We start from the raw sequence: 57,671 nt of genomic DNA, 5'->3' as shown, positions 1-57,671 counted from the left end.
GCCTACTCCGATCTCTCGCTCGAGGTTGCGGATTCTGTGGACGGCACGGATTCGGCCGACGCTGACGAGGCCGAATCATGAGCGAACCACTCGTCCTCGGCATCGAATCCTCGTGCGACGAAACCGGGGTCGGCATCGTCCGCGGTCGCACACTGCTGACGAATACGGTGTCCTCGTCGATGGACGAGCACGTCCGCTTCGGCGGAGTCGTGCCCGAAGTCGCCTCCCGCGCCCATGTGCAGGCGATCGGTCCGGCCATCGCCTCTGCGTGTGAGACCGCCGAGGTGGAGCTTGCCGATATCGACGCCGTCGCCGTGACGGCCGGGCCGGGTCTCTCCGGTGCGCTCATGGTCGGGGTCGGTGCGGCCAAAGGGCTTGCGGCGGCTCTGAACAGACCGCTCTACGGCGTCAATCATCTGGCTGCGCATGTGGCCGTCGACCTCGTTGCCGAGGACATCGACGGATTGACCACGCCGACCATCGCCCTGCTCGTCTCCGGAGGTCACACGGAGATCCTGCGCATCGGCGATGTCGTCGACGACATCGAGCTCCTCGGCGCCACGATCGACGATGCCGCAGGTGAGGCCTTCGACAAGACCGCGCGCCTGCTGGGACTGAACTACCCGGGCGGACCGAACATCTCAAAGGCCGCGCTCGGGATGCTCGATGGCACCGGTGTGCCCGGCGACCGAAATGCCGTGAAGTTCCCGCGCGGACTCGCGAAGAAACAGGACCTCCGTGATCCGGAGCGCCGGTACAACTTCTCATTCTCCGGGCTCAAGACCGCGGCCCTGCGTGAGGTGACGAAAGCGGAGACTCTGGGAGCCGACCTGCGGGTGGCCGATGTCGCCGCCGGATTCGAAGACGCCGTCGTCGACGTGCTCGTGACCAAGACTCTGCTCGCCGCCGCCGACACCGGGATCAACCACGTCGTCCTCGGCGGGGGAGTGGCAGCGAATACTCACCTCCGCGAGGTGCTGACTGCTCGCTGCGCCGAAGCGGGCGTGACTCTGCGGGTGCCGCCCTTGGCCCTGTGCACGGATAATGGAGCCATGGTCGCAGCCCTCGGTGCGGAGCTCGTCTCCCGCGGAATCGGGCCGAGCAACCTGTCATTCGCTGCCGTCTCCTCATTGGATGTCGATCATGTCCTCGTCTGAGAACGACTCGAACAGCGCCGCCGAGCGGAACGCACGGGCGGCGAAGTCAACGCGTCTGCCTGACGGTCGGCCGCCTCGGCGATCAGGTGATGGTTGGACGTACGGGTCGGATGGGCAGAAGCATTGGGGGCTCAACGGGGCCGCGGGGCTCATGCTCGTCGATCCCGAGCGCGGTGTGCTCATGCAGCATCGGGCGCTGTGGTCGGTCGAAGGCGGGACCTGGGGATTCCCCGGCGGCGCCCGCGATATGGGTGAGTCGGCGGTCGAGGCCGCGGTCCGCGAGTCGTGGGAAGAGGCCGGGGTGCCTGGCGAGGACGGATCGGGCATCGAGATCCTCGAGACGCATGTGCTCGATCTTGACACCTGGTCGTACACGACGGTGATCGCGAGAACCCTGCGCCGCTTCGACGCTGTCATCAGCGACCCCGAGAGCATCCAACTGTCGTGGGTGCCGCTGGACGAGCTCGACGACTATGAGCTGCACCCCGGAGTCGCCTCCGCGCTGCCGACGCTGCTGGAGCTGCTCCGCCCGCACCTGTGAGTGGGCGAGCGTGATGCTGGTCGGGCCGGCTGACTGCCGACGAGGTGCCGGGGCCAAATAATGGTCACGAACGGATACTTTCGCCAGCGGGTGAAGTATCCGATAGCGACCACTCTTTGGGGCCCAGTGGCGCTGGCGGTCCAGCGGTCCAGTGGCACTGGCGGCCCCGCCCCGCGGCACAGCGGCCCTACGGCACTGGCGGCCCCGCCCCGCAACCCCCTCAGCTGTACGAGTTGCGCAGGTCGCCGATGAGGGAGCGGGTCACTTCGGTGAGCGAACCGGTGGCACCGAAGACCTTCTGCAGACGCTGGTAGGGCACACCGCGTTCGATGATCGAGGTGATCGAGTGCAGCTCGGCCGCGCAGCCCAGCCGCTCGGCCACGGGGGAGAGGCGTTCGATCTCATCGGCCAGGCACTCGGTTACGAGGCGCTCGTCGGCCGCGGCGTTCTCGATGATGATCGCGTCCATGCCGTAGCGGGCCGCACGCCATTTGTTCTCATTGTGGAACCAATCGGGCATCGTCGGCAGCGTCTCACCGGCGTCGAGGCGATCGGACATGTCATCGACGAGGCACTGGATGAGTGCGGTGATCGCGAGGATCTCCTCGAGCGTCGGCAGCCCGTCGCACACGCGGACCTCGACGGTGCCCCAGTGCGGAGCCGGCCGGATGTCCCAGCGGATCTCGTTGATGTTGTCGATGATCCCGGTGGTGAGCATGTCGTCGACGTACTTCTCGTAGTCGGCCCAGGCCTCGAACTGGAAGGGCAGGCCGGCGGTGGGCAGCTGCTGGAACATCATCGCCCGGTTCGAGGCGTAGCCGGTGTCCGTGCCGCCCCAGAACGGGGAGGATGCAGACAGAGCCTGCAGGTGCGGGACGTAGGCGAGCAGGGCGTTGACGATCGGCAGCACCTTGTCGCGTGAGTCGATGCCGACGTGGACGTGGACGCCGAAGATCAGCATGTTCCGACCCCACCACTGGGTGCGGTCGACGAGTTCGAGATAGCGGTCCTTGGCACGGACCTCCTGCGACTGCCACTGGGCGAAGGGATGCGTGCCCGCCGACATGAGCTCGACGCCGCGGTTCTCGGTGAGCTTCCGCAGCGCTCCGATCGAGGCGGCCAGATCTTCGGCAACGGTCGCAACCTGGCTGTGCACACCGGTGACGAGCTCGATGGTGTTCGTGAGCATCTCACCGACGATGTGCTTCTCGAACTCGGGAGCATGCTCGGCCACATCCGCCAGCAGGCTCTCGGCTGCCGGGGTCAGGTCCAGGCTGCGAGAGTCCAGCAGAGCCAGTTCCCACTCGACACCGAGGGTGGAGCGGGGAGAGCGTGCGAAATCGACCATGGATCGATCATAATCGCGCCGACCCGTTTCGCCTGATTCTGCGGTGCGATTCGGACTGTGGGATCCGCCCCGACACTGAGCCGGAGCGCCCTTACCTCCGTACCGGGAACGGCCCCTGCCGACCGCACGCATCCCTCACGCGGCCTGACGTTCACCCTCCCCGAGGCGGCGCCCCGAATCGGTGTCGAACAGATGCAGGCGAGCCGCATCTGGGGAGACCCGCACCGTGTCCCCGCGGCGGATCGTCGACCGCCCGGCGACACGGGCGACGACCGTCTTCTCCCCGGCGGGCAGGTTCGCCCGGCCGTGGACATAGGCATCGGCGCCGAGCTCCTCGACGAGATCCACCGTCACCTCGAGTCCCTGGGCATCGGTGACCTGCAGATCCTCCGGTCGGATCCCGACGGTGACCGTCTCACCCGTGACCTGCTCGCGCTGGCCGTCCGTCAGCGACAGATCCACCTCGCCGAGGCGCAGCCCCCTCCCCTCGACCAGAACCTCGATGAGGTTCATGGCAGGCGAGCCCATGAAGCCTGCGACGAAGAGGTTCGCCGGACGGTCATAGAGGTTCGCCGGCGTATCGACCTGCTGCAGACGGCCATCGGCGAGGACCGCGACCCGGTCGCCCATCGTCATCGCCTCCACCTGATCGTGGGTGACGTAGACGGTGGTGACACCGAGGCGGCGCGTCAGCGAGGCGATCTGCGCGCGAGTCTGCACCCGCAGCTTCGCATCGAGGTTCGACAGCGGCTCGTCCATGAGGAAGACCTGCGGGGACCGGACGATCGCTCGGCCCATCGCCACACGCTGCCGCTGCCCACCGGACAGGGCCTTCGGTCTCCGGTCGAGGAACGCCTCCAAATCGAGCAGGCGGGCAGCCTCTTCGACGCGTTCGTCCCTCTCCTTCTTCGCAACACCGGCGATCTTGAGGGCGAAGGCCATGTTCTCCCGCACGCTCATATGCGGGTAGAGCGCATAGTTCTGGAACACCATCGCAATATCGCGCTCCCTGGGGGAGAGGTCCGTGACGTCGTGGTCGCCGATGCGGATGTGCCCGGAATCGACGGGTTCGAGTCCGGCGAGCATGCGCAGGGTCGTCGACTTCCCGCAGCCCGAGGGGCCGACGAGGACGAGGAACTCGCCATCGGCGATGTCGAGGCTGATCTCGTCGACGGAGGGCGTCAGCGCTTCGGGATACTGACGCAGTGCTTTGTCGAAGGTGACAGTGGCCATGTGTTCTCAACCTTTCACGGATGCGGTCGCACCCGAAGATCCACGGTGATCGGGCAGTGAGTGATGAGCGGTGGACAGTGATTCGCGGGTGGGGGAAGCGTCGGCGGGTGAACCCTCGACAGGTGTCTGGTGCGCATAGGAACCGTACTGCTCACGCACCCGAGACGGCCGCGGATGCAGCGTGGCGACGAGCTCGACCTGCCAGTCCGGCAATACGCCGGTGAGCGTCCACGCCGCCTGCCGGGCCGCGCCGATGGCGACGTACTCGGCCTGTTCGGGAACGTCGATGGGGACGGTGAAGATGTCTCGGGCGACCTCCCGGACGGCCGGATTGCGCGCGGCTCCGCCGATGAGCAGCAGCCGTTCGGCGACGATGCCCTGAGCCTGGACCGCATCGAGGCCGTCGGCGAGCCCGCACAGCATCCCTTCGACGAAGGCGCGGGCGACGTTCTCCGCCGAGGCATTGCTGAGAGTCATCCCCTCGAGTCGGGCCGTCGCATCGGGCAGATTCGGAGTGCGCTCGCCCTCGAAGTAGGGCACGAGGGTGATCCCGTTCGCGCCCGGAGTCGAGGACAGGGCCAGGGCGGCGACCTCGTCGTGGCTGATGCGCAGCAGCGTGCTCGCCGAGACGAGGACCCGTGCGGCGTTGAGGGTCGCCACCAGCGGCAGGCGGCCGCCGTCGGCCGAGGCGAATCCGGCGACCGCGCCGGTGGCATCGGCGACAGGCAGGTCGGTGGTGCCGAAGACCGTGCCCGAGGTGCCGATCGAGATGACGACATCGCCCGAGGTGACCCCGAGTCCCAAGGCCGCCGCCGCATTGTCGCCGGCTCCGGGCCCCACGACGATTCCGTCCGGACTGTGCCCGGCCGCCTCGTTGGGGGAGAGGACGCGTGGAAGGACGATCGCCGAGGCGGCTTCCCCAACGATGTCCCCATCCGTGTCCGCGGCGCACGGCAGGCCTGCCGCTTCGCGGGCCGGGACACCGAAGGCGGTGCGGAAGAGATCGAAATCGTAGCGGGAGGTGCCCGGGTCGAAGTAGGCGGTGCCGCTGGCGTCGGAGGCATCGGTGACCAGGGCGTCGAGCACAGGACCACGGGCAGAGGAATCGGCGGGACCGTATCCGAGGAATCGCCAGGTCAGCCAATCGTGCGGCAGAGCGACGGCGGCGACCCTCTCGGCATCGTCCGGTTCGGCATCGCGCAGCCACCGCAGCTTCGCGGCGGTGAAGGAGGCGACGGGCAGGATCCCGGTGCGGGCGACGAAGTCCTCGACCCCCACCTCGGCGATGAGATCCCGGGCCGCAGCCTTGCTGCGCAGATCGTTCCACAGCAGGGCATCACGGATGACGCGGCCGTCGGCGTCGAGGGCGACGAGTCCGTGCTGCTGGCCGCTGATGCTCAAGCCCGCGACGTCATCGAGTCCGCCGGCAGCTGCGATCGCGGTCTGCAGGGCGGTCCACCAATGCTCGGGATCGACCTCGGTGCCGGGAGGGTGCGGGGCCGAACCGGTGCGGATGACGGCACCGGAGGTCGGGTCGGCGATGACGACCTTGCAGCTCTGGGTCGAGGAGTCGACGCCGGCGACGAACATGCGCTTCGTGCTCATAGCGACTCCTCGGGCCCGGTCGCCTCGGCGAGGATCTCATCGGCCAGCGCCCGGTCGACGATCGCGATATCGAGGATCCCGGCGGCACAGGCCGCGCGGAGGGCCCGGGCGCGTTCGGCTCCGCGGGCGACGCCGACGGTCGTCGTGGCGTTCCGGAGCTGGTCGAGGGTGACGGCGATGACGCGGTCGTCGATCGTGGTCACGTCCTCACCGGCGGCGTCGAAGAGACGGCCGGACACCTCGGCGATGGCGCCATCGTCGATGCCGGCCTGCCGCTGGGCGGGCGAGCACTTCTCCCACACCGAAGACAGGCCCTCGGCCCAGGAAGCCACGGAGACCACGGCGAGGTCGAGATCATCGGCGGCGGCCAGAGTGCCCGAGATCTCGGGCAGGGCACGCAGGTCGTCGGCGGTGCCGGCCTCGGTGACGAGCAGCGGGGCCGGCAGGCGGACCATGCTCACGGCCGGATCCTGTCCCAGTCGGGTGAAGATCTCCGAGCTGGGACGGTGCGATTCCAGGCGGAGGGCACCGGCGAGCTGGACGATCGTGCACCGGGGCAGGGCCGGGGTGAAAGCGGCTGCGGAATCGAGCGTGCGCGACCAGGACAGTCCGACGCGCATTCCCGCGTGAGCGTGGCGCCCGACAAGCGACAATGCGGCCCGGCCCATCTGCTGGGAGGCCAGGGCCTCGTCGGGGATGTCGACGATGACGACCGAGTCCAGGCCCAGAGTTTCGGCGACCTGCTCGGCCAGTCCGTCGGCTTCACCGGCGTCGGCTTCGATGGTGATGGTCACGACTCCGGTGTCGACGGCTTCTTGGAGGAGGCGGGCGACCTGGAAGCGGCTGAGTCCGTTCGCCTTGCCGATCTCGACCTTCGACCGGCCCTCGAGGTAGTGATCGCGGGCCAGCTGCGCGAGAAAGCGGCGATGACGGGCGGTGGGCACTGTGCTCATGGTCCTCCCGTCGGCGTCGACGACATCGTGTTCGCTCATATGTGAAGTGTTGCACATCTGATTGGTTCGTGACACAGTATTGCACATATGAGCACCGATGCTCATATGATTTTCTCGCAGCGAACCCGATGGCGGGCAGCAATCCCGCAAGGACGAGGGAAGGCACAACGATGAAACACCTGATCACACGCCGGAGCGCCACATGGGCGGCCATCGGCATGGTCGGAGCACTGGCGCTGTCCGGATGCGGCGGCGCCGGCGGCAGCTCCGCCGGGGGCGGGGGCGATGAGGTCAACGTCCTCATGGTCAACAACCCGCAGATGCAGGACCTGCAGAAGCTCACCGCCGACCACTTCACCGAAGACACCGGCATCAAAGTCAACTACACGGTGCTGCCCGAGAACGAGGTGCGGGCGAAGATCGGCCAGGAGTTCGCCGCCCAGGCCGGCAACTACGACGTCGCCTCGATGTCGAACTACGAGATCCCGACGTATGCGAACAACAAGTGGCTGACCCCCATGGACGAAGGCGTCGCCGATGCCGAGGGCTTCGACCAGGACGACATCCTCACGCCCATGGCCGAATCGATGACCGTCGACGGCAAGGTCTACGGCGAACCGTTCTACGGTGAGGGCTCGTTCCTCATGTACCGCACCGACATCTTCGACAAGGCCGGCGTGGAGATGCCGGAGAAGCCGACCTGGGACGAGGTCGCGAAGCTCGCGGCGAAGGTCGACGGCGCCGAGAAGGGCACGAAGGGCATCTGCCTGCGCGGTCTGCCCGGCTGGGGCGAGATGTTCGCCCCGCTGACGACGGTGGTCAACACCTTCGGCGGCACCTGGTTCGACGAGGACTGGAACGCCCAGGTCGATTCGAAGGAGTTCAAGGAAGCGACGAACTTCTACGTCGACCTCATCAAGGACCACGGCGAGTCCGGTGCCCCGCAGGCCGGGTACACCGAATGCCTGACGAACCTGCAGCAGGGCAAGGTCGCCATGTGGTACGACTCGACCGCGGCCACCGGCACCCTCGAAGCCGACGATTCCCCGGTCAAGGGCAAGATCGGCTATGTCGCCGCCCCGGTCAAGGAGACGGACTCGAGCTCGTGGCTCTACACCTGGGCGTGGGGCATCCAGGCCGCCGGCAAGAACCAGGACGCGGCGAAGAAATTCGTCGCCTGGGCCTCGTCGAAGGACTACGAGGAGACCGTCGCCGAGGAGCTCGGCTGGCAGCATGTGCCCGCAGGCAAGCGGGCCTCGACGTATGAGAATCCCGACTACCAGAAGGCCGCCGAACCCTTCTACCAGCAGACCGAGGACGCCATCAACTCGGCCGATCCCGAGAATCCCGGAGTCCAGCCGCGCCCGACGCTCGGCGTGCAGTTCGTGACGATCCCCGAATTCGCGGATCTCGCCACGGGCATCTCCGAAGACGTCAGCTCCGCCATCGCCGGACGCACGACCGTCGACAAGGCCCTGGAGAAGGGGCAGAAGGAAGCCGAGAAGGTCGGAGACAAGTACAGGAAGTGACCGAACAGCCGCGGGGCGGGCCGTGACTGCCCGCCCCGCGGTAGGCCGAGGCCCGCTTGCCCGGTCGCACCCGCCTCCCGAACGCACCAGCCCCCTGACAAAGGATGTTCGAAGTGTCAGCACCAGCCGCCGAGCGTGCATCGCAGCCGATCGCGCCGCCCAGACCTCGTGCCAAGGACCGATGGCTCAAACGCGCGCCCATGCTGCCTGCGCTCATCTTCGTCATCATCGTCACCCAGATCCCGTTCGCGATCACGATCATCATCTCGTTCATGAACTGGAACGCCGCCTATCCGGATGACATCAGCTTCGGCACTGTGCAGAACTATGTCACCGTGTTCACCGATGCGAACCTGCTGCGGGCCGTCTTCGTCACCGTCGGCCTCACCGTCGGGGTGGTGCTCGTCTCGGCGCTGCTGGGACTGGGCATCGCCCTGCTGCTCGACCGGAAGTTCATCGGCCGCGGATTCGTCCGCACCCTGATGATCACCCCGTTCCTCGTCGTTCCCGTGGCCGCGGCGCTGCTGTTCAAGCACGCGATCTTCAACCCCTCCTACGGGTTGCTGAATGGACTGCTGACCGTCGTCTTCGGTGAGTCCGCCCCACAGCCGGACCTCATGACCTCCTCGCCGCTGCTGGGCATCGGGCTCGTCCTCGTCTGGCAGTGGACGCCGTTCATGATGCTCATCATGCTCGCCGGCCTCCAGTCGCGACCCATGGACGTCTACGAGGCGGCTCTCGTCGACGGGGCCGGTTCCTGGCAGACGTTCCGCTTCATCACCCTGCCCCACCTGCGCCGCTACATCGAACTCGCCGCACTGCTGGGCACGATCTACATCGTGCAGAACTTCGACATGGTCTTCACCATGACCTCCGGCGGACTCGGCACAGCCAACCTGCCCTACGTCATCTACCAGGAGTTCTTCGTCGCCCAGGACTACGGAGTCTCTTCCGCCGTCGGCGTCATCGTCGTCGCAGCCTCTCTGATCATCGCGACCTTCGCCCTGCGCACCGCATCCACCCTGCTCAAGGAGGAGAACTCATGAGCACCTCCGATCTGACCGTGGGCACACGCCCCGAACCCGGGGTGACGCCCACCACGACCGAACCCGGCGGACCGGGATCGGCCGAGCCGCCTCGGCGGAAGGCGAACGCACCGAGGCGGCCCGGCCAGGGCCGGGTGGGAAAGGTCCTGCTCGGCCTCCTGGCCTGGTTCGTCGGGCTGCTCTTCGTCTCACCGCTGCTGTGGATGCTGCTGACCAGCCTCCACGCCGAGACCGACGCCTCGACGAACCCGCCGAGCTTCTTCGCACCGCTCACCCTCGACTCGTACGTGAACTTCTTCGGCGGCGGCAACGGCGCGAATCCGTGGCCGTTCCTCATCAACTCCGCCGTCGCCGCGATCGTCTCGACCCTCATCGTCCTCGTCCTGTCGACGATGGCCGCGTACTCGCTGGCGATCCGCCGCATCGAACGCTGGTCGGACGTGCTCTTCTTCCTGCTGTCGACGAAGATGCTGCCGATGGTCGCAGGCCTCCTGCCCGTCTACCTCGTCGCGAAGTCGACAGGAATCCTCGACACCTGGCTGCTGCTCATCATCATCTATTCGGCGATGAATATGCCGATCGCGGTGTGGATGATGCGCTCCTTCCTCGCCGAGGTGCCCATCGAAGTCCTCGAGGCAGCCGAACTCGACGGTGCCCGGCTGCCGCGCGTGTTCGTCCAGATCCTGCTGCCGCTGACCGCACCCGGACTGGCCGCGACCGCCCTGATCTGCTTCATCTTCTCGTGGAACGAACTCCTCTTCGCCACCGTGCTCACCTCCACGGCCGCGTCGACGGCACCCGTGTTCCTCACGAGCTTCGTCACCTCCCAGGGTCTGTTCCTGTCGCAGGTGTGCGCAGCATCGCTCATCATCTCCGTGCCCGTGCTCGTGGCCGGAATCGCCGCTCAGGACAAACTCGTCCAGGGCCTGTCCATGGGAGCCGTCAAATGACCGCACCGACGACCGCGCTTTCCCTCAACACCCGGAACCTCGCCGAGGTGGCCGACCACGGCATCGCCGTCCCCACCTATGATCGGTCGGCCGTCCGCCCGGGCATCGTCCACTTCGGAGTCGGCGGATTCCACCGCGCGCACATGGCCATGGTCCTCGATGACCTCATGCAGGCAGGACTCGCCACCGACTGGGGCATCGTCGGAGCCGGAGTGCTGCCCCACGACGTCGCCATGCGCGACGCCCTGGCCGACCAGGACCACCTGTACACCCTGACCCTCAAACATGCCGATGGGGCGAAGGAACGCCGGGTGATCGGATCGATCATCGACTACCGCTTCGGCCCCGACGACCCGGCCGGGCTGCTCGAGCTGCTCACCGACCCGACGATCCGCATCGTCTCGCTCACCGTCACCGAGGGCGGATACAACGTCAACCCCGTCACCGGGGAGTTCATCACCGACGACCCGGCGATCGTCGCCGACGTCGAGGCGCTGCGGGCAGGAGAGCTGCCGGCCACGGTCTTCGGCTACATCGTCTCCGCGCTGCGGGCACGTCGGGACGCCGGTCTCGACCCCTTCACCGTGCAGTCGTGTGACAACATCTCCGAGAACGGCGCGGTCGCGGCGAAGATGTTCTCCGCCTTCGCCCGCCTCGTCGACGTCGAACTCGCCGACTGGATCGGTGAGAACGTCGCGTTCCCGAACTCGATGGTCGACCGCATCACCCCGGCCACGACCGACGGCGACCGGGCCGATCTGCTTGCCGACACCGGAGTGACCGACGCCTGGCCGGTCGTCGCGGAGCCCTTCTTCCAATGGGTGCTCGAGGACGATTTCACGTCCGGCCGTCCGCCCTATGAGCAGGCTCGAGTGCAGGTCGTGACCGATGTGCTGCCCTATGAGCATATGAAGCTGCGCCTGCTCAACTCCGGCCATCAGGGGCTTGCGTACTTCGGTCTCCTCGGCGGATACACCTTCGCCCATGAGGCGATGGCGAACCCGGACATCCCTGCCTACCTGCGCCGATACATGGACGAAGAGGGCACACCGAGTCTGTCGCCGCTGCCCGGAATCGACGTCGAGGCGTACAAGGATTCGCTCATCGAACGGTTCAGCAATCCGGAGATCCGCGACACCCTCGCTCGCCTCGGTGCCGAATCCTCCGATCGGATCCCCAAATGGCTGCTGCCGGTCGTTATGGACAACCTCGCGTCCGGTCATCCCATCGAGGTGGCCGCGGCGATCTGTGCCTCCTGGGCTCGCTATGCCGAAGGGCACGACGAAACCGGCGGACGGTTCACCATCGTCGACCGCTATGCCGAACGGCTGCAGGAGGTCGCAGGGGCACAGGCAGAGGACCCTTTGGCTTTCGTCCGGCAGGAGCAGTTCTTCGGCGGGTTGGCCGAGGAGCCGCGCTTCACCGCACCGTACCTCGCCGCACTGACATCGCTGCACGAACGCGGAGCGAAGGAGACCGTTCGCCGCCTCGCCGCGCACGAACCACTCTGACGGACACAGTGCCGGCGAGTGCCGGTTCGGAGCCGAGTCCGACAGGCGCCGGGCCAGGGTCAGCGTCTAGCATGGAGGCATGTTGCGTTCTCGCCTGAGCCTCCTGGCCCTGACCACGACACTTGCGCTCGTCGGCTGTTCCGGCGGTGCGGCGGACCCCGAATCCACCTCGGGCGAACAGAGACCCGGTACGGAATCAGACTCGCAGGCGCAGACTCGGACCGAAGCCGAACCCGCTGTGGACGACCCCGCTGACGCCGATCCGGCAGATTTCGCGGACGAGGCCGCGGACATCGTCGCAGGCTTCTCCGACGAAGAGCTCGCCGGGTCCCTCATCATCGGCACCTGGGAAGGCACGGACACGCAGACCCCGGTGGACATGGTCAAGCAGAACCACCTCGGCGGGGTCATCGTCATGGGCTACAACCTGTCGGAGAACCCGACGAAGGACCAGGTCACAGAACTGACTGGTCAGATCTCCGGGGCGCGCACGAAGGGTCAGCCCGTGTCGATCGGCGTCGACCAGGAAGGCGGCCCGGTGTCCCGGCTGAGTTCGGCCGCGCTGCCGTTCCCACCGCTGATGGGCCTGGCCGCCACCGACGACTCCGAACTCATCACCGACGCCACGACCGTGCAGGGGAAGAACCTCACAGGACTGGGCTTCACCATCGACTTCGCCCCGGATTCCGATGTCACCGTCGGGCCGAAGGACAAAGCGATCAACGTCCGTTCGGGCGGCACCGACCATGAGGACGTCGCGGAGGTCGTCGCCGACGCCGTCGAGGGATACCGGTCCGGTGGGGTCGCGAGCTCGGCGAAGCATTTCCCGGGGCACGGCCGCCTCGGCGTGGATTCGCATGAGAGCCTGCCGGTGTCGGAGAAGTCGATCGAGGAGATGGAGGACACGGATCTCCTGCCGTTCAAATCCGCGGTCAAAGCGGGTGTGCCGATGGTGATGATGGGCCATATCGGGCTGCCCGATGCGAAGACGACGCCCGCGACGCTCAATGAGAAGGCGTATTCGGCGCTGCGCGAGACCCTCGATTATGACGGTGTCATCACCACGGATGCGCTGAACATGAAGGCCGTGCCGCAGAACCTGAATGGCGGGGAGACCGTCAAGGCGCTCGCCGCCGGAGCCGATATCGCACTCATGCCCCCGGACTCCGCGGCCGCGCAGACGGCGATCGTGAAGGCGATGGGGGACGGGACGCTGAAGAAGAAGGACCTCGTCGAGAAATCCGAACGCGTCGTCGCCGCTCAGCTGGCCACCGCCGAAGCGCAGAAGAGCGTGCAGGCCGAGGACTCGGATGCGGAAGATCCGAAGAAGGTCCTCACCGAGGTGGCCGATGGGTCCCTCACCGTGCTGAAGGGCGAATGCTCCTTCGCAGGCACCGATTCGATCTCGATCGTCGGCGGCAGCGATAAGGAGAAGGCGGCGCTGAAGGAAGCGGCCGAAGCCGAGGGGCTCACCGTCGGGTCCGGTGGGACCTCCGTGAGTCTGAGCCCGTCGACGTCGGCCGAGGTGGCTGTGGGCACAGCTGCCCCGTGGACGATGCGCAGCACCTCGGCGGAGTCCGCGGTGACCGCATACGACTCGAACCCCTATGCGCTGAAAGCCGTGGCGAAGTGGCTCAAGGGGGATCTCAAGGCGTCAGGTCAGCTGCCCGCGGACTACGACGGCAGCGACAAAGCGCCCGACTGCGGGTGAACCGGGCTGCAGCGGCCGACCGGGGCATGCTCACAGAGCAAGCTCGGATACGAAAAACCCCTCGACGGCGATGCTGCCGACGAGGGGTTCTTGTGGTTGTGGAGGCGGATCAGAGCACGCGGATGAACGTGACGTCGCCCATCCAGCTGTAGCTGCGCTTCGAGGTTCCGGACCCGGGCGAACCGGCATCGTACATCTGTCCGTCGCCGGCGTAGATGCCGACGTGGCCGGGATGCCAGATGAGGTCGCCGGGCTTCGCCTCTGACTGGGACACGATCGTCCCGGATCCCTTCTGGGCTCCCGACTGACGAGGCAGGTCGACGCCGACGTGGCTGTAGACCCAGGAGGTGTAGCCGGAGCAGTCCCAGCCGCTCTGCGACGTTCCACCGAAGACGTATGGAGTTCCGACCCCCTTCTCTGCCCAGCCGAGGACCTGTTCGGCCTTGGACCCGTCGATCGGGCCCGAGTCGTCGGAGTCCCCGGCGTCCTTCTTCGGGCTCTCATCCTCGGCGCCCTCGTCCGGGCTCTCGGACGAATCATCGCCCGCGGCCTCGCTCGGTTCCGGCTGGGGCTCTTCCGCGGACTCCGTCTCGGTGGTCTCCTCCGGCTCGGGCTTGGGCTTCGGCTTGGGTTTGGGGGCCGCCTCGGCAGTGACGACGTCCGTGTCGACAGTGACCGCGGCCTCCTGATCGCCCTTCTGCGACTTTCCGCCGGCGTCGATGGTCGGTGTCTGGTTCTTGAACTCGACCGGCGCCTGCTTCTCGGTCTCGGCAGAGACCGAAGCTTCGTCGTCGGTTCCCTGTCCGGCAGCGGGGAGGACCGCTGCGGTGAGCAGTCCGCCGCTGGCGGCGACGACTGCGGCCCGGCGGCCGAATGCGCCGGAATTCGCAGCGAGCAGTTCGCTCAGCTCGGTCAGTGGTGTCTTGGCCTTGACGTCGGCGGCGCGGCGGCCGTGCTGCTTCGATGCCACGATGTCCTCTCATTGCCTGTCTGTAACGATATCCACAACTGTAACGAATTCGTGATCTTCTGTCACGTTTCTGTTACAAAAGGATTCTTCGGCAGGTTGAGAGTCATAATGCCTGGTCACAGGGTTAGGGAAGAAGGAAGCGGCCTTGGGAAGGCGGTGGATTCCGCCGATTCTGTCTGTGATTCAGCACGCAGTCTTTGCTTCGAATAACGTTTCGTGACATTCGCGAAATGCGATTCCTGGGTCGATCCGAGGCGTTTTTCACGCCGAAACCACCGTGGATCGACCCAAGAACGCCGACGGCGCGTGACTGCGCGAGCAATGGTGGCTGAGCGTCAGTCTCCGGTTTCGACGGGACGGTCGGGATCGGACGACCAACCGGACCAGCTGGCGGGGTAGAGGCTCGCCTTGACGCCGAGCGTCGCCAGCGCCAGCGCATTGTGGCAGGCGGTGACTCCCGAACCGCAGTAGACGCCGACCTGTCCGTCGAAGGCACCCAGCTCTGCGAAACGTTCACGCAGCAGGGCCTCGGGCAGGAAGGTCCCCGCGGGGACGTTGTCCGTGGCCGGGGCGCTCTTCGCTCCGGGAATATGGCCGGCTTGCGGATCGAGCGGTTCGGTCTCTCCGCGGAAGCGCTCACCGGCGCGGGCATCGAGCAGGACGCCGTCGAAGCCGGCCGCCGCCTCGGCGTCGATGACGGGCAGTCGGCCAGGGCTGAGCACCACGGAACTGGGCGCGACATCGGGGGAGTCGCCGGTCTCGAGCGTTCCGCCGGCATCGCGGAAGGCGGCGAGTCCGCCGTCGAGGACTCGCGCGTTCAGCCCGGCCCAGCGCAGCAGCCACCAGGCACGGGCCGCGCCGAGAGACGAGTTGTCGTCATAGACCACGACCTCGGTGCCTTCGTCGATGCCCCATGAACGGACCGTCTCCTGGAAGGCCTCGGGGCTCGGCAGCGGGTGTCGGCCGGCTGTCGGGTCGGTGCTGCCGTGGTTGGCGAGCTCGGTGTCGAGGTCGACGTAGACGGCGCCGGGGATGTGCCCGGCGGCGAAGTCGTCGGCGCCATCGGGCTTGGGCAGGGTCCAGCGGACGTCGAGCAGCCTCGGCGCGGGGGAGGCGGACATCCGGGGGAGCAGCTCATCGGCGCTGATGAGGACGTCGGTGCGGTTCAATTCGATCTCCTTCTTGTGCGTGGTTACACCGGTTGGGTGAGCAGCACGACGTGGCGTTCGCCGAGCCGGGTGAAAACGAGCGTGGCTTGAGCGCCCTTGGGCAGTTTGAGTTGGCGTCGGACCTGGTCGGGCACGATGTCGGCACCGCGTTTCTTGATCACGACCGAGCCGATTCCGCGGGAGACGAGCTCTTTGCGCAGGCTCGGGACCTTTGCGGGCAGAACGTCGATGACCTCGTAGGCGGTGACTCCTGCGGCGGCCGGGCCGCTCGGTTCGACGTCGGTGGTCAGATACGCGATCTTCGGGTGCAGTCGGCGCGCCTGCAGGGGTGGGCACAGAGCGGCGACGAGGCCGGCGCGCACGATCGCCCCGTCGGGTTCGAGCAGATACTTCCCGAGTTTTCCGATGTCCGCCTCGTCCTCGTCGGGCAGGTCGTCTTCGTGGACGAGGAGGGTGCGCTCGCCCATGACGAGGGCTCCGCGCCCGGGCCGCTGGCGGGCCGCACCGAAGTACAGACAGACCTCGACGACCTCACCGTTGTGGGAGACCCACTGGGCTTCGGCCTCCTCGGGGACGAGATCGTGGTCGAGTGCCGGACCGAGCTTCACTCCGGCCGCTTTCGCCGCGCTCGCCTTCTCGACCACCCACGACAGGGAGGGGGAGAAGGCCTCGGGGTCGGTGATGCGGGCGGTCGATCCGCGTCTGTCGGCCCTGCCGATGCTCCGGCGGGCCGGATCGAACCAGAGGGAGTCGAATCCGTCGAGGTCGACCTCCTCGGCGCGCACGTGCTCGACGGAAGCGTCGGGCAGATGTCGGAGGTTGAAGGCGGCGATGGCCGCGGTGACTTCGTCGGCGTCGACGGCCGAGACCTGTGCCCCCATTCCGGCGAAGGCGACCGAGTCCGCTCCGATCCCGCAGCCGAGATCGGCGATGCGGAAGGACTCGCCCTCGGGTGCATCCCCGATGAGACGGCGGGCGTGGTGTGCGGCGACCGGCAGCCGCGTGGCCTGGGCCAAGCCGTCGCGGGTGAAGAGCATATCCTCGGCGAAGGGCCCGAGCTTTGCGGCAGCCTCCCGCCGCAGCCGAGCCTGAGTGAGCAGCGCGGCAGTCACCTCGGCGGAGTATCCCTCCTTCCGCAGAGCCGTCGACCGGGCGAGCTCATCGCCTTTCAGCTCGTCGATGCGGTCGAGCCGGTCGAGGACGGCGACGTCGAGGAGTTCGGTCAGAGTCTGCGGATCCATGGCTTCACCCTATCGTCCGGGCCGAGGCGATCCCCTCGCCGAGGCGGCCCACCGCAGCCGCGCCCACACCGTCCGCGCGACTCAACCGGGTTCGCGCCCTCTACCCGCACCGAGGCGGCCCGGCCGAACCGCCGGGCGCGCGGTGATTGTGACGACCGGGCGGTGCGGTAAGTTGTTGGCTGTGACGTTATTGACCGCCCGCGACATCCGCGAAACAGCCGCTGAGATCGGTCTGCGCCCGACGAAGCAGAAGGGCCAGAACTTCGTCATCGACCCCAATACCGTGCGCTCGATCGTCATCGCAGCAGGGCTCGAGGAGACCTCGAACGTCGTCGAGATCGGTCCCGGGCTCGGTTCGCTCACCCTCGGTCTGCTCGAGGCCGGTCATACCGTCACCGCGGTCGAGATCGACGACGTGCTGGCGAAGAAGCTGCCGAGCACCGTCGATCGATTCGCCGGCAGCGACGCGCCGTTCCAGCTGCTCAATGCCGATGCCCTCCGCGTCACGAAGCTTCCCGAGCTGCCGCGCTCACCCGCAGCCGCGGCCGACACGCCCGACGCCGCGCAGAACCACCCCGACGCACTCGTGGCGAACCTGCCCTACAACGTGGCCGTGCCCGTGCTGCTGCACTTCCTCGAGACCTTCCCGAGCCTGAAGACCGTCCTCGTCATGGTCCAGCTCGAGGTCGCCGAACGGCTTGCCGCCCGCCCGGGCTCCCGCACCTACGGAGTCCCCAGCGTCAAGGCCCAATGGTACGGAGACGTGCAGCTGGCCGGGAAGATCGGCAAGAACGTGTTCTGGCCGGCGCCGAACATCGACTCCGGTCTGGTGCGCATCGACGTCACCCGCAGCGTCCGCGACCCGGCGGCCCGCACCCGCCTCTTCACCCTCATCGACGCCGCCTTCGCCCAGCGCCGAAAGACCCTGCGCGCGGCCCTGTCCGGATGGGCCGGCAGCCCGCAGCGATCCGAAGACCTGCTGACGGTGGCCGGAATCGACCCGAAGACCCGCGGCGAGGCACTCACCGTCGCCGACTTCGAACGCCTCGCCGCCGGCGACGCCTCCGCACCGGCCTCGTCCGTCGAGGACCCCTCGCCATGACCACTCCGCTGCACCCACGTATGACGATCCCGGCCCCGGTGAAAGTGCAGGCACCGGGGAAGATCAACATCCACCTCGGTGTGGGCGCGGCCGACGACGGATACCACGAGCTCGCGACCGTGTTCCAGGCGCTCAACCTCGGCGAGACCCTGACCCTCATCCCCGGCGGAACACGGTCGATCATCGTGCAGGGACGCTACGCGGATGCCGCGGTCCCGCTCGATGAGTCGAATTTCGCCAGGCGCGCCATCGACGTCCTCGTCACCGCCCTCGAAGCAGACCGCGACGTCGACGTGCTGCGCGACCTCGACATCGTCATCGACAAGCAGGTGCCCGTGGCCGGCGGAATGGGCGGGGGATCGGCCGACGCGGCCGCCGCCCTCGTCGGAGCCGCCCACCTCATCGGCGGCGTCGACGAGGCGGTCCTTCACGACTGCGCGGTCACCGTCGGCGCCGACGTCGCGTTCCTCCTGCGCGGGGGCACGGCCATCGGCCACGGCCGCGGGGAGCAGCTGAGCCCCGTGCTCACCCGCGGGACCTTCCACTGGGTGATGGCCACCTCGGCGTGGCCCCTGCCCACCCCGGACGTCTACGCCCGCTTCGACGAGCTCAACCCCGATCCGGCCCCGGCCGTCGTGCCCGATCAGGTGCTCAAAGCGCTCGCCGCCGGTGAGCCGGACGCACTCGCGGACCACGCGGCGAACGACCTCACCGAGGCGGCCGTGTCCTTCATGCCCGAAATCGCCGAGGTGATGGAGGCCGGCCGAGCCGCAGGAGCCGTATTGCCGCTGCTCAGCGGCTCGGGACCGACGATCGGCTTCCTCGCCCGCGACGCCCACCACGCCCTCGACCTGGCCGTGCTGCTGCAGGCCACGCGAGGCGTCAACGAAGCGCTGCGCACCACCGGGCCCGCACCCGGAGCGCACATCGTGGACGGCGACTGACCGTGGGGGAGAACCGCGGCAACCTGCACGAACGGCTGCGGGACCAGGTCGGACAGGACATCGTCGCCGGACGCCTCGCCGCCGGAACGATCATCAGAGCCGAGGACCTGCGTGCCCGCTACGACGTCTCGCTGTCGGTGGTGCGCGAAGTCGTCCGAGTCCTCGAGTCCTTAGGCATGCTGCAGCCGATCCGTCGGGTCGGTCTCGTCGTGCTCGCGATGAGCGAATGGATGCTGCTCGACCCGCTCGTCATCCGCTGGAGGATGACCGAAGCTCCCGCCAGGCAGCTGCGGTCGCTGACCGAACTGCGCGTGGCCATCGAACCCGAAGCGGCCGGGCTGGCCGCACAGCACGCTCCGGCAGAAGCCGCCGAAGAGATCATGGGTCTGGCCGCCCGAATGCGGGCGACGGGCAGGCAAGGCGATGTCGAAGCGTTCCTCGAAGCCGATGTGGCCTTCCACCGGGCGGTGCTCGGCGCCGGAGGGAATGAGCTCTTCGCGGCCTTCGACACCGTCATCGCAGAGATCCTCGCCGGCCGCACCGGGGCGGGACTGATGCCGAAGTTCCCGCACCCGGATGCCCTGCAATGGCATTTCGACGTCGCCGACGCCATCGGCGGGCAGGACGCCGAGAGGGCCACAGAGGCGATGGCGAAGATCGTGGCCAAGGCCGATGCGGAGATGGGCAGCGTCTGGGCCGACGAACCCCGCCACCCGGGACACTGAGGACCGACCCTAGAACAGGCTGGCGACTCCGTAGAGTGCGAGGCTGAGCAGGAATCCGACGGTGCCCAGCAGCGTTTCGGCGACGGTCCAGGTCTTCAGGGTCGTCTTCGTGTCCATGCCGAAGAAGCGGGAGACGAGCCAGAAGCCGGAGTCGTTGACATGGCTGGCGAAGACCGAACCGGCGGCCAGCGACAGCACGATCGCCACGACCTGCAGGCTCGAGAAGTCCGGGTTGCCGACGACGATCGGCTGGACGAGAGCCGCCGCGGTCGTCAGGGCCACAGTGGCCGAACCCTGAGCGATGCGCACGATCGCGGCGATGACGAAGCCGGCGACGATGACGGGCAGGCCGAGGGCGGCGAGCGAATCGGCCAGCGAATCGCCGATGCCGCTGGCGCGCAGCACTCCGCCGAACATTCCGCCGGCACCGGTGATGAGGATGATCGAGCACACCGGACCGAGTGCGGAGTCGACGACGGTCTCGATGAGCGACTGGTCTTTCTTCTGCTTCCACCCGAGCAGCCACATGGCGATGACGACGGTGATGAGCAGGGCGATCGGCGTCTCGCCGAGCAGTCGCAGGGAGCTGATGAGCACCGAATCGATGTCGACCCACCCGGCCTCACCGGCGAAGTTCAGCCCGGTGTTGAGGAAGATGAGCACGAGCGGCAGGACGAGGAGGAAGATGACGTGGCCGAGCTTCGGGCGGGAGGCGAAGTCGGCGTAGGCGTCGTCCTTTCCGGCCGAGAGCACCGTCGGGACCGCGACGTCGATGCGTTTGCCGATGATGATTCCGAACAGGTACCCGGTGAGGTACCAGGCGGGGATGGCGATGATGATTCCGCAGATGAGGACGAGTCCGACGTTCGCGCCGAGCAGTCCGGAGGCCGCGACGGGGCCGGGGTGCGGGGGCACGAAGATGTGCATGGCGGAGAAGGCCATGGCCGCGGGCATCGCGTAGAGCAGCAGGGATCCGCCGAGGCGGCGTGCGATCGTGAAGATGATCGGCAGCATGACGACGAGGCCGGCGTCGAAGAAGATCGGGAAGCCGAAGAGCAGTGAGGTCACACCGAGGGCGAACGGTGCTCGCTTCTCACCGAAGAGGCGGATGAGGGCGTCGGTGAGCACCTCGGCGCCGCCGGAGAGTTCGAGCATTCGCCCGAGCATCGCGCCGAGTCCCACGAGCAGGGCGACGCTGGCCAGGGTGGATCCGAAGCCGTCGTAGAGGACATTGATGAGATCGCCGGGCATGATTCCGGCGGCCAGGGCAGTGATCACGGAGACGATGACGAGGGCGATGAAGGCGTGGACGCGTGCCTTGATGATGAGCAGGAGCAGGACGGCGATGGCAGCCGCTGCGATTCCCAGCAGGGCAGGGGTGGACAGGGTCCAGGCCAGTTCGAGTTCGGTCATGGTTCCTCTTCCTTGAGGTCAGGTGGATGGGCGGATTGTGGACGTGGCGATCATCGGGTCAGCCGTTCGACGGACTCGAGGATCGCTCGGAGCACGTCGGGGATCGACTGGTCGACGTCGACGGTGGCATGAGCCTCCTCGGCGGCAAGCGGTTCGAGTGTGGCCAGCTGGGAGTCGAGCAGATCCGGGGACATGAACTCGTGGTCACGGCGGGCCAAGTGGTCGGCGATGACCTCGCGAGGCCCGTCGAGGTGGATGAACACGAGGTCGGGTGCGGACCTGCGCAGCAGATCCCGGTAGGTGCGTTTGAGGGCGGAGCAGGCGATGACCGGAGCCGGGGTGCGAGCTGCTTCGAGGGCGACGCTGTCGAGCCAGGGCGCCCGATCCTCATCCGTCAGCGGCACACCCGATCCCATCTTCGCTTTGTTCGCAGCGGAGTGAAGGTCGTCGGCATCGACGAATCGACGGTCGAGGGCCTGCGCCACCTGCGCGCCGAGGACGGTTTTGCCGGTTCCCGAGACACCCATGATGACGAGCGGCGGAAGGAAAGGGCTGTGACCCATAACCGAAACCTCTCGATAAAATATGAAGAAATATCTATAATCAGTTATTAAAACAGATTTATAGCACCGTAGTGCTGGTGGGAAGCGACTGTCAACACTGCTGATCCAGGGAAGAGGAATGCTCATGAAGGCCGATGTCGCAGTGATCGGAACCGGTGTGATGGGGTCGAACCTGGCCCGCAACCTCGCTCGTCAGTCGGGCCGCCGTGTGGCGGTCTACGATCGTGACGTCGAGCGCGCCCAGAGCCTGGCCGCGGACTTCCCCGAAGCCGGGTTCATCGTCGCCGCCGACCCCGCCGATCTGGCCGGGAAGCTCGCCGAACCGCGGGTGGCCATCCTCATGGTCAACGCAGGACACGCCACGGACTCGGCGATCGGCGACCTCGCCGAGGTGTTCGCCCCCGGTGACATCATCGTCGACGGCGGCAATTCCCACTTCCAGGACACGATCGCGCGCGGGGCTCGTCTCGAGGGCACCGGCATCGAATTCGCCGGGGTCGGCATCTCCGGGGGAGAGGTCGGCGCTCTGCTCGGACCCTCCCTCATGGTCGGCGGATCGGAGGCCGCATGGCAGCGCCTGCGCCCCCTGCTCGAACCGATCGCGGCGAAGGCTGGAGATGAGGCCTGTGTCGATCACATCGGCGCCGACGGGGCCGGGCACTTCGTCAAGATGGTCCACAACGGCATCGAATACGCCGATATGCAGCTCATCAGCGAGGCCTTCACCCTCCTGCGCGACGGGCTCGGGCTGACCCCTGCCGAGATCGCGGAGGTCTTCGCCGACTGGAACACCGGAGAGCTCGAGTCCTACCTCGTCGAGATCACCGCCGACGTCCTCGCCCACGTCGACGAAGCGACGGGCCGACCCTTCGTCGACATCGTCGCCGATGCCGCAAAGGCCAAGGGCACGGGGGCGTGGACGGCGCAGGTCGGGCTGGATCTCGGGGTTCCGGTGCCCACCATCGCCGAGGCGGTCTTCTCCCGTTCGCTGTCATCCGCTCTCGATCTGCGCGCCGAGGGACTCCGCCTGGCCGGCCCCCATCCCGGGGCCGAATCCTCTTCACTGTCTCCGGACGAGCGTGCGGCCCGCATCGACGAGATCGGCAGAGCCCTGCTGCTGGGCAAGGTCATGGCCTACGTCCAGGGATTCCACGAGATCGCGACCGGGGCGAGCGAACACGGTTGGGACATCGACCTCGGCGCGCTCGCAGGAATCTGGCGAGCCGGGTGCATCATCCGGGCACGCCTGCTCGACCGCATCGTCGAGGCCTTCGACGCCCCGACCCCGCCGAAGAATCTGCTCGCCGCCGACTATGTCCGCGAGGTCGCCGACCGCTGCCAGGAATCCCTGCGTTCCACCCTGGCCCACGCGATCGGCCACGGCATCGCCGTGCCCGGGCTGGCCTCGACCCTGTCCTACTTCGACGGGCTGCGCACCGAGGCGGGAAGCGCGGCGCTCATCCAGGCCCAGCGCGACCGTTTCGGTTCGCACACCTACGCGCGCACCGACCGTCCCGGGGTCTTCCATACGCTGTGGTCGGGGGACCGCAGCGAAGTCGAGGTCTGAGCCGGTCGCGCTCGGACTCCTGCCGAGCCGCCTCGGCGACGGTCCGCGACCACCGGCCGGCCGCCTCGGTGACGGTCGATTCGGTCTCACCCATCGACTGTGGTGGCCCGAATGGCGGACTGTCGATATGTTAGAGCCATGACTTTGCCACACGAAGATGTTGACCCGGACGGCCTGCTCGAATACTCGGTGGTCTTCACCGACCGATCACTCAACCACATGTCGCAGCGGTTCGTATCCGTGATGCAGGAGATCAACCGGATCCTGCGGTCGGCCTACGATGCCGACTCCGCTGCCATCGTCCCCGGCGGCGGCAGCTACGCCATGGAATCCGTGGCCCGTCAGGTGGCCACCGGCAAGAAGGCGCTGATCGTGCGCAACGGTCTGTTCTCCTTCCGCTGGTCGCAGATCCTCGACGCCGGTGCCATCGCCTCGGAGACGACCGTGCTCAAGGCCTCCCCGGACAGCGCCGAGCACCAGTCCGCCTGGTCGCCGGCCCCCGTCGCCGAGGTGGTCGCCGCCATCGAGCGGGAGAAGCCCGATGTCGTGTTCGCGCCCCACGTCGAGACCGCCTCGGGGATGCTCCTGCCCGATGACTACATCCGTCAGGTCGCCGAGGCCGTACACAAGGGCGGCGGAATCGTCGTCCTCGACTGCATCGCCTCCGGTGCGGTGTGGGCGTCGATGACCGACCTCGGCGTCGATGTGCTCATCTCCGCTCCGCAGAAGGGATGGAGCGGATCGCCGGCCGCCGGCTACGTCATGCTCAGCAGGGCCGGCCGTGCGGCTGTCGAAGCCTCGACGTCGACGAGCTTCGCGATGGACCTGAAGAAGTGGCTGTTCATCGCCGACGAATACGAAGAGGGCCGTGCCCCCTACCACGCGACGATGCCCACCGATGCTCTGGCGCACAATGCCAAGCTCATGGTCGAGAGCGAGGAGCGCGGCTTCGACAAGCTCGCGGCCGCACAGAACGAACTCGGCGAGCGGGTGCGCGCCGTCTTCGCCGAACGCGGACTGCCCTCGGTGGCCTCACCGGAGTTCGCCTCGCCGAGCGTGGTCGTCGTCCACACGGACAACCCGAAGCTTGCCTCCGGCGCCGGCTTCAAGGAAGTCGGCGTCCAGATCGCTGCCGGCGTGCCCCTGCAGTGCGATGAGCCCGAGGACTTCTCGAGCTTCCGCATCGGCCTGTTCGGTCTCGACAAGCTCGGCGACATCGACGGCACGATCGCGCGTCTTGAGGCGGCTCTCGACTCGATCGGCGTGACTGCCGAAGCCTGAGCGCCAACGCGCGAACCTGCACCGGCAGTGTCACTGCCTTTCGGTGGTCGCAAGACATACAGTCAGCGCCATAACCTCCCGTTTCCACGAGGGGTCATGGCGCTGAATGTATGTGGTGACACTGACGGTGCGAGCCAACATCAACTGCGAGGGATGCCCGGAGAGGCTCGCGCGGCCGAAACGGGTTGAGCTGCGCGCAGCTGCGTTCAACAAGGCTCGACACGTTCGCCCGATTCTCCGGTAAGTATTTGTAGAAATCTCCGTGGGAAATCAACAATTATCTACCGGAGAATCCTGTGCGAGCATGCTTTGGCTCCGGCACCATCGCCGGGTTGGCCCCGGCTCTGCACTCGGTCTCAGGCGGAGTCTCCGAGGGCGACGACGTTGTCGGCCAGCCGTTCGTTGCTGCCGTACATGAAGTGGTTGGCCATGTTCTCGGAGAACCGGCTGGCCTCGGTGGTCAGCCCGACGGCCTCGGCGACCTCGCGGATGTGCATCGGCGTCGCGCCGCAGCACACGCCGATGTAGTTGACGCCCAGGTCGAAGGCTTCCTTGGCGAACGCACCGATCTCGTAGCGGTTGGTCTGCAGGGGATCGAGCGCGGTGGGGAACGTGCGTCCGTGCGGGGAGGCCACCTCGGCGCGGGGGTCGGAGAGGTTGAAGAACGTCGGCTCGTTCTCCGTGGTGCGGTAGGGGATCGGCAGAGCGCCGACGTGACAGGACACGGCCGCGCGGATCTCCTTCAGCCACGGCAGCATCGTCGCCGGTCCGCGGAAGCAGTTGAGGCCGACGACATCGACGCCGAGCTGTTCGAGGCGCTGCGCGGTCTCGACGATACCGACACCGTCGGCCATCTCCTGGAAGCCCATGGGCGCGAGCGTGAGGACGACGGGCAGGCCGCTGGCCTTGGCGATCTCGGCGGCGGCGATGGCCTCACCGGCGAAGTAGAAAGTCTCGCCGATGATGAGGTCGGCACCTTCCTCGACCGCCCAGGCGACCATTTCGGCGAACATGGCCCGAACCTCGGCCTGCTTGGCCTCATCCGCGGGGTCCCAGATGTTCGAGTTCGAGATGTTGCCGGCCATGAAGTTTCCGGGCTTGGCGTCGGCGACGGACCGGGCGATCTGGAGGGCGGCGCGGTTGAGCGGTTCGAGCAGATCCTCCTTGCCGATCACGCGCATCTTCTCGCGGTGCCCGTTGTAGGTGAAGGCCTCGACGATGTCGGAACCGGCCCGCTGGAAGTCGACGTGCAGCGAGCGCAGGGCGTCGGGGAATTCGAGGGCCACCTCGGGGACGAACTCGCCGGCGGACAGATATCCGCGCTTCTCGAGCTCGAACAGGAAGCCTTCCGCGCAGATCACGGGGCCGGCATCGAGGCGTTGGGTCAGGGCGTTGGTCGCGGTCATGGATGCTCTCCGATTCGATGATGGGGGTCGAGCCCGGGCGAGCGGCCCGAACCTGGGTATCACACCATCAATCGGTGAGGCGAGGTCCGTCACATCGACATAAAACGACGTCGATCGCCATGAAAGGACACGTCCCCCGCCGAGGCGGCCCGATCGTCAGCGGTCCGCGTCGCCGCTGAGGTAGACCGGCAGCCGACGGTAGCGCACTGCGCGCTGGGCGGCGCCTGCGGGAACTTCCTGAGTGGTTTCGTAGGTGGCGTTGTTCTGCGGAACCTCGTGCGAGCCGGGCAGCGGGTACGGTTCGGCCGCAATCGGCGCGGGAGAGGCGTAGGACTGCTGTTGACCGGGCTGCTGTTCGTAGCCGGGGGAGTGCTGGTAGCCGACTCCGGGCAGCGGCTGCAGGCCGAGACCCTGCCGATCCGGGCCGTCGCCCTCGCTGTAGGCATTGCCGGGGTGATGGGACTCGCCGGGACAGTAGGCATCGCCCGGCCCGTCGGCCCGGTCGAAGGCCGCCCGGTCGAAGGCCCCCTGGTCGTGGGCAGCGGCGGCAGCACCGGCACCGGGATCTGCGGCAGCACCGCGACCGGTTCCACCTCCGCCGTGGCCCTCGACGTCCTTCGGTCGCAGGAACGGGAACGGTTTGAGCAGCAGACCCGTCACCGTCGAGGAGTACCAACGCAGGGCGCGTTCGAACGGTCCCCAGGACAGCACGCCCGTCCACACCACGGCCAGTGCCACACAGATGAGGAGGACGACGGCGTCGTGGAGGACGTCGCGGCTGTCGTCGAGGATCGGCTCAAGACCGCGGACGACGAAGCCGTGAAGGATGTAGACGGCCAGACTGTGTCGGCCGATCGTCGCGATCGTGTCCTTCGTGTCGCTCAGCCACGACAGCAGAGCCAGCATCAGCAGCACCGCGCCGATATCGACGATGAGGCGCAGTCCCACGCCTTCGGGGACACTGACATCGAAGTGGGCGAAGTTGAGGCTGCCGTAGAGCCAGTGATGATCGACCTGGTCGAGGTAGAAATATCCGACAGTTCCGAGCGCAGCGGCGCTGAGGCAGAGCTTCTGCCAGATCGCGAGGCTGCCCGCCCAGCTGATGATCTGCTTGCCGTAGAGCTTGCCGAAGACGAAGAAGGGCCAGAACGCCATAGTCCGGGCCGCAGAGAGTTCGGTGTCGAGGATCGGCAGCATTCCGCCGAAGAGACCGAGGACGAGTGAGGCGACGAGCATCGTGCGCGGGAAGCGTTCGATGAAGGGAACCGTGATCATCCACCACGCCATCGACAGCAGGAACCACGTGTACCAGAACGGGGTGAGGAGGCTGTAGTCGGGATCGAGCCCGAAGACCCACATCCACACCCACATCAGGGGCAGCACCGTCGCCAACAGAACGAAGTAGGTCAGAACCCGCTCGGCCAGCTTGTTCGACTTCGCGGTGATGCCGGCGAGGAAGACGAACGCCGGCATGTGGAACATGTAGATGAAGTACATCGGTGCGCCCAGGATCGGCGACTCCCAGGGGGAGGTCCGTGCGAGAAGGTGGCCCAGAACCACCAGGAAGATGAGTATTCCTTTGGCGCGGTCGATGCGAAAATCACGGGGAGACACGCCGATACACTACCGCACCCGGCCGGATAACGGGAACGCTCACACATTCGCCGAGGTGGCCACCACACCTCGTGCGACCGTGCACTCCCACGTGTGAGCGGGGGTATGAACATCTAACCGCGGGAGGCGCAGTCCACGCATTTCGCCGCGTAGGGCCGGGCCTTCAGCCGCGCCTCGGCGATGGTCGTGCCGCAGACGGAGCAGATCCCATATGTGCCCTCATCGAGCCTGGTCAGCGCCTCGGCGACAGCACCGAGGCGGTCCTTCGTCTGCTCGAGCAGGGTCGCGGCCTGCGAACGTTCGAAGGCCAGGGTCGCCCCTTCCGGATCGTGTTCGTCATCGCTGTTGTCGCCCTCGCGGGCAGCCGAGATCTCATCGATGCCCTGAGTCAGGCGTGCGATGAGCGCCTGCGCCTCCGCCCGCTCGTCCTCAAGCAGATCGCGCATCGTCGTCTCGTCCATCGTCGTCTCCTCGACTTCGTCCGGCCCGGCGGCCGTTCGTCACCCCGAACCCTCAGGCCTCCAGCGCCTCGGAGGCCTCGAGCCAGCGCATCTCGAGCTCGTCGAGTTCGTCCTGGGACTCGCGGATCGCAGCCGTGAGCTGGGCCAGCCCCTCGAAGTCCGTCTGGTCGTGGGCGGCCATCTCGTCGTGCTTCTTCGCGATCTGGGTGCCCAGCTTGTCCATCCGCCGCTCGATCGAAGACAGTTCCTTCTTCGCCGCCCGCGCCTCGGCGCCGGTCAGCTTCGCGGTCGATGCGGACCCACCGCCCGCCGAGGCGGCCCCACCGGAACCGGTCCCGTCGGCTCTCCCGGAGGCGCCGTTCCGACCCGAGGCAGAACCCGAGCCGCTCGTGGCAGAACCACCGGAGCGGGCCGCCTCGGCCCGCAGTCGCAGGTACTCTTCGACACCGCCGGGAACATGGCGCAGTCCGTTGTCGAGGATCGCGTACTGCTGATCGGTGACGCGCTCCAACAGGTACCGGTCGTGGGAGACGACGATGAGGGTGCCGGGCCAGGAGTCGAGGAGGTCCTCCATCGCCGCGAGCATGTCCGAGTCGACGTCGTTGGTCGGCTCATCGAGGATGATGACATTGGGCTCGGCCATGAGCAGCAGCAGAAGCTGGAGCCGGCGCTTCTGCCCGCCGGAGAGCTCCTTGACCCGGGCGGACAGGTGCTCCTTCGCGAAGCCGAGGCGTTCGAGCAGCTGAGCCGGAGTGAAGTCCTTGCCTTCGATGGTGAACGAGGTCTTCGATTCGGCGAGGACCTCGCGCACGCGCGAATCGGCGATCCGGGCCAGATCCTTGAACTGCTGATCGAGCACACCGATCTGCACCGTCTTGCCGCGCTTGACCCGACCGGCATCGGGTTCGATCTCTCCGGACACCAGACCGAGCAGGGTCGACTTCCCGGCACCGTTGGGGCCGAGGATTCCGGTGCGCTCACCGGGACCGATGCGCCAGGTGACATCCTTGAGGATCGTGGTCTCACCGAAGTGCTTGGACACATCGAGCAGGTCGACGACGTCCTTGCCCAGGCGGGCCGTGGCCATCTTCTTCAGCTCGATCGGGTTGCGCACCTCCGGCACGTCGGCGATGAGCTGGTTGGCCGCCTCGATGCGGAACTTCGGCTTCGACGTCCGGGCGGGAGCACCCCGCCGCAGCCACGCGAGTTCCTTGCGCATGAGATTCTGTCGCTTCGCCTCGGTGGCGGCAGCGATGCGGTCACGTTCGACCCGCTGCAGAACATAGGCGGCATAACCGCCTTCGAAGGGTTCGACGATGCGGTCGTGGACCTCCCAGGTCTTCGTGCACACCTCGTCGAGGAACCACCGGTCGTGGGTGACCAGCAGCAGGGCTCCGGCGTTCTTCGGCCACCGGCTGCGCACGTGCTTCGCCAACCAGGCGATGCCGTCGACGTCGAGGTGGTTCGTGGGCTCGTCGAGGATGAGCATGTCCCAATCGCCGATGAGCAGAGCGGCCAGAGCCACCCGGCGGCGCTGACCGCCGGAGAGCGAGGAGATCTGCGCACCCCAATCGAGATCGGCGATGAGACCGGAGATGATGTCACGCGCCTGCGGGTCGGCGGCCCATTCGTGGTCGGCGGCATCACCGACGACGGAGAATCCGACAGTCGCCTCGTCATCGAGGTCATCGCGTTGGCCGAGCATGCCCAGGCGCAGACCTCCGCGGTAGGTCACCCGCCCGGAATCGGGTTCGATGGTGCCGGCGAGCATGCCGAGCAGACTCGATTTGCCGTCGCCGTTGCGGCCGACGATGCCGATCATGTCGCCGGAACCGACACCGAGGGTGACGGAGTCGAAGACGACGCGAGTGGGGTATTCGAGATGGAGGGCCTCTGCCCCGAGGAGATGTGCCATAGCACCCCTAGCCTAGTTCACGGTGGATGGGTCCCTGCTCCAGTCATGCGTCTGCCCATGCGTCGGTCGACTGCCTCCACGCCTTGCTCAGCTGTCTCAAAGATGGAGGATCTCGCGTTCGCATTGCGGACCGATATCGGCTGTGCATGACGGAATATTTCTTTTTCATATCGGTGTCCGCAATTGAGCTGATGACGGGCCTATCGAAATGACTTCGGTGCATTAGACTGACGGAAACTCACCAAAATATGACAGTTCGTCCAGTGGTTTCACATCTTCGGTAAGGGCAGACAGGGCCCCCATCCGTGTGCGCTGTCTGTATCAGAAAAGAGAAAACGTGAAGAAGCTCGCTTCAGCGGTGTCGATGATCGCCGCATCCGCCCTCGTCCTCTCGGCCTGTGGTTCAGGCGAAGGAGGCGAATCCGGTTCGGACTACCTCGCCTGCATGGTCTCCGACTCCGGCGGGTGGGACGACCAGTCGTTCAACCAGTCCGGTCGGGAAGGCATGGAGAGCGCGAAGAAGAACCTCGGCATCGAAGAGAAGCTCGCCGAGTCCCAGGGCGACGCGGACTTCGGGCCGAACGTCGACAACATGGTGCAGCAGGGCTGCAACCTCACCTTCGGCGTCGGATTCCTCCTCGAGGACACGATCCAGGAAGCCGCCGAAGCGAACCCGGACCTCAACTTCGCACTCATCGACTCCACGTTCTCCGACGCCGACGGCAAGCCCGTGACGATCGACAACGCCAAGGCAGTCGTCTTCAACACCGCCGAGGCCGCGTACCTGGCCGGCTATGTTGCGGCCGCCACCTCGGAGTCCGGCAAGGTCGGCACCTTCGGCGGTATCCAGATTCCGTCGGTGACGATCTTCATGGACGGTTTCGCCGATGGTGTGGACAAGTTCAACGAGGACAACAAGAAGGACGTCAAGCTGCTGGGCTGGAACAAGGAGAAGCAGGACGGATCGTTCTCCGGTGACTTCGAGAACCAGGGCCAGGGCCAGGAGCTGACCAAGCAGCTCATCTCGCAGGGCGCCGACGTCGTCATGCCCGTCGCCGGACCCGTCGGCCTCGGTGCCGCAGCGGCCGCGAAGGAAGCCGGCGACGTCAACCTCGTGTGGGTCGACTCCGACGGCTACGAGTCGACCGAATACGGCGACATCATCCTCACCTCGGTGGTCAAGCAGATCTCGCAGGCCGTCGAGGACACCATCAAGGAAGGCACCGAGGACAAGTTCTCGAACGAGCCCTACGTCGGCACGCTCGAGAACGAAGGTGTGGGCCTCGCCCCGTACCACGACTTCGAGGACAAGGTTCCCGAAGACGTGAAGAAGAAGGTCGAGGAGCTGAAGAAGCAGATCGTCGACGGCAGCCTCGTCGTCGAGTCGGAGAGCACACCGAAGTAAGCTCGTCGGTTAAACTGCAGGGCCGAGTTCCTTCGGCCCTGCAGTTTTCAAGTTTGTGAGGAGAACCGGAAGCAGTGAAACTCGAGCTTCGCGGGATGACCAAGGTGTTCGGATCGTTTGTGGCCAATGACCACATCGATCTCACCATTCAGCCGGGCGAGATCCATGCCCTGCTGGGTGAGAACGGCGCGGGCAAATCCACCATGATGAATGTCCTCTACGGGCTCTACGACGCCGACGGGGGAGAGATCCTCATCGACGACGAGCCGGTGAAGTTCTCGGGCCCGGGCGATGCCGTGGCGGCCGGAATCGGCATGGTCCACCAGCATTTCATGCTCGTGCCCGTGTTCACCGTCGCCGAATCCGTGGCTCTGGGCTACGAGCCGACGAAGAGCCTCGGACTCCTCGACATCGCCGAGGCGCGGAAGAAGGTCATCGAGATCTCGTCGCGCTTCAACTTCAATATCGATCCCGATGTCCTCATCGAGGATCTGCCGGTCGGCGCACAGCAGCGCGTGGAGATCATCAAGGCCCTGTCCCGGGACGCCGAGATCCTCATCCTCGACGAGCCCACGGCCGTGCTGACTCCGCAGGAGACCGACGAGCTGATCTCGATCATGCGCCAGCTCAAGGAGCAGGGCACCTCGATCGTGTTCATCACCCACAAACTGCGTGAGGTCCGTGCGATCGCCGATGCGATCACCGTCATCCGCCGCGGCAAGATCGTCGGCGAGGCCTCCCCGGACTCGACCGAGACCGAGTTGGCCAGCCAGATGGTCGGCCGTGCCGTGTCGCTGACGACGGACAAGGACGCCGCCGACCCCGGCGATGCGACCTTCCAGGTGCGCGGACTCACCGTCGTCGACAAGGCCGAGAACGTCGTCGTCGACGATGTGTCCTTCGACGTCCGCCGCGGGGAGATCCTCGCCGTCGCCGGCGTCCAGGGAAACGGGCAGACGGAACTGGCGGAGACGATCATCGGGCTGACCGAACCTCGGCTGGGCACGATCACCCTCGACGGGAAGAAGCTCGTCGGGAACTCTGTCAAGGACCGCCTCGGTGCTGGTGTCGGCTTCGTTCCCGAGGATCGGTCGACAGACGGCATCATCGCGGAATTCGCGATCCGCGAGAACATGATCCTCGACGTCTACGACCGCGAACCCTATGCCAAGGGGCTGAATATGCGGTCGAAGGTCATCACCGAAGAGGCTAAGAAGAAGGTCGAGGAATTCGACATCCGCCTCGGCAGCGTGTCCGACCCGATCTCGACCCTGTCCGGCGGCAACCAGCAGAAGGTGGTGCTGTCCCGCGAACTCGGTCGCGATCTGCGACTGTTCATCGCCAGCCAGCCCACCCGCGGCCTCGACGTCGGATCGATCGAATTCGTGCACAAGCGCGTCATCGCCGAACGCGATTCCGGCACCCCCTGCATCATCGTCTCGACCGAACTCGACGAGGTCTACGGACTCGCCGACCGCATCGCCGTGATGTATGCCGGGCGCATCGTCGGCATCGTGGGACCCGAGACCTCTCGTGAGGCACTGGGCCTGATGATGGCCGGCGTTCCCGCCGACGAAGCCCTCGAAGCGACGGCAGGCAGCACGAGCACCGACGGTGCTGCGAACTCTGCCGACGATGCGGAACCGGCCGCCGCCTCGGCCGATGATGACGACTCAGCCACCACCTCGGCGGAGGAGACCAAATGACGACTGATATCTCACCGGCGGCCCCCTCGGCGGCACCGCCGCCGGAGTCCGAGGCCGCGGCCGGCAAGGAACAGACTCTGCTGCAGCAGATCCTGTCGGGATCCTGGCTCGTCTCGCTGCTGGCGATCGTGCTCGCCCTGCTGCTCGGCGGTGTCCTCATCGCCGTGTCGAACGCGGAGGTCGTGGCCGCGGCCGAGAACTTCTTCGCCGCTCCCGGCGAATTCTTCTCCACTCTCTTCCAGACCGTCGGCAACGCGTATTCGGCGCTGTTCCGCGGAGCGGTCTTCGACTGGGAGGCACGCACCACCGAACGCGCCATCCGCCCGCTGACCGAGTCGATGGTCTCTGGCACCCCGCTCATCCTCACCGGTCTCGGCATCGCTCTGGCCTTCCGCTGCGGTCTGTTCAACATCGGCGGTCAGGGCCAGGTCATCCTCGGCGCGACCATCGCCGGATTCCTCGGCTACGCGATGTCCCTGCCCCCGGTCGTGCACATGCTCATCGCGGCCGTCGGCGGCATCGTCGGCGGTGCGATCTGGGCCGGGATCGCCGGTGTCCTCAAGGCCCGGACCGGTGCCAACGAGGTGATCGTGACGATCATGCTCAACTCGATCGCCGGCTACGCGCTGGGCTACCTGCTCAAGCAGAACTGGTTCACGCACACGACCTCGGCGAACCCGCAGTCGCGTGTCATCGACGACTCGTCGCAGATGTTCCTGCTCCTGCCTGCGCCGTTCCGCCTCCACTTCGGTTTCATCATCGCGATCCTCGCCACGATTTTCGTCTGGTGGCTGCTCGAGCGCTCGACCGTCGGCTTCGAGTTCAAGGCAGTCGGTGCGAACCCCCACGCGGCCCGGACCGCAGGCATCTCCGTGTCGAAGGTGACGATCCTCGTCATGATCGTCGCCGGTGCCCTGGCCGGACTCGGCGGTGCCGCTCAGGTGCTCGGCACCGAATTCAAGCTCACCGGCGGCATCAGCGGATCGATCGGCTTCGACGCGATCACCGTGGCCCTGCTGGGACGGTCGAAGCCGCTGGGCACGTTCCTCGCCGGTCTGCTCTTCGGCGCGTTCAAGGCCGGCGGCTACCTCATGCAGTCCCAGACGGGAACGCCGATCGACATCGTCCTCGTCGTCCAGTCCGTCATCGTGCTGCTCATCGCGGCCCCGCCCCTGGTGAGGTCGATCTTCCGGTTGCCCACACCGGTGCTCAAGCGGAAGGAGGACTGAGATGACTGCTCAGACCGTGGACAACACACCTTCGCAGGCCAAGGCGCTTGCGCCGATCGCCTGGAAGTACCCGATCGTCTACTCGATCCTGGCTTTGGTCTCCCTGATCTTCTTCGGCCTCATCGGCCGTGACGGTGAGACGACCTTCCGTGTCGCCACCGGGGGTGACTTCTTCGCCATCCCCGACTTCGCCGTGTCCTCGACGGCGGCGGGGCTGACGCTGGGCATCCTGCTCATCATCATGGCCGCCGTGTCGATCTACTTGAGCGTCAAGCGCATCGACCTCGGCTCCTGGTTCCCGATGCTCTTCGGCGTCCTCTTCGTGCTGTCCTTCCTCGCCTGGGCCGGCGGCGGATCGGGCGGTGTGATCCCGCTGACGACGCTGCTCGCCGGTGCCCTGGCACTGTCCGTGCCGTTGATCTTCGGTGCCATGTGCGGTCTCGTCGGTGAGCGTTCGGGCATCATCAACATCGCCATCGAAGGTCAGCTGCTGGCCGGGGCCTTCCTCGCGGCGGTCGTCGCCTCGGTGGTGAAGAACCCGTATGCGGGTCTGCTGGCCGCTCCCGTCGCCGGTGCCCTGGTCGCCGTCGTCCTCACCTTCTTCGCGGTGAAGTACTGGGTCAACCAGATCATCATCGGCGTCGTTCTCAACGTCCTCGTCGTCGGCGTCACGAGCTTCCTCTACTCGACGGTGCTCACCGAGGACCCCGGACTGTGGAACTCCCGACAGAAGCTGCCGGACCTGCCGATCCCGCTGCTGTCCGACATCCCGGTGCTCGGGCGAGTGCTCTTCGACCAGAACATCCTCGTCTACATCATGTACGTCGTCGTCATCGCCCTGCAGATCTTCGTGTTCCGCTCGAAGTGGGGGCTGCGGATGCGCGCCGTCGGTGAGCACCCGAAGGCCGCAGACACCGTGGGCATCAAGGTCAACTTCACCCGCGTGCGCAACACTCTGCTCGCCGGTGCCATCGCCGGTCTCGGCGGTGCCTTCTTCACCGTCGGATCGGGCCTGGCCTTCGGCAAGGAGATGTCGGCCGGTCAGGGCTATATCGCCCTGGCTGCGATGATCCTGGGCAAATGGAACCCGAAGGGCGCGCTGTTCGCGGCTCTGCTGTTCGGATTCTCCAAGAGCCTCGGCAACACTCTGCAGTCCATCGGCACCCCGGTGGCCAACGAGCTGCTGCTCATGCTGCCCTATATCGTCACCGTCTTCGCCGTCGCCGGCTTCGTCGGTCGGGTCCGCCCACCGGCCGCGGAAGGTGTGCCCTACGTGAAGTGAGCCCCGCCTCGGCGACGGATCGCCTGCGACCCCCCCTCGACCGCCCCACAGTCACTCCCCGAAGGAAGAGGTATCCCCATGACTGTCCCCGAACCCCACGCTTCCACCCACGAATCGACCGAACAGGTCTGGAGCGAGGAACCCACCCCGGTCTGCCCCGAGGACCTCAGCGAAGGCACCTGGGAGCTGCTGCGCGCCGAGGCGATGCGGGCGATGAAGAAGGCCTACGTGCCGTATTCGTCGTACCCCGTGGGTGCCGCCGGCCTCGCCGACGACGGTCGCCTCGTCGGCGGCTGCAATATCGAGAACGCATCGTTCGGTGTCACGCTGTGCGCCGAATGCTCACTCGTCTCCGATCTGCTCATGTCCGGCGGCGGCCGCCTCGTCGCCTTCGACTGCGTTGACGGAGAGGGCAACACCCTCGTTCCCTGCGGGCGATGCCGACAGCTGTTGTTCGAACACGGCGGCAACGAGCTCATTCTCAACATGCCCAGCGGGCGTGCCCCGATGTCCGTGGTCCTGCCCGAGGCGTTCGGGCCCGATCACCTGAGCACGACCCGGACCGACCACAACGCGAAGCACTGACACCCTCACCGAGGTGGCCCGCCGGTGCGGGAATCGCCAGCCGGTGCGACGACAACGAAGGATTGAGACCGTGAGCGCAGAAGCATTCGACACCGTCGACGTCATCGCCGCCAAGCGCGATGGCCGGGCCCTGAGCAAGGAGCAGACCGACTGGGTCATCGACGCCTACACCCGCGGCGCCGTCGCCGAAGAGCAGATGGCGGCCCTGGCCATGGCGATCTTCATCAACGATATGGAGCCGGAAGAGATCGCGCACTGGACGCAGGCGATGATCGACTCCGGTGAGCGCATGGACTTCTCGTCCCTGTCCCGACCCACCTCGGACAAGCATTCGACCGGGGGCGTCGGCGACAAGATCACCCTGCCCCTGGCCCCGCTCGTGGCGGTCTTCGATGTCGCCGTCCCTCAGCTGTCCGGTCGCGGTCTCGGACACACCGGAGGCACCCTGGACAAACTCGAATCGATTCCCGGCTGGCAGGCGGGACTGAGCAACGAGGCGATCGTCGATCAGCTCGACGACGTCGGCGCCGTCATCTGTGCGGCCGGAACCGGTCTCGCCCCGGCGGACAAGAAGCTCTATGCGCTGCGCGACGTCACCTCGACGGTCGACTGCATTCCGCTCATCGCCTCATCGATCATGTCGAAGAAGATCGCCGAAGGCACCGCCGGGCTCGTCCTCGACGTCAAGGTCGGATCCGGTGCGTTCATGAAAGACCTGACCAAGGCCCGCAAGCTCGCCCGGACGATGGTCGAACTCGGCAAGACCGCAGGCGTTCACACCTCGGCGCTGCTGACCGACATGTCCACCCCCTTGGGCCTGACCGTCGGCAACGCCCTCGAGGTCCGCGAATCCGTCGAGGTCCTCGCCGGTGGCGGACCCGCCGACGTCGTCGACCTCACCGTGGCCCTGGCCGAGGAGATGCTGCGCCTGGTCGGCAAGACCGACATCGATGTGCGAGCCGCCCTGGCCGACGGTCGCGCCATGGATAAATGGAAGCAGATGATCCGCGCCCAGCACGGTGACCCGGACGCCGCTTTGCCTGTGGCCGAACACACCGAGGTCGTCGCCGCCACCGAGTCCGGCGTGCTCACGAGACTCGATGCGCTGGGTGTCGGGGTGGCATCGTGGCGTCTCGGTGCCGGACGTGCCCGGAAGGAAGACCCGGTCCAGGACGTGGCCGGAATCGAACTCCACGCCAAACCCGGGGACATGGTCACGGCCGGTCAGCCGCTCATGACACTGCACACGGCCACCCCGGAACGCTTCGGACGGGCGATCGAAGCGCTGGAGACCGCGGTCGAGATCGGCGGGGACGCCGCCTCGGTGCCGGCGTCGATCATCTTCGACACGATCACCTGAGCCCGATCACACGCCGGAAGCACTGCCGTGCGGGCACCGACCTCACTACTCTGGAACCACAGCTCTAGAACCTGCACCACTCACCTTGGAGGAACCCATGACCAGCCGCACCGATGTCGCGAATATCATCGACCACACCCTGCTCAAGCCCGAAGCGACCCCCGCCGACGTCGATGCCCTCGTGGCGGAGGCGAAGGAGCTGGGCGTGCTCGCGATCTGCGTGTCGCCGTCCATGCTCCCGATCACCGATCCGGGTGAGCTCGTCGTGGCCACTGTCGTCGGATTCCCCTCCGGCCAGGTGAGGCCGGAGATCAAAGCCGCCGAGGCTGCTCAGGCCGTCGCCGACGGTGCCGCCGAGGTCGATATGGTCATCAACATCGGCCAGGCCGTCGCCGGGGACTTCGACGGACTCGAAGCCGAGGTCCGCGGCGTCGTCGAGGCCAGCGGGGACGCCCTGGTCAAGGTCATCATTGAATCCGCTGCCCTGACCGACGAGCAGATCGTCGAGGCCTGCCGGCGCTCGGAGGCCGCCGGTGCCGGATTCGTCAAGACGTCGACCGGTTTCCACCCGGCCGGGGGTGCCAGCGCTCATGCTGTGTCTCTCATGCGCGAGACCGTGGGCGACCGCCTGGGAGTGAAGGCCTCCGGCGGAATCCGCACCGCCGAGGCCGCCGAGGAGATGATCGCCGCCGGCGCGTCCCGCTTGGGCCTCTCCGGCAGCAGGTCCATCCTAGATTCCCTCTGATTGCTACCCAACGGCGGCCCAGCAACCTCGTGCGAGGTTGCTGAGCCGCCGTCAGGTAGTTCTGGGAGGGTTAGAGAGCGATGGCTTCCCGGATCTTAGTGACGGCTTTCTGCGCCGTTCGCTGTTTGATGAGGCCCTCTTTTGCATGGGCCGCGATCCCCAGAGCCGACTCTCTCCGGTCGAGTACGACGATGACGTAGGCCGGATTCATCGACGCGAAGCCTGAACCGATGACACCGCGGATGGTGACAACAGGGTCGTCGGTCGCAGGCGTGTGCGCGGACACCAGCTGAGTCACCTCGTTGAGAACGCGTTCGGTCTCATCCGGTGGAACTTCGATGACAGCGTGATGGGTTTCGGTCTTCAGCCGCTTCGCCGACCACTCGGCACCGAGTCGACCGGCACCGAAGACGCTGCTGCTTTCGCCCAGTGAACCCAGCAGGCCGGTCAGAACGGCGTCGACCTCTGGATCGTGAGGAACGTCCATCGTTACCGCCTTCTGATTCCCACGGGACCTTAATACTACGTGACGGCGGCCCAGCAACCTCGCGCGAGGTTGCTGGGCCGCCGTCAGGTAGTAATCAGAGGCCGAAGAAGGTTTTGAGCTCGGTGGTGATCGACGTCAAGCGTTCCTTGAGCGCCGGTTTGAGGGAGGCACTCGCCGAGGTGGCCGACAGTCGCACTCCGGCGCTGGCCGCCGCACGCGCGTCGGCGTCGGCCGCGGCCTGAAGCTCCGAAGGTTCGGCGACGACTTGGAGATAGCACTTGAGCTTCGGCTCCGTCCCCGACGGACGCACGATCACCCGAGAGTTCGATTCCGAGAGCAGCAGGATCCCATCGGTCGGCGGCAGACCTTCGTACCCGGCGGAAAGATCGTGGACCTCGGCCACACGGGAGCCAGCCAGTGTGGCCGGAGGATTCTCACGCAGCTTGGCCATCGCCGTGGCGATGAGGGAGACATCGTCGAGGCGGAAACTCAAGGGAGCGGTGGCAAAGTAGCCGTCGCGGCCCCGGATCCGGTCGAGCTCGGCCTCGATGCTGCTGTCCGCCGCCTTGAGACGCGAGGCCAGCGCTGCAAACGTCACGGCGGCAGAGATGCCGTCCTTATCGCGCACTGCAGCCGGATCGACGCAGTAGCCGAGTGCCTCTTCGTATCCGAAGACGAGTCCGGCCACGCGGGAGATCCACTTGAACCCGGTGAGCGTGTTCGCCGCAGCGAATCCGTGGCTGGCAGCCGCCGCCGCCAGGCCGCGGGAGGACACGATCGAGTTCGCGAACACCGGCGCAGTCGCTCCGTGCGCATGATGCGTACCATCGGCCAGTCGGTTCGCGGCATCCTCGCCCAGCAGCAGTCCCACCTCGTCGCCGGTCAGCTGTCGGTACCCGGTGGCTGCCGAGGCATCGGGGATGGCGGCGGAGAACCGGTCGGCATCCGGATCGTTGGCGATGATGAGTTCGGCACCGACCTCACGGGCCAGGGCGAACGACTCGTCGAGTGCCCCGGCTTCCTCCGGATTCGGGAACGACACCGTCGGGAAGTCCGGATCCGGGGCCTGCTGGGAAGCCACCGGGTGGAGGTTAGTGAAGCCGGTGCGGGTCAGCGCCGCCTCGGCGACTCCGGCACCGACACCGTGCAGTGAGGTCAGCACGATCGACAGATCCGACCCCGCGCGCACGTCCAAGGCATCGATGCGGGTCAGGTAGGTCTCGACGATCGACTCGTCGAGGTGGTCCCACCCGGATTCGGCACGCGGCACCGATTCCACGGATTCCACGGCTGCGATCTTCTCGGCGATGAGGGCATCGGCAGGGCTGACGATCTGAGCTCCGGCACCGGCCTGGGCCGCGGCCGGATCGGTTTCGATTGCCTGCAGGGGACGTTCGCCCAGGTAGACCTTGTAGCCGTTGTCGGTCGGTGGGTTGTGGCTGGCCGTGACCATGACGCCAGCGTCTGCCTCGAGATGCGACAGCGCGAAGGCGAGCAGCGGGGTCGGCAGCTGCTCGGGCAGCTGGATCGCGACTCCACCGGCGGCGGTGATGACAGCGGCGGTGTCCGCGGCGAACTCCGCGGACTTGTACCGGGCGTCGCAGCCGATGACGACGCGGAATCCCTCACCGACGGTCTCGGCGAGGAACGCGGACAGTCCGGCGGCGGCACGGATGACGACGGCCCGGTTCATCCGGTTCGGCCCTGCAGCGATCTCGCCGCGCAGACCGGCGGTGCCGAAGACGAGGGGGCCCGAGAATCGGTCCTCGAGATCGGCGATCGCCGCCTCGTCGCCGGTCTCGGCCTCGGCGAGGATGTGCTCCAACGAGGTGGCCGTCTGCGGGTCGGGGTCATCGGCGATCCAGGCGCGGACCACCTCGGCGTCGAATCCGGTCGTGAAACGGTCGGCTACGCGGGTCATATCGTCCTTCCTCAGAGCTTCGCGACGATGTCGGCGAGCAGACGGGAGATGCGCGGGGCCGCTGCGGCTCCGGCTTCGATGACCTCTGCATGGGAGAGCGGGGTCTCCTGGATACCGGCGGCGAGGTTCGTCACCAGCGAGATGCCCATGAGCTCGAGCCCGGCCTGACGTGCGGCGATGGCCTCCAACGTCGTCGACATGCCCACCAGGTCAGCGCCGAGGACCCCGGCCATGCGCACCTCGGCGGGGGTCTCGTAATGGGGTCCGCGGAACTGCGCGTACACTCCTTCGTCGAGCGTCGGGTCGATCTCCTTGGCGATGGCGCGCATGCGCGGGGAGTACAGATCGGTGAGATCGATGAAGTTCGCGCCCTCGATCGGGGAGGTCCCGGTGAGGTTGATGTGGTCGGAGATGAGCACCGGGGTGCCGGGCGCCCAGTTGCGGTTGAGCCCGCCGCAGCCATTCGTCAGCACGAGCGAGGCGCAGCCGGCCGCGGCCGCGGTGCGCACTCCGTGGGAGACCGCGCGCACACCCTTGCCCTCGTAGTAATGGGTGCGCGATCCGAGGACGAGCGCATGTTTGCCGCTGGCTTCGATCCGCACCGTGCGCAGGGTCGCACCGTGACCCTCGACCGCGGGAGCGTGGAAACCGGGGACTTCCGCCGCGGAGATCTCGGCGACGGTCTCGCCGAGGAGGTCCGCCGCCCCGCCCCAACCGGAGCCGAGGACGAGAGCGATGTCATGCGTTTCGATGCCCGCGTTCGCGTTGAGGGTCGTGGCCGCGGCGTGCGCGGCGGCGGTAGGATCGCTTAAGTCAGTCATGACGCCAAGATTATCAAGTTCCCCACCGCCCAAGGAGCGAGCACATGCCGATTCGAGAGCTGAACGACGGTGACGATCTGCGCCTGAATGAGGTGTTCGCCGACGCGACCACCCCGGCCGGTCATATGGCCAGGTCCCTGTTCCGTCCGTCCTCGGATTCGCCGTTGATCCGCTCCGTCATCGCCGAGGTGGTCCCCGACGTTCCCGTCGGAGCCGCCGCGATCGCCGAATCCCCGCTGCACCCCTACCGGGCGTGGGTCCACGTCGAGGTGGCCGCCGAGGAGCAGGGGCAGGGTCAGGGGCGCGAACTGTTCGAGGCAGTGTGCGCGGAGACGCGGGGAACCGCGCTCGAGGGACTCGATCTGCGGGCCCGTGTGCAGGCCGGCAGCCCGGGCGAAGGCTTCGCTCGGGCGCTCGGCTTCACCTCGCTGACGACGACCCGCGTGATCAAGGTCCCCGCCGGTGCTCTGCCGCCGGCCGGAGGCGGTCGTGCCGAGGACCTCGAGATCGTGGCGACGGGTTCGGTGAAGCTGACGAAGGCGTTTCTTGACTGGTACACCGCCGTCAACCGTGACGATGCCGTCGGTCCGCTGACCATCGGACAGGTGAACAGCGCCTTCCTCTCCGAGGCGGCCGGAGCTCATGGTGCCGCGCTGCTGAATGGTGCGGCCGGAACCGCCGAGGCGGGTGGGCTCAGTGCCTTCGCCGTGTCCTATGCCAGGGAAGCCGATGAGACCGCCGGTGCCGTGCCGTCGGCCGGTGAGCCGGGCGCCGGTACGGGGGCAGGTCAGCAGGGTGCCGGTCAGGGCGAGGGCCGGGCCGTCGTCGATCAGGCCGTGGAGGAAGCCCCGACCGAACTCATCCTCGGCTCGATGTTCGAGACCCGCGATGATGCCGCGGACACGACCGGCGAGGACTTCGCCGCTGCGGTCGCGGATGCCGAACTTCTGCTGGCCCGACTGTCGGTCGACGCCGATGTCGTCATCGAGGTCACGAGCGGAATGCCTGTGATCTCGGCACTCGCGGATCGTCTGCTCGAGATGGGCACGGCCACCGAGCTCTACCGTTATGAGACGCTGTCGGGACCTCCGGCCGACGCAAGCTGATTCAGGCTCGACTCTCGTCGGCGGTGAAGAGCCGGACAGGTCGAGCCTGGTCCTCGGTGACGAACCAACCCGTCCCCGGCAGGCCGTCGAGCGGGGCCTGTCGCACCAGCCCGAGCCCGGTGAGATCCTGCCTGGTGTGCACACCGAGCACGAGCAGGGGCCCGAGATTCTGCGCATTGGCCAGAGGCGAACCATAGCTGGGAGTGAACCGTGTCGGCACGGTGAGCACATGGAAGCGGCCATCGAGCAGATCCCAGTCGACAGGTTCTGGCTCGCGGTGGGCATCATCGTGGACGGCGATTCCTCCGAAATCGCCCACGAGAGCCGCGAACTCGGTTTTGCCGCTCTGCGGTGAACCGCGAACCGTGAGAACTGAGCCGTCTCGCAGGGGATTCCACGTGACGAGGTCGCCGAAGGCGTCGACGCCGACGGGGACGACGTCGGAAGAGGTGATGGCGTCGAGCGGATCGCCGCCTGCTCTCGATCGGACGGGAAGCGGCGGTCCGACGAGTCCCGTCCAGCGCGGCGCGAAACCTTCCCGGAGGAGCTTTTCGGGGAAGGCCTCGCCGAGGATGGATTGTTCTTGCCCAGGTTCGGGACGTGTGCTCTGTGCCGCGGCAGCGGGCACGAACTGCACATCGGCTCCGTCCCCGCCGGCGGCCTGCACGCGGGGCCCGCGGATGACGGCGCGAAAGTCCGGCCAGGTACCGGCGAATCGCTGCCGGCTGAGTCCGACGCTCGTCCCGTCTTCGCCGGCCTCGGGCGGGAAGATGATCTTGGTGGCGAACCGAGAGCTCCTGCTCGTCATGTTCCGGCATCCGGCGAGCAGGAAAACGAGATCCGATCCGGCACCGTGTCCGAGCAGACGTTCGGCGCGTTCGGCCCAGTAGTGATCGAGCGAGTCGACGAATTCGGCCCAATTGCTGCACACGAGCAGGCTCGGCGGGTGGCGGTGCGTCCCCGAAGCTGGTTGTGTGCCGGAGCCGGCACAGTCCTGCGACATCTTGACAGTGCCCATTCCTGCGGTGAGATGGTCGAGGATCGCCTGAATCTGCCAGCCAGTGTTCATTCCGCAGCTGATCTCGGCCCAGTCGAGGGCCGCAGCGATCCTGCCTATTGCGATGATCCGCCGGGTCCGAGCACTCGCCCGTGCCATATTCACGAGCACGTGTTCCATGGTTTCTGGGCTGCCCCCTGTGAGGATCGTCGAACCGTCGACATCCGGGTCGAAGGTCCACGTCTGCTGCCGCTGTTCCGTGGGAACATCGATGATCCCCGTGACCGTCCCGGCCGGCTCCTCTCGTGGTCTGGCCCTCATCTCGTCCGGTTCGGGCAACGGCGGCAACACCACCCGTCGCCGCTGCCCGTTGAACGAAGGATTCTCAGCCACCTCGTCGGCCCCGGCCACAGCACCGTTTTCGGCGGCACCACCGTTTCCGGCCTGGGTGCTGTCCTCGGTCGCTGCGATGATGTTGTCGATGTGCACTCCTTCCACCCCGGCGGGCAGCGACGGAATCGGTCCCCGACCCCAGGGCCGCACACGGGGACGGAGGGCCGCCTCGGTGTGGGTGTCATGTCCGAACGGCACGGCCACGCGGAACCGAGTGACGCTGATCCCGGAGTCCAGGCAGGCGGCACCGGGCTTGTCCGCGGGCAGAAAGGCGGCCGCCTCGGTGCCGATGACGTCGAAGGAATCGGTCTCATCGCGCACCCGCAGGCAGACGCGGATGTTGATATTCGCCTTCATCTGGCCGGTCACGACTCCCATGGGTCGCTGAGTGGCGAGAATGAGGTGGACACCGAGGGATCTGCCCAGAGCGGTGAGGTGTTCAAGCAGGTCAGCGGCGCGCGGATGGCTGGCCATCAGCGCATGGAACTCATCGATGACGACAATGAGTCGTGGGGGCGGATCGGTCAGATCGGCGACATCGGCGCACCCGTGCTCGGCCAGCAGCCGTTCACGGTGGGTGATCTCGGCACGCACCGAGACGAGGGCGCGGAAGGCGAGCCCGGAATCGAAATCATCGAGCACGCTGTCGGTGTGCGGCAGATCCTGCAGCGGTGCGAACGTGGCCCCGCCCTTGAAATCGATGAGGACGAACCGCAGTCGCCGAGGCGGCTGCGCCAGGGCCATCGCCAGCAGCCATGTCTGGAGGAGCAGGGATTTTCCGCTGCCGGTGGTGCCGGCGACGAGAGCGTGGGGCCCGTCGGCGAAGAGATCGATTCCGACCTCGCCGTCGGTTCCGCGGCCGATCATCACCGGTCCCGAGACGGGCCGAGACCATCGTGCTCTGATGGCCTCGGGCGCATGGTCGCAGAGTTCGCCGAGTCCGTGGTCGGGCCAGGCTCGGGGTCCGGTTTCGGCACTGAGCCGGCGGTGGAGAGTGACGAATCGGGCGGCGGGCATGAGGGCGGCGGTGAGCGCCCGCCCGGGCACCGGGCCGCCGGGTGCGGTCGATGCAGCGGTGCGTGCCTGCGCGAGACTGCCCACCGTCATCGAGACAGTGGAGCCGGAATGCGGGGCGGCGAGGGTGAGCACGGCGGGCTGGGTCGCCTCGTCGAGGGTGATCGCAATGGGATCATCGACGTTGTTGCCGGGGCCGGACTCTGACCGAGCCGTGTTCGAGGTACGGTCGCCGAAGAACTCGGTGCCGGCCAGTTCCGGCAGCAGTGCGAGTTCGGGGCCCGGCTGCCAGCTGAACCGACGATCAGCCAGCCATGCGAAGGCCATGGTGCGCAAGACGGCGGGTGACCCGCTGACGGTGACCGTCGTCGTTCGCGGATCGATGCGGATTGGCATATCAGCGAAGACGACTCGACCGTCGACGTGGTCGGTTCCGTCCTGCAGCTGTTCGTCGATGGTGAGGTCGCTGAAGACCGTCCCGAACCCGATGCACAGACCGGGGGAGGAGAGGACCGCGCGCCGGTGCGTCCCTTCGAGGTGGCGCAGCCGTGTGCGCGCCTCGTCCAGGGCATCGTCACGCTCGAGTCGGCATTGTACGCTGTCGCGGGTGAAGCGCTTCTTCTCCACCAGGTAGGCGACCCATCCGGAGAGCGGGGCGGAAACGCTGAAGAGTAGGAACCACCACATTCCGGTGACCACGGCCAGCACCACGCCGATGCCCACGGGGATGAGGAACGTCCACCACTGTGGGGGCCTGGCCGGTCGGGGATCGTCGATCGTCTTCGGTGTGACATGCGTGTCGTCGCTGCGGTGCAGCGGCGGGGACCGGATCGGCGGAGGCGAACCAGCGGCCGAGGATGAAGCGCGCGCGGATGAGCTGTCTGCTGTGCCCGGTGCGAGCACGCTCGCACCCATTTGGACTGCGGGCCGGGCGCTTGTGGCGTCGAGGCACAGCGGCTGAGGGGTGCGTGAGATGCAGGGGTCGATGACGGTCAGGCAATCGGCGTGGGGCAGCCGGGACAGGCGGGCGCGTCGCGGGTCGAGTGTCAGAGTGAAGCCCGAGTCCGGCCCTGCCAGGACGGACACGGCCGACAGTTCGGAGTCGGCCGAGGTGTCGGTGGTGCGCAGAGAATCCGCCCCGACGACGGTGATGGGGTTGAGCTTCTGCCAGTGGCCCCAGCTGATCGACTCAAGACTGTGGCCCTCGAGCCGGTTGCCGACAGCGAGGTCCCTGTGCGTCAGCTCCGATCCGAAGACAGACCGGAAGACGTGGAGTGCCGGTTGGCCTGGTTCGGCTTCGACGCTGGTGCTCGTGACTTTTCCGTTCGTCTCGATGTGGTGGATGAGTCCCAGGGTTCTCATGAGCACAGATTCGCCGCGGCAACGTGGTTCGGGCAAGAGGCGAAGAAGGGCCTGTGGACACGGTGCGGCCATCCACAGTCGCAGAATGATTGAGTGGGGTGCGGGTCCACAGGAATCGGTGTCGGAGCCGACCGGGGCTGTCAGTCGAGGCGGAGGGCGCCCCGGGCGTAGGCGGTGGCTCGGAGGTCGATGAGCCCGGGCACGAACGGTGAGAGCAGCGCCGGTGAGTAGCGAGCCTCGATGCGGATGCGCACCGAATGCGTCCCATCGGCATCGGCGCTCAGGCGCAGATTGTGCATGTTCTTCGGATTCTGGACTGAGCCGAGGTATCGGCCGGCGGCTCGTTTGGCCGCGGGAGGTGAGAACACGAGACCGGGTTCGTCACCGGGAGCCGGTTCGAACGAGTCCGAGGCCGCCAGGGCCGCAGAATCAGCAAGCCCCTGCAGCTCACGGCGGGCCATATGCAGATCGGTCAGGGCCGCGATGAGGAATGCCAGCAGCAAGGCGATGACGACGAAGCCGATGGCCAATGGGGTGATCGACCCGGCATCCGCGCCATGGGATATCTGCGATTCCTCGGTCCGCTCCGAATCGTGGTTCCCTGTGGTCGGCATGTCAGCGACGACCTGTGGCGACGACGTCGGTGTGGTTCGCACGCAGGGTGATGTGCGGTGACCGGTCGGAGCCGAAGAGGAGTGGGAACCCGGGCAGCGACACTTTCGTCTCGACACGCGCGGTGACGAGGGATCCGGCTTGTCCACAGGGTCCGGTGCACGAGTAGGTGATGGAAGTCGGCGCATCACGCAGTCCGAAGTCCGCGAAATGCATCTTCGCAACGGCGTGGGCACGAGCCTCTGACGGGTTCGCATCGCGAGCGGCGATTCGGGAGGCCGACATGGCCGCCGAGGTGGTCGCGTAGCTGGCGGCCTGCATCTGGGAGAGGGTGAGCATGAGGTAGATGACCGGAATGAGCAGGACGATGGAGGCGAAGATGAACTCGATGACCGCAGTTCCTTCATCTGCGTCGTCGGGCGCGACACCCCGACCGGACTCGGACTCAGTCACGGTCGACATCCTCGACGATGGACCGTCCGCGCAGGTCCCAGATCTCGACCGGTCCCCACAGTCCGAGGACGGGGAGCGGGGTCTTCACTCGCACCTCGACGATCTCGACGACACCGCGTTGTGACGTCGTGACGGTGACTTTTCGGGCATAGCGCTCGCCCACGGATACTCGGATGAGGTCGCGTGTGAGCTCCTGCCCGTCGCGTGGAGTCTGATCGGCCAGGCTCGCCTGCCTCGCTCCGGCGATGGCGGAGTCGATGACCGTGTTCCTGACGTGGATGACGAGACCGATCTGCAGCGCCCCGGCCAAGATGAGGGCCAGCAGGGAGGCGATGAGGGCGAACTCGGCGACGGCCGATCCCGAATCGCTGCGCTCGCCTGCGACCGGTGCCGAGGAGGCCATCATCCGGCTGCCCCGTTCCGTCTCGTCATCTCCGGTCACAGCCTGGTCACCCGGCCCCGCGGACCTTGTTCATCGCGTCTTGGAACATCGAGGTGAAGGCTTCGCCGGCCAGTGCCCACAGCGCGACCACCAGGCCCGCGGTCATCAGGGTGATGAGGACCCACCCGGGCACGTCCCCGCGGTCGGGCCGGTCGACATCGGAGGCCAGCTTCGGCTCGGTGCCGTGGTCGGCCGCCTCGGCGATGGTGGTTCCTCCTCGCGGAGGGGGCCCGGGGATCAGCCCGAGCATGAGCGGGACGAGGCGATAGGTGAACTGGCGGAACATCGTGTCTCCTTCATCGGCGAGGTCGAGGGTTCGATCCGCGTGGTCATTGGTGCGGGCTGGGCCGTTGGTGCGGGCTGGGTCGTTACGGACTGAGGTCGAGGACGGTCAGGGACGGGAAGACGGCGAAGATCACGGTGACGGGAAGGACGAAGACGACAACAGGAATGAGCATCCCGATCTCCTTCTTCCCGGACAGTTCGAGCAGCCTCCTCCGGGACTGTTCGCGCACGTCAGCGGCTTGGGAGCGCAGCACTTCGGCCAGTGGGGTGCCGCGTGTCATGGAGACGGCGAGACCGTCGACGAACTGGACGATCTCGGGGATGGCGATGCGTGTGGCCATCGCGTCGAGCGCTTCGACCAGCGGAGTCCCGGTGCGAGTGGCGGCCAGGGCCGCGCGGAGTTCGTCGATGAGGTCACCGGAGCAGGTGCGGCACACCCGTTCGAGAGCCTCAACGATCCCCTCACCGGCGGTGATGGACAGTGCCAGGAGTTCGGCGACGGTGGGGAATTCGGCGAGCACACGGGATTCGTGGCGGGCGATGGCTTGGCTGAGTCGCCAATCGTTGAAGACGTGGCCGGCGATGCCGCCGCTGATGACGAGGACGAGGGTGACGATGGGGGAGAACCCGCGCTGTGCCGACAGGGCCCCGGCCAGGCCGCCGGCGACGATCATCCCGACGAGGATGCTCAGCACCTGGCTGATGCGGAAGCGCTCGATCGTGGCAATCCCGCCGAGGCGGTCGATGCGCAGCCGCAGAGTCGCATCCGTGGTGATGCGCGAGGTCACCCACAGCGTCGAGCTGACCAGCCATGACTTCACCAGACCCCAGAATCCCTCCGTACGCGGGGTCGGAGGAGCATAGATATCGACCAAGGATTCCTGATCCCGCAGATAGGGTGCGATCCGCGACGACAGCGTCGGCCGGCGCAGCGGCGGGAGGGAGAGGACGAAGACACACAGTGCGAAGCCGTTGAAGAGTCCGAGGGTCAGGATGGGCAGAGGTCCGCCGAGGAGGCTCATGCCGCGCGCCCGTCCACATCGTGCTCGATGCCGGTTGCGAATCCGCCGCTGGTGCCGCCGTCGCCGCCGAAGCGTCGGTGGGCGGCGCTGAGCGAGGATCCCTCGATGACCCGGGGTTCGGCCGGGAGCCGACCGATGCGCTTCATCGCCTGGTACGCCAGCAGGGAGACGATGAAGCCCGCGGCCAGGAGGATCAGCCCGGTTCGGGAGTTGTACGCCACGGCCGTTTCGGGCCGGGTCGACAGGAACGCGAGCACCACCCACGGTGCGGCGACGGCCAGTCGGGCGCCGTTGACCGTCCACTGCTGCCGAGCAGAGAGCTCGTTGCGGGTCCGAGCGTCATCACGGACGAACTGCGCCAGGGCCCGCAGCATGGTGCCCAGATCGCTGCCGCCGACCTGCCGGGTGACGCTGAGCGCGACGACGATGCGGTCGGCCACCGGGTCGGCGCTGACTTGTCGGAACCGCTCCAATGCCAGGGCGAAGGAGCCGCTGGCCCGGTATTCCTCGGCGAAGACTTCGAACAGCGGTCGCAGCGGTTCGGGTCCGCGATGGGCCAGCGAACTCAGTGCTTCGGGCAGGGACAGGCCCGCACGGACTCCGGAATTGAGGTGGTCGAGGGTTTCGGGCCACAGCTCTCGCCGCATCACCTGTCGGCTGCGTGCCCGATGCTGCAGTGCTCGGTGAGGCAGCCAGGAGGCGAAGAGACCGAAGCACAGGGCGATCGCCCACGAACCGGTGAGCACCGTCGATACGACCGTCACGAGGCAGAACGCCGCAATCGAGATGAGCACCAGGTGGGCCGGCCGCAGCCGCGGGAATCCGGCCCCGGTGAGCATGTCGTCGAGCTCGCGCACCCATCGCGACTGCGTCCGTCTGCTCTGCGGCCGCTGCCACAGCGACATCCACATGAGGAACAGCCCCGCCCCGAGGCAGGCACCGATGAGCAGAGCGGACTGCGAATAGCTCACGCCGCCTCCAGAATGGAGTGGAGATCGCGACCGATGCCGGCAAACCGCTCGCCGAGGTGGCCGAACCCCTGACCGCGGATGAGCTGTCCCCGTGGCGAATGGAAGATCGTGTCGAGTTCGACGACGTCGCCTTCGACCCCGCCGGGCACTGCGCAGATCTCATCGACCCGTCGCACCCCGGAGGGGTCCCGCCGCAGGTGGACGACGACGTCGAGGCTGACGGCGACGGTGGGGACGACGAACGCTGATGATATGTTCGCTCCTGCCAGCAGGGGCAGGGTGCAGATCTTCGTGATCGCCGCGCGAGCGGAGTTGGCGTGCAGCGTCGACATTCCTGCGAGACCCGAATTCAATGCGATGAGCATGTCGAGGCTCTCGGCCTCTCGGACCTCGCCGACGATGATCCGGGTCGGCCGCATCCGCAGAGCCTCCTTGACCAGGGCGCGGAGAGTGACCTCGCCGGTGCCTTCCAGCGACGGCTGCCGGCACTGCATGGGCACCCAGTCGCGACTGGGCAGGTTGAGTTCGAAGACCTCTTCACAGGAGATCGTGCGTTCCCGCGCCGGAATCGACCCGGCCAAGGCGTTGAGCATCGTGGTCTTGCCCGCTTGAGTCGCTCCGGAGACGAGGATGTTCGCCCCGCACGCCACGGCGGCGTCGAGGAACTCGGCGGCACCGGGAGTCAGTGATCCATGAGCGACGAGGTTGGCGAGATTGCGGGGCCGGGCGATGAACTTGCGGATATTCACGGCCGGATGAGTGCGAGTGATATCGGGCAGCACAACATGCAGCCGGGATCCGTCGGGCAGAATGGCGTCGACAAAAGGCTGGGAGAGATCGACGCGGCGACCCGAGGTCCGCAGCATCCGCTCGATCAGGTCGTCGAGCTCGCCCGAGCTCAGTTTCGTCGTCGTCAATTGGTGGATTCCGTCGGCGGCGATGAAGACCTCGCTGGGCGAGTTGACCCAGATCTCCTCGACGTGCGGATCATCGAAATAGTCCTGCAGCGCACCGAAACCCGACAGTTGATTGTCGATATGGCGGAAGGTCGCCTCTTTGTCTTCGAGCAGGGGAAGATCAGCGACGAGACTGCGCTCATCGTACTCGGCGATGACGGTGCGAATGAGCTCGCGAGAGCGCTGGGTATCGGCGCGGGGATCCACATCGAGATCTCTGATCCGCTTGTGAACCTCACTGGTGATGACTTCGGTGGCTTCCACTCTGAACCCTTGCCCGATCATTCAATTGACAGCGTGATTTGCTGTTTAACCTATCTGTAGTCGAATGAAGAATCTAGTGAATTCCCAAATCTGTGGATAACTCCGAACGGGTTTCGCAAATGCTCATCGTGTAGTTTCATGAATGTCATTGTGGCGGTTTTCGTCTTGCGTGAGGGTCGGTTTCGGTCTATATTTTGCTCACCGATCTTCAGTGGAAGCCATGTGAGCCGCGCCGCCGGCGGGATGAATCAGATCTCCCGCCGGCGGCGCTTTTTGACCTATAACCCACCGGCGCGGAGGTCTGTGCCCCTGCTCGGAAACGAGCTGCGTTAGGGCGAGGCGGATCGGGCCGCGGCTGCCGAGCCTCGGTTGCGGTACGGAAAATCTCAAATTCTACAACGCGTAGAAATATGCGCGCGAGTCCGCGTAACGTCGAAACCGCACGAAGAACAGCGACCTGGAAAGGCCGTTCCAGCTGCGCGGCGAACATGCGCCGCAAAAGGAGCAGAAGTGATCTCCCAACCCGCACTCACTGTCGTGAAGGACACCCTCCCCGTCATCGGTTCCGCCATCGGTGACATCACCCCGGTCTTCTACGACCGGATGTTCACCGCCCGACCCGACCTGCTGCGCGATCTATTCAACCGCGGCAACCAGGCGCAGGGCGAGCAGCAGAAGGCACTGGCCGGCGCGATCGCCGCCTATGCGAGCCTGCTCGTGTCCGAAGATGCACCGAACATCGATGCGATGATGAGCCGGATCGCGAACAAGCACGCCTCCCTGGGCATCACCGAAGACCAGTACCCGATCGTCTGCGAGCACCTCTTCGCCGCCATCGGCGAAGTCCTCGGCGATGCGGCCACCCCTGAGATCGTCGACGCCTGGACCGAGGTCTACTGGGATATGGCGCACACGCTCATCCGCGCCGAGCGGGAGCTCTACGCCCGCCACGAGGTGTCACCGGGCGAGGTCTGGAACGCTCTCCTCGTCACCCGCCGCCGGCAGGAATCCCCGAACACCGTCAGCCTTGTGCTCTCCCGCCCCGACGGCGGAGTGCTGCCGAAGGCCAGGCCGGGCCAGTACGTCTCCGTCCAGGTCGAGCTGCCCGACGGCGCGCATCAGATTCGTCAGTACAGCCTCACCCGGGCCACCTCACGTGAGTCCTGGACCATCACCGTCAAGGCCGAGCCCGGTCGCGCCGCGGCCGGCATCCCCGCAGGTGAGGTGTCGAACTTCATCCACGGCAACGTCTTCGAAGGCGACAGAATCCGGTGCTCACTGCCATACGGCGACCTCGTCGTCGAAGACGCCGAGACCCCATTGCTGCTCGTGTCCGCCGGCATCGGCTGCACCCCGATCCTCGGCGCGCTCAACGACCTCGTGTCCAAGGAGTCCCAGCGCCCCGTCACCGTCCTCCACGCCGACCAGTCGATGGCCGCTCATGCCCACCGGCAGGAGATGGCGCAGCTGGTCGATCAGCTGCCGGGCGCGAGGATGCACCATTGGTACGAACAGCTCGGTGCCCGGTCGACGACCGAGACCATCCACGAAGGTTTCATCGACCTCGCCGAGGTGGACGTGGCCGCCGACGCGCAGGTCTACCTGTGCGGCCCGCCCCCGTTCATGAAGGCCGTGCGCCGCGGACTCGACGAACTCAATGTCCCGGCGGGCAATATCCACTTCGAGGTGTTCGGCCCCGACACCTGGGCCGCCGTGCCCGAGATGCAGCCGGCCTGAGACTGAGGGGCGATCCGGAAGATTGTGCAGATGCGCGCCGAGGTGGCCCCACCTCGGCGCGCATCCCTCGGTTCCGGCCAGGCCGCGGACATGCACTAGAATCGGATCATTATGGCCACCACTGATTACTCTTCTGAAATCGCCAACCTCCGCCAGACGTACAAAGCGATTCTCGACGTGTCCGATCTGGACAATCTGCGCGACGAGGTCGCCGAGCTCACGGAGCAGGCGTCGTCGCCGACATTCTGGGATGATCCCGATTCGGCTCAGAAGATCTCGGCCAAGCTCTCTCACAAACAGGGCACCCTGGAGAAGCTCGAGAAGTTCGGTGAGCGCATCGACGATGCCGAACTGCTCGTCGAGATGTCTCAGGACGAAGGCGATGCGGACTCGCTCGAAGAAGCCGACCGTGACATCAGGAAGCTGCGCGATCAGCTGGCCGAACTCGAGATCTCGACCCTGCTCAGCCACGAATACGATGAGCGCTCCGCCGTTGTGACCGTACGCTCCGGCGCTGGCGGCGACGACGCGACAGACTGGGCACAGATGCTCACCCGCATGTACATCCGATGGGCGGAGAACCGCGGCTACAACGTCCAGGAACTCGACACCTCCTACGCCGAAGGTGCGGGAGTGAAGTCCGCGACGATCCAGATCAACGCCCCCTACGCCTATGGCACGCTGTCCGTCGAGGCCGGCACGCACCGGCTCGTGCGCATCAGCCCGTTCGACAACCAGGGACGTCGCCAGACTTCCTTCGCCGCCGTCGAGGTGGTCCCGCTCATCGAGTCCACCGACCATGTCGAGATCGATGAGAACGATCTGCGCATCGACGTCTACCGGTCTTCGGGCCCCGGCGGACAGTCGGTGAACACCACGGACTCGGCCGTGCGCATCACTCACGTGCCGACAGGTGTGGTGGTGAGCATGCAGAACGAGAAGTCCCAGATCCAGAACCGCGAGGCTGCGATGCGCGTCCTCCAGTCGCGTCTGCTCGACCTCAAGCGCAAGGAAGAGGCGGCGCAGAAGAAGGAGCTGGCCGGCGACATCAAGGCCAGCTGGGGCGATCAGATGCGCTCCTACGTCACGCACCCGTACCAGATGGTCAAGGACCTGCGCACCGGCTACGAGGTCAACAACCCCTCGGCTGTCTTCGACGGTGACCTCGACGGACTCATCGAGGCCGGCATCCGCTGGCGCAAGGAACAGGAGATGGCCGAAGAGGCCGACGACTGAGCCTCTGGCAGCTTTCTTTCCGCGGCCTGCCAGGCCACCCGTCGGCAGCCAGCCTGCCTGCAGGGAGCTGGCCTGTCCACCGTGCATCCGCTCCGCTGCCCGTCTGCGGTCGATTCACCGAGGCGATTCGCCCATTTTGGCTGTACCCCCTTGGCGAATCGACCACAAACGCGACGTGAGGATGCCAGCTCGCGTCATATCCTGATTCGCAGGGAAGTAAATGTCGATTTTCACCGCCGAAACCAACATTTGCTTCCCTGCGAATTCCGGATTCGCCGAGGAGGCCGGACCCCGACCCCGGCTGTACGGCCCAGCCCTGTTGAGTGACCCGCACACCGAGGAAGCCGGAGACTGAGCCCGACTGTGAACTTCATCAGATCGCAACACACGCCCAGTCGCCTCCCCGAACATCACGGAACTGTTACGTACAGTGGAAACGGCCGAGCCACCCGCAACATGATTGAAGACCGACTTGATCAGATTCGACTCCGTTTCGAAGTCCTACGACACACGTTCCCGCAGAGCACTCGACGACATCTCGTTCGAGGCTGACCGCGGGGAATTCGTGTTCCTCGTCGGGGCCTCCGGTTCGGGAAAGTCCACGGTCATCCGACTCATTCTGCGCGAAGAGGTCCCCAGCGCCGGACGCATCCACATCGCCGGAAAATCCGTGGTGAAGATGCCCAGCTGGAAGGTCCCCTACCTGCGGCGGGGGATCGGCACAGTGTTCCAGGACTTCCGCCTGCTGCCGAACAAGACCGTGTTCGCCAATGTGGCCTTCGCCCTCCAGGTGATCGGGAAGTCCCGCGCTGCCATGTCGACGCTCGTTCCCGACGTCCTCGAGACCGTGGGCCTGGCCGGCAAGGAGAAGCGCTATCCCAGTGAACTCTCCGGCGGCGAGCAGCAGCGTGTGGCCATCGCCCGCGCTGTGGTCAACAAGCCCGGAATCCTGCTCGCCGACGAGCCGACGGGCAACCTCGACCCGGCGACGAGCGCCGACATCATGAACGTGCTCGAGAAGATCAACCGCAACGGCACCACCGTGCTCATGGCCACCCATGACGGAGAGATCGTCAACCGGATGCGCCGGAGGGTCATCGAACTGCGAGAAGGCGAAATCGTCCGCGACGTCGAAGAAGGCACCTACGGAGTCGCCTCATGAGGGCCGGTTTCATCCTCTCCGAGGTCTGGTCGGGCCTGCGTCGCAACTTCTCCATGGTCATCTCCGTGGTGCTCGTGACCTTCGTGTCCCTCCTCTTCGTCGGTGCCGCGATCCTGCTGCAGATGCAGGTCGGGCAGATGAAGGACTTCTGGTACGACCGCGTTCAGGTCTCCGTGTTCCTGTGCCCGCCTGATTCAGAGGCGACGAACTGCGTCGACGGTGAGGTCACCGGAGATCAGAAGGACCAGATCCGGGGCGAACTCGAAAGCTCCGAGCTCGCTCCCTATGTCGACAAGGTCTACTTCGAGGACAAGACCGAGGCCTACGAGCACTTCCAGGATCAGTTCAAGGGCACCAGCCTCGAGGGCACCGTGCCCAAGGACGAGATGAACGAGTCCTTCCGGGTCAAACTCAAGGACGCCGAGAAGTACGACATCATCAAGGAGACGTTCTCCTCCACCCCCGGTGTGGAAGAGGTCGTCGACCAGAACCAGCTGCTCGACCGCCTGTTCGGTGTGCTCAACATCGCGACCATCGTGGCGATCGCGATCGCCGGCATCATGCTGCTGTGCGCGATGCTGCTCATCGCCACCACCATCCGACTCTCCGCGTTCTCCAGACGCAGGGAGACCGGCATCATGCGTCTGGTCGGTGCGTCGAACACCTTCATCCAGATGCCGTTCCTGCTCGAGGGCGTCATCGCCTCGGCCATCGGTGCGACCCTGTCCTCCGGTGCCCTGGGGCTGCTCGTCCACTTCGGAGTCAGCGGATGGCTGCAGTCGCAGGCCACCGGATTCAGCCTCATCTCCGGCTGGGACGTCCTCCTCATCGCTCCCGTGCTCATCATCATCGGGGTGCTCATGGCCGGAGCTTCGTCGCTGATCACGTTGAACAAGTACACGAAGGTCTGAGATGAGACACAGACTCGGACTGGTCATCACGGCAGCCGCACTGGCGGTGCTCATGCCGGTCACCTCGGTGGTGGCTGACCCGCGCGATGACAAGAGCGAGGTCGACGAACGCGTCAAGGAGCTCCAGCAGGAGTTCGAGGGCCTCGACGAGGACCTCGCACGTGTCATCGCCGAACGCGATGCCGCACAGGAGAAGCTGCCGGATGCCGAAGCGGAATCGAAGGCCGCTGATGATGCGCTGGCTGAGGCGATCGAGAAAGATGAGGACATGGCTGCGCGCCTGACCTCGGCGGAGAACGCGCAGACGGACCTCAAGGACACGATCAGATCCGGCACGGAGGAGATCGACAAGCACAAGACCTCGGCGGCGCGCATCGGGCGACAGGCGTACCAGAACTCGGGCATCACCTCCGATCTGGCGATGCTTCTGCAGATGGCCGAGGGCACGAGCGCCGACGGCGGAATCGGACGTGTCGACTCGGCGGTGCGGTCTCAGCAGCGCACGATCGACAAGCTTTCCGAACAGCGGGCGCTGAACAAGAACAATGAAGAGCGGCTCTCGGGCGTGACCGATAAGATCTCCGACCTCAAGGACGAAGCCGCCGAGGCGGTGGTGGCCAAGGAGGCCGCGCAGGTCGACGCGAAGAAGAAGGCCGACAGCCTCAACGACCTCATCTCCACGAAGGACGATGCGGAGAAGACGATCTCCGACAACAAGGACAAGACGGAGAAGCAGCTGGCCGATGAGAAGGCCGAGCAGGATCGGTTGGCCGAGAAGGTCCGGGAGTGGGAGAAGGAGCAGGAGAAGAAGGGCAAGTTCGTCTTCGGTGACGGAGTCCTGGCCAACCCGGCCAAGGGCTACCCGACGACGTCTCCGTTCGGATACCGCGTCCACCCGATCACCGGCGCACGCAAACTGCACACGGGAATGGACTTCGGTGTGCCCTGTGGTACCCCGATCCGTTCGGCCGGCGACGGCATCGTCGTCACCTCCGGTTGGACCGGCGGCTACGGCAACCGCGTCGTCATCTCCCACGGCAAGATCAAGGGCAAGTCGATCGCGTCGACCTACAACCACAACACGAAGCTCAAGGTCCACGACGGACAGAGGGTCAAGAAGGGCGACATCATCTCGTACTCCGGCACGACGGGAGCTTCGACCGGTTGCCACCTGCACTTCGAGATCATGGAGAACGGCGGCTACGTCGACCCCAAACCCTTCATCTTCTAATTGCTACTGTGAGTATTGATA

50 protein-coding genes (1 of these 50 running past the window's edge) are annotated in these 57,671 nt (G+C 66.4%); 26 read left to right on the top strand and 24 right to left on the bottom strand.

Features of this window, described 5'->3' with window-relative positions:
* The 3 genes in view from FHG09_RS08910 to FHG09_RS08900 are tightly spaced (each overlapping or abutting the next) and all read left to right on the top strand, a layout consistent with a single transcriptional unit that may run on beyond the window.
* Positions 1–81 carry the end of a hypothetical protein gene (locus FHG09_RS08910; RefSeq protein WP_152347314.1) on the top strand. It extends 495 nt beyond the left edge of the window, so 81 of the gene's 576 nt are visible here — the last part of the coding sequence; its start codon lies beyond the left edge, outside the window; its stop codon occupies positions 79–81.
* Positions 78–1,157: a tRNA (adenosine(37)-N6)-threonylcarbamoyltransferase complex transferase subunit TsaD gene (gene tsaD / locus FHG09_RS08905; protein WP_152347313.1), complete on the top strand. Its 1,080-nt coding sequence runs from the start codon at positions 78–80 to the stop codon at positions 1,155–1,157. The genes FHG09_RS08910 and tsaD overlap by 4 nt, the downstream gene beginning before the upstream one ends.
* Entirely contained in the window at positions 1,144–1,698 is a 555-nt protein-coding gene (locus tag FHG09_RS08900; protein ID WP_227492653.1) for an NUDIX domain-containing protein, read from the top strand. Before tsaD ends, FHG09_RS08900 begins: the two co-directional genes overlap by 14 nt.
* A 220-nt stretch (positions 1,699–1,918) precedes the next feature.
* On the opposite strand, the gene FHG09_RS08895 is transcribed toward FHG09_RS08900, so the two are convergent.
* The 4 genes from FHG09_RS08895 to FHG09_RS08880 form a co-directional block, all read right to left on the bottom strand.
* Complete coding sequence (locus tag FHG09_RS08895; RefSeq protein ID WP_152347311.1) at positions 1,919–3,046, bottom strand: glutamate--cysteine ligase; 1,128 nt, start codon at positions 3,044–3,046, stop codon at positions 1,919–1,921.
* 135 nt (positions 3,047–3,181) lie between these two features.
* On the bottom strand, positions 3,182–4,279 hold the full coding sequence (locus tag FHG09_RS08890) for an ABC transporter ATP-binding protein (protein ID WP_152347310.1): 1,098 nt from the start codon (positions 4,277–4,279) through the stop codon (positions 3,182–3,184).
* Between the two features lie 6 nt (positions 4,280–4,285).
* On the bottom strand, positions 4,286–5,884 hold the full coding sequence (locus FHG09_RS08885; protein ID WP_227492652.1) for a xylulokinase: 1,599 nt from the start codon (positions 5,882–5,884) through the stop codon (positions 4,286–4,288).
* Positions 5,881–6,876 (bottom strand): sugar-binding domain-containing protein, encoded by a 996-nt coding sequence (locus FHG09_RS08880; RefSeq protein ID WP_193627331.1) that lies wholly within the window; start codon positions 6,874–6,876, stop codon positions 5,881–5,883. The genes FHG09_RS08885 and FHG09_RS08880 overlap by 4 nt, the downstream gene beginning before the upstream one ends.
* Before the next feature lie 131 nt (positions 6,877–7,007).
* On the opposite strand from FHG09_RS08880, the gene FHG09_RS08875 reads away from it, so the two are divergent.
* The 5 genes from FHG09_RS08875 to FHG09_RS08855 all read left to right on the top strand — a co-directional run bounded on the left by FHG09_RS08875 (position 7,008) and on the right by FHG09_RS08855 (position 13,584).
* The gene (locus FHG09_RS08875) at positions 7,008–8,366 is read left to right on the top strand and encodes an ABC transporter substrate-binding protein (protein WP_152347308.1); all 1,359 of its coding nucleotides are present in this window, start codon (positions 7,008–7,010) and stop codon (positions 8,364–8,366) included.
* A gap of 104 nt (positions 8,367–8,470) precedes the next feature.
* Positions 8,471–9,412, top strand: a complete 942-nt coding sequence (locus FHG09_RS08870) for a carbohydrate ABC transporter permease (RefSeq protein ID WP_227492651.1) — start codon at positions 8,471–8,473, stop codon at positions 9,410–9,412.
* The gene (locus FHG09_RS08865) at positions 9,409–10,362 is read left to right on the top strand and encodes a carbohydrate ABC transporter permease (RefSeq protein WP_227492650.1); all 954 of its coding nucleotides are present in this window, start codon (positions 9,409–9,411) and stop codon (positions 10,360–10,362) included. Before FHG09_RS08870 ends, FHG09_RS08865 begins: the two co-directional genes overlap by 4 nt.
* Positions 10,359–11,873, top strand: a complete 1,515-nt coding sequence (locus tag FHG09_RS08860; RefSeq protein WP_152347307.1) for a mannitol dehydrogenase family protein — start codon at positions 10,359–10,361, stop codon at positions 11,871–11,873. The genes FHG09_RS08865 and FHG09_RS08860 overlap by 4 nt, the downstream gene beginning before the upstream one ends.
* Positions 11,874–11,952: 79 nt before the next feature.
* The gene (locus tag FHG09_RS08855; protein ID WP_227492649.1) at positions 11,953–13,584 is read left to right on the top strand and encodes a glycoside hydrolase family 3 N-terminal domain-containing protein; all 1,632 of its coding nucleotides are present in this window, start codon (positions 11,953–11,955) and stop codon (positions 13,582–13,584) included.
* 109 nt (positions 13,585–13,693) lie between these two features.
* Here FHG09_RS08855 and FHG09_RS08850 read toward each other — a convergent pair whose 3' ends face one another.
* From FHG09_RS08850 to FHG09_RS08840, 3 genes are all read right to left on the bottom strand, one after another.
* A complete protein-coding gene (locus FHG09_RS08850; protein ID WP_152347306.1) occupies positions 13,694–14,554 on the bottom strand; it encodes a C40 family peptidase in 861 nt (286 codons plus the stop codon).
* 335 nt (positions 14,555–14,889) lie between these two features.
* Positions 14,890–15,723, bottom strand: a complete 834-nt coding sequence (locus tag FHG09_RS08845; protein ID WP_152347305.1) for a sulfurtransferase — start codon at positions 15,721–15,723, stop codon at positions 14,890–14,892.
* A 23-nt stretch (positions 15,724–15,746) separates the two neighbouring features.
* A complete protein-coding gene (locus FHG09_RS08840) occupies positions 15,747–16,964 on the bottom strand; it encodes a class I SAM-dependent methyltransferase (RefSeq protein WP_152347304.1) in 1,218 nt (405 codons plus the stop codon).
* 181 nt (positions 16,965–17,145) lie between these two features.
* On the opposite strand from FHG09_RS08840, the gene rsmA reads away from it, so the two are divergent.
* From rsmA to FHG09_RS08825, 3 genes are read left to right on the top strand one after another with little or no spacing between them, the layout of a single operon-like run.
* Entirely contained in the window at positions 17,146–18,066 is a 921-nt protein-coding gene (gene rsmA / locus FHG09_RS08835) for a 16S rRNA (adenine(1518)-N(6)/adenine(1519)-N(6))-dimethyltransferase RsmA (protein ID WP_152347303.1), read from the top strand.
* Positions 18,063–19,010 (top strand): 4-(cytidine 5'-diphospho)-2-C-methyl-D-erythritol kinase, encoded by a 948-nt coding sequence (locus FHG09_RS08830; RefSeq protein ID WP_227492648.1) that lies wholly within the window; start codon positions 18,063–18,065, stop codon positions 19,008–19,010. Before rsmA ends, FHG09_RS08830 begins: the two co-directional genes overlap by 4 nt.
* A 2-nt stretch (positions 19,011–19,012) precedes the next feature.
* A complete protein-coding gene (locus FHG09_RS08825; RefSeq protein WP_227492647.1) occupies positions 19,013–19,735 on the top strand; it encodes a FadR/GntR family transcriptional regulator in 723 nt (240 codons plus the stop codon).
* A 9-nt stretch (positions 19,736–19,744) separates the two neighbouring features.
* On the opposite strand, the gene FHG09_RS08820 is transcribed toward FHG09_RS08825, so the two are convergent.
* Both FHG09_RS08820 and FHG09_RS08815 read right to left on the bottom strand, forming a co-directional pair.
* Positions 19,745–21,148, bottom strand: coding sequence for a GntP family permease (locus FHG09_RS08820; RefSeq protein ID WP_152347301.1), 1,404 nt, complete (start codon positions 21,146–21,148; stop codon positions 19,745–19,747).
* Positions 21,149–21,198: 50 nt separating this feature from the next.
* Positions 21,199–21,711 carry a gluconokinase gene (locus tag FHG09_RS08815; protein ID WP_227492646.1) on the bottom strand — a complete coding sequence of 171 codons (513 nt, stop codon included), beginning with the start codon at positions 21,709–21,711 and terminating at the stop codon, positions 21,199–21,201.
* A gap of 124 nt (positions 21,712–21,835) precedes the next feature.
* On the opposite strand from FHG09_RS08815, the gene gndA reads away from it, so the two are divergent.
* Positions 21,836–23,278 (top strand): NADP-dependent phosphogluconate dehydrogenase, encoded by a 1,443-nt coding sequence (gene gndA / locus FHG09_RS08810; RefSeq protein WP_152347300.1) that lies wholly within the window; start codon positions 21,836–21,838, stop codon positions 23,276–23,278.
* Positions 23,279–23,416: 138 nt separating this feature from the next.
* Positions 23,417–24,559, top strand: a complete 1,143-nt coding sequence (locus FHG09_RS08805; protein WP_152347299.1) for an aminotransferase class V-fold PLP-dependent enzyme — start codon at positions 23,417–23,419, stop codon at positions 24,557–24,559.
* A gap of 356 nt (positions 24,560–24,915) precedes the next feature.
* Here FHG09_RS08805 and FHG09_RS08800 read toward each other — a convergent pair whose 3' ends face one another.
* From FHG09_RS08800 to FHG09_RS08785, 4 genes are all read right to left on the bottom strand, one after another.
* Positions 24,916–25,965: a homocysteine S-methyltransferase family protein gene (locus tag FHG09_RS08800; RefSeq protein ID WP_152347298.1), complete on the bottom strand. Its 1,050-nt coding sequence runs from the start codon at positions 25,963–25,965 to the stop codon at positions 24,916–24,918.
* 156 nt (positions 25,966–26,121) lie between these two features.
* Positions 26,122–27,579: an acyltransferase family protein gene (locus FHG09_RS08795; RefSeq protein WP_152347297.1), complete on the bottom strand. Its 1,458-nt coding sequence runs from the start codon at positions 27,577–27,579 to the stop codon at positions 26,122–26,124.
* A 113-nt stretch (positions 27,580–27,692) separates the two neighbouring features.
* Positions 27,693–28,040, bottom strand: coding sequence for a TraR/DksA family transcriptional regulator (locus tag FHG09_RS08790; protein ID WP_152347296.1), 348 nt, complete (start codon positions 28,038–28,040; stop codon positions 27,693–27,695).
* 52 nt (positions 28,041–28,092) lie between these two features.
* A complete protein-coding gene (locus FHG09_RS08785; RefSeq protein WP_152347295.1) occupies positions 28,093–29,955 on the bottom strand; it encodes an ABC-F family ATP-binding cassette domain-containing protein in 1,863 nt (620 codons plus the stop codon).
* 337 nt (positions 29,956–30,292) lie between these two features.
* On the opposite strand from FHG09_RS08785, the gene FHG09_RS08780 reads away from it, so the two are divergent.
* The 7 genes from FHG09_RS08780 to deoC all read left to right on the top strand — a co-directional run bounded on the left by FHG09_RS08780 (position 30,293) and on the right by deoC (position 38,267).
* A complete protein-coding gene (locus FHG09_RS08780) occupies positions 30,293–31,360 on the top strand; it encodes a BMP family lipoprotein (protein WP_227492645.1) in 1,068 nt (355 codons plus the stop codon).
* 74 nt (positions 31,361–31,434) lie between these two features.
* Positions 31,435–33,066 carry an ABC transporter ATP-binding protein gene (locus FHG09_RS08775; protein ID WP_152347294.1) on the top strand — a complete coding sequence of 544 codons (1,632 nt, stop codon included), beginning with the start codon at positions 31,435–31,437 and terminating at the stop codon, positions 33,064–33,066.
* Positions 33,063–34,295, top strand: coding sequence for an ABC transporter permease (locus FHG09_RS08770; RefSeq protein WP_152347293.1), 1,233 nt, complete (start codon positions 33,063–33,065; stop codon positions 34,293–34,295). Before FHG09_RS08775 ends, FHG09_RS08770 begins: the two co-directional genes overlap by 4 nt.
* 1 nt (position 34,296) lies before the next feature.
* Positions 34,297–35,577, top strand: a complete 1,281-nt coding sequence (locus FHG09_RS08765; RefSeq protein ID WP_152347292.1) for an ABC transporter permease — start codon at positions 34,297–34,299, stop codon at positions 35,575–35,577.
* A gap of 78 nt (positions 35,578–35,655) precedes the next feature.
* Entirely contained in the window at positions 35,656–36,162 is a 507-nt protein-coding gene (locus tag FHG09_RS08760; RefSeq protein WP_152347291.1) for a cytidine deaminase, read from the top strand.
* Positions 36,163–36,232: 70 nt separating this feature from the next.
* Positions 36,233–37,522, top strand: a complete 1,290-nt coding sequence (locus FHG09_RS08755) for a thymidine phosphorylase (RefSeq protein ID WP_152347290.1) — start codon at positions 36,233–36,235, stop codon at positions 37,520–37,522.
* Between the two features lie 97 nt (positions 37,523–37,619).
* Positions 37,620–38,267 carry a deoxyribose-phosphate aldolase gene (gene deoC / locus FHG09_RS08750; protein ID WP_152347289.1) on the top strand — a complete coding sequence of 216 codons (648 nt, stop codon included), beginning with the start codon at positions 37,620–37,622 and terminating at the stop codon, positions 38,265–38,267.
* Positions 38,268–38,337: 70 nt separating this feature from the next.
* Here deoC and FHG09_RS08745 read toward each other — a convergent pair whose 3' ends face one another.
* From FHG09_RS08745 to FHG09_RS08735, 3 genes are all read right to left on the bottom strand, one after another.
* Positions 38,338–38,754 carry a hypothetical protein gene (locus FHG09_RS08745; RefSeq protein ID WP_152347288.1) on the bottom strand — a complete coding sequence of 139 codons (417 nt, stop codon included), beginning with the start codon at positions 38,752–38,754 and terminating at the stop codon, positions 38,338–38,340.
* Between the two features lie 94 nt (positions 38,755–38,848).
* A complete protein-coding gene (locus tag FHG09_RS08740) occupies positions 38,849–40,675 on the bottom strand; it encodes a phospho-sugar mutase (protein ID WP_152347287.1) in 1,827 nt (608 codons plus the stop codon).
* 11 nt (positions 40,676–40,686) lie between these two features.
* Positions 40,687–41,496, bottom strand: a complete 810-nt coding sequence (locus FHG09_RS08735) for a purine-nucleoside phosphorylase (protein WP_152347286.1) — start codon at positions 41,494–41,496, stop codon at positions 40,687–40,689.
* A gap of 44 nt (positions 41,497–41,540) precedes the next feature.
* Here FHG09_RS08735 and FHG09_RS08730 point away from each other — a divergent pair, with 44 nt between their 5' ends.
* Complete coding sequence (locus tag FHG09_RS08730) at positions 41,541–42,602, top strand: GNAT family N-acetyltransferase (RefSeq protein WP_152347285.1); 1,062 nt, start codon at positions 41,541–41,543, stop codon at positions 42,600–42,602.
* A gap of 1 nt (position 42,603) precedes the next feature.
* Here FHG09_RS08730 and FHG09_RS08725 read toward each other — a convergent pair whose 3' ends face one another.
* The 8 genes from FHG09_RS08725 to FHG09_RS08690 all read right to left on the bottom strand — a co-directional run bounded on the left by FHG09_RS08725 (position 42,604) and on the right by FHG09_RS08690 (position 51,373).
* Entirely contained in the window at positions 42,604–46,368 is a 3,765-nt protein-coding gene (locus FHG09_RS08725; RefSeq protein ID WP_193627330.1) for an FtsK/SpoIIIE domain-containing protein, read from the bottom strand.
* 140 nt (positions 46,369–46,508) lie between these two features.
* Positions 46,509–46,982, bottom strand: coding sequence for a pilus assembly protein TadG-related protein (locus FHG09_RS08720; protein WP_152347283.1), 474 nt, complete (start codon positions 46,980–46,982; stop codon positions 46,509–46,511).
* A 1-nt stretch (position 46,983) separates the two neighbouring features.
* Entirely contained in the window at positions 46,984–47,433 is a 450-nt protein-coding gene (locus FHG09_RS08715) for a hypothetical protein (protein ID WP_227492644.1), read from the bottom strand.
* Positions 47,426–47,875 (bottom strand): TadE/TadG family type IV pilus assembly protein, encoded by a 450-nt coding sequence (locus FHG09_RS08710; protein WP_227492643.1) that lies wholly within the window; start codon positions 47,873–47,875, stop codon positions 47,426–47,428. The genes FHG09_RS08715 and FHG09_RS08710 overlap by 8 nt, the downstream gene beginning before the upstream one ends.
* A gap of 7 nt (positions 47,876–47,882) precedes the next feature.
* Positions 47,883–48,161, bottom strand: a complete 279-nt coding sequence (locus tag FHG09_RS08705) for a hypothetical protein (RefSeq protein ID WP_227492704.1) — start codon at positions 48,159–48,161, stop codon at positions 47,883–47,885.
* A gap of 82 nt (positions 48,162–48,243) precedes the next feature.
* Positions 48,244–49,182: a type II secretion system F family protein gene (locus FHG09_RS08700; RefSeq protein WP_152347281.1), complete on the bottom strand. Its 939-nt coding sequence runs from the start codon at positions 49,180–49,182 to the stop codon at positions 48,244–48,246.
* Positions 49,179–50,153: a type II secretion system F family protein gene (locus tag FHG09_RS08695; RefSeq protein ID WP_152347280.1), complete on the bottom strand. Its 975-nt coding sequence runs from the start codon at positions 50,151–50,153 to the stop codon at positions 49,179–49,181. Before FHG09_RS08695 ends, FHG09_RS08700 begins: the two co-directional genes overlap by 4 nt.
* Positions 50,150–51,373, bottom strand: coding sequence for a CpaF family protein (locus tag FHG09_RS08690; protein WP_152347279.1), 1,224 nt, complete (start codon positions 51,371–51,373; stop codon positions 50,150–50,152). The genes FHG09_RS08695 and FHG09_RS08690 overlap by 4 nt, the downstream gene beginning before the upstream one ends.
* Before the next feature lie 510 nt (positions 51,374–51,883).
* Between FHG09_RS08690 and FHG09_RS08685 the strand changes: the two genes are divergently transcribed.
* The 5 genes from FHG09_RS08685 (at position 51,884) to FHG09_RS08665 (ending at position 57,650) form a co-directional block, all read left to right on the top strand.
* The gene (locus FHG09_RS08685) at positions 51,884–53,110 is read left to right on the top strand and encodes a globin domain-containing protein (RefSeq protein WP_152347278.1); all 1,227 of its coding nucleotides are present in this window, start codon (positions 51,884–51,886) and stop codon (positions 53,108–53,110) included.
* A gap of 111 nt (positions 53,111–53,221) precedes the next feature.
* Entirely contained in the window at positions 53,222–54,346 is a 1,125-nt protein-coding gene (gene prfB / locus FHG09_RS08680; protein WP_152347277.1) for a peptide chain release factor 2, read from the top strand.
* Positions 54,347–54,818: 472 nt separating this feature from the next.
* The gene (gene ftsE, locus FHG09_RS08675; protein WP_152347276.1) at positions 54,819–55,508 is read left to right on the top strand and encodes a cell division ATP-binding protein FtsE; all 690 of its coding nucleotides are present in this window, start codon (positions 54,819–54,821) and stop codon (positions 55,506–55,508) included.
* Entirely contained in the window at positions 55,505–56,419 is a 915-nt protein-coding gene (gene ftsX / locus FHG09_RS08670; protein ID WP_152347275.1) for a permease-like cell division protein FtsX, read from the top strand. Before ftsE ends, ftsX begins: the two co-directional genes overlap by 4 nt.
* A 1-nt stretch (position 56,420) precedes the next feature.
* Positions 56,421–57,650, top strand: coding sequence for a peptidoglycan DD-metalloendopeptidase family protein (locus tag FHG09_RS08665; RefSeq protein ID WP_152347274.1), 1,230 nt, complete (start codon positions 56,421–56,423; stop codon positions 57,648–57,650).
* Positions 57,651–57,671: the final 21 nt, after the last annotated feature.

The sequence above is a fragment of the Brevibacterium sp. CFH 10365 genome, from assembly GCF_009299785.1.
GTDB classification, from domain to species: Bacteria; Actinomycetota; Actinomycetes; order Actinomycetales; family Brevibacteriaceae; genus Brevibacterium; species Brevibacterium limosum.
This window is presented reverse-complemented; position numbering and strand designations above follow the sequence as displayed.

Bases quoted from the DNA above. Each gene is read 5' to 3' on its own strand.
- tsaD (WP_152347313.1), top strand. From the start codon at position 78: ATGAGCGAACCACTCGTCCTCGGCATCGAATCCTCGTGCGACGAAACC.
- FHG09_RS08900 (WP_227492653.1), top strand. From the start codon at position 1,144: ATGTCCTCGTCTGAGAACGACTCGAACAGCGCCGCCGAGCGGAACGCA.
- FHG09_RS08895 (WP_152347311.1), bottom strand. From the start codon at position 3,046: ATGGTCGATTTCGCACGCTCTCCCCGCTCCACCCTCGGTGTCGAGTGG.
- FHG09_RS08890 (WP_152347310.1), bottom strand. From the start codon at position 4,279: ATGGCCACTGTCACCTTCGACAAAGCACTGCGTCAGTATCCCGAAGCG.
- FHG09_RS08885 (WP_227492652.1), bottom strand. From the start codon at position 5,884: ATGAGCACGAAGCGCATGTTCGTCGCCGGCGTCGACTCCTCGACCCAG.
- FHG09_RS08880 (WP_193627331.1), bottom strand. From the start codon at position 6,876: ATGAGCGAACACGATGTCGTCGACGCCGACGGGAGGACCATGAGCACA.
- FHG09_RS08875 (WP_152347308.1), top strand. From the start codon at position 7,008: ATGAAACACCTGATCACACGCCGGAGCGCCACATGGGCGGCCATCGGC.
- FHG09_RS08870 (WP_227492651.1), top strand. From the start codon at position 8,471: ATGTTCGAAGTGTCAGCACCAGCCGCCGAGCGTGCATCGCAGCCGATC.
- FHG09_RS08865 (WP_227492650.1), top strand. From the start codon at position 9,409: ATGAGCACCTCCGATCTGACCGTGGGCACACGCCCCGAACCCGGGGTG.
- FHG09_RS08860 (WP_152347307.1), top strand. From the start codon at position 10,359: ATGACCGCACCGACGACCGCGCTTTCCCTCAACACCCGGAACCTCGCC.
- FHG09_RS08855 (WP_227492649.1), top strand. From the start codon at position 11,953: ATGTTGCGTTCTCGCCTGAGCCTCCTGGCCCTGACCACGACACTTGCG.
- FHG09_RS08840 (WP_152347304.1), bottom strand. From the start codon at position 16,964: ATGGATCCGCAGACTCTGACCGAACTCCTCGACGTCGCCGTCCTCGAC.
- FHG09_RS08830 (WP_227492648.1), top strand. From the start codon at position 18,063: ATGACCACTCCGCTGCACCCACGTATGACGATCCCGGCCCCGGTGAAA.
- FHG09_RS08820 (WP_152347301.1), bottom strand. From the start codon at position 21,148: ATGACCGAACTCGAACTGGCCTGGACCCTGTCCACCCCTGCCCTGCTG.
- FHG09_RS08815 (WP_227492646.1), bottom strand. From the start codon at position 21,711: ATGGGTCACAGCCCTTTCCTTCCGCCGCTCGTCATCATGGGTGTCTCG.
- gndA (WP_152347300.1), top strand. From the start codon at position 21,836: ATGAAGGCCGATGTCGCAGTGATCGGAACCGGTGTGATGGGGTCGAAC.
- FHG09_RS08805 (WP_152347299.1), top strand. From the start codon at position 23,417: ATGACTTTGCCACACGAAGATGTTGACCCGGACGGCCTGCTCGAATAC.
- FHG09_RS08800 (WP_152347298.1), bottom strand. From the start codon at position 25,965: ATGACCGCGACCAACGCCCTGACCCAACGCCTCGATGCCGGCCCCGTG.
- FHG09_RS08790 (WP_152347296.1), bottom strand. From the start codon at position 28,040: ATGGACGAGACGACGATGCGCGATCTGCTTGAGGACGAGCGGGCGGAG.
- FHG09_RS08785 (WP_152347295.1), bottom strand. From the start codon at position 29,955: ATGGCACATCTCCTCGGGGCAGAGGCCCTCCATCTCGAATACCCCACT.
- FHG09_RS08770 (WP_152347293.1), top strand. From the start codon at position 33,063: ATGACGACTGATATCTCACCGGCGGCCCCCTCGGCGGCACCGCCGCCG.
- FHG09_RS08765 (WP_152347292.1), top strand. From the start codon at position 34,297: ATGACTGCTCAGACCGTGGACAACACACCTTCGCAGGCCAAGGCGCTT.
- FHG09_RS08760 (WP_152347291.1), top strand. From the start codon at position 35,656: ATGACTGTCCCCGAACCCCACGCTTCCACCCACGAATCGACCGAACAG.
- deoC (WP_152347289.1), top strand. From the start codon at position 37,620: ATGACCAGCCGCACCGATGTCGCGAATATCATCGACCACACCCTGCTC.
- FHG09_RS08745 (WP_152347288.1), bottom strand. From the start codon at position 38,754: ATGGACGTTCCTCACGATCCAGAGGTCGACGCCGTTCTGACCGGCCTG.
- FHG09_RS08740 (WP_152347287.1), bottom strand. From the start codon at position 40,675: ATGACCCGCGTAGCCGACCGTTTCACGACCGGATTCGACGCCGAGGTG.
- FHG09_RS08735 (WP_152347286.1), bottom strand. From the start codon at position 41,496: ATGACTGACTTAAGCGATCCTACCGCCGCCGCGCACGCCGCGGCCACG.
- FHG09_RS08730 (WP_152347285.1), top strand. From the start codon at position 41,541: ATGCCGATTCGAGAGCTGAACGACGGTGACGATCTGCGCCTGAATGAG.
- FHG09_RS08725 (WP_193627330.1), bottom strand. From the start codon at position 46,368: ATGAGAACCCTGGGACTCATCCACCACATCGAGACGAACGGAAAAGTC.
- FHG09_RS08720 (WP_152347283.1), bottom strand. From the start codon at position 46,982: ATGCCGACCACAGGGAACCACGATTCGGAGCGGACCGAGGAATCGCAG.
- FHG09_RS08705 (WP_227492704.1), bottom strand. From the start codon at position 48,161: ATGTTCCGCCAGTTCACCTATCGCCTCGTCCCGCTCATGCTCGGGCTG.
- FHG09_RS08700 (WP_152347281.1), bottom strand. From the start codon at position 49,182: ATGAGCCTCCTCGGCGGACCTCTGCCCATCCTGACCCTCGGACTCTTC.
- prfB (WP_152347277.1), top strand. From the start codon at position 53,222: ATGGCCACCACTGATTACTCTTCTGAAATCGCCAACCTCCGCCAGACG.
- ftsX (WP_152347275.1), top strand. From the start codon at position 55,505: ATGAGGGCCGGTTTCATCCTCTCCGAGGTCTGGTCGGGCCTGCGTCGC.
- FHG09_RS08665 (WP_152347274.1), top strand. From the start codon at position 56,421: ATGAGACACAGACTCGGACTGGTCATCACGGCAGCCGCACTGGCGGTG.